Origin of the sequence: Psychrobacter fozii (assembly GCF_003217155.1) — a bacterium.
Classification (GTDB): domain Bacteria; phylum Pseudomonadota; class Gammaproteobacteria; order Pseudomonadales; family Moraxellaceae; genus Psychrobacter; species Psychrobacter fozii.
Map to the genome: position 1 here is coordinate 115,343 of NZ_QJSU01000005.1, position 57,671 is coordinate 173,013.

Below are 57,671 nucleotides of genomic sequence, written 5' to 3' on the forward strand. Positions count from 1 at the left end.
TGCAGGTTATGAGTTAGCAATCAAAACAGCGAAAGACTATGGTTTGAATTTGCCAATGGTCAAATAGTTTGTCCCTTGTCCTTATAAGCTATAGTCAATCCTCTATAAAAGAGTGACAGCGTTAACCTCGTTTGAAGTATCACACATACATCTGCACTCGGTTGCCTTGTCTCTCTTTTAAACTGAATCAACTATATAACTAGGTATAAGGACATAATCGGCGTTTTATCAAGGAGGATAATATGATTGAGCAAAATACAACATCTGATCTGCACGATGAAAATCCAACGACATCATCAAAAAAACTGCTATCAACCCCTATTGCTTTAATACAGCTTCTCATATTCAGTGCCATCGGTTTGGTGATGTTCTTCGTACCATTTACCATTGGTGAAAAAAGCACGATTTTGTTCGATCATGGCGCGACCTATCTGGTGACTCAGCAGCATACCTTGTCCGTGACATTACTGTTTCTACTCATGCTCTATGGAGTGAGTAAACCATTTATCGATGGCTCATGGCGTAAAAATATCACCCATATGATTATGACTGCTTTTAAAATCATGGGTCTTATATTGGCAGTGATGTATGTGGCTGACGTAGCGCCTGCCTTTATGATGGAAAAGGACATGCTGCCGTTTTTGTTTGAAAAATTGGCCTTACCAGTCGGTATGATTGTACCTATTGGGGCGTTAATATTGGCATTCTTGGTTGGTTTTGGCTTACTAGAAATGGTTGGTGTGCTCATGCAGCCGATTATGAAACCTATTTGGAAAACCCCAGGTTCATCAGCGATTGATGCTGTGGCTTCCTTTGTCGGTAGCTACTCCATTGGCTTGCTCATCACCAATCGTGTGTATTTACAAAAGCAATATTCAGCGCGTGAAGCCATTATCATTGCGACTGGGTTTTCAACCGTATCAGCGGCATTCATGGTGATTGTTGCCAAAACACTTGGTCTGATGGAGTTTTGGAATGTGTTCTTTTGGTCTACGCTAGTGATTACCTTTATTGTCACTGCGATTACCGCTCGTATTCCACCTATCAGTCTCTTTGATGATAGCGTTGAACGTCCCACTTTAGATCAGAAAGGTGGTACACGGCTAGCAGCTGCGTTTGATTTAGGCTTGTCCACTTCACGCCGTGCGACTGACCTCAAACAAATATTATGGTCTAACTTTCGTGATGGTCTGACGATGGCAGCCGCTATCGTGCCATCTATCATCGCTGTCGGCTTAACAGGATTACTATTAGCAAAATATACGCCCGTATTCGATGCCTTGGGTTTGCTTCTTTATCCCTTTACATGGCTTGGCGGCTTACCAGAACCGCTCGCCGCTGCCAAAGGCATGTCAGCGGGATTGGCTGAGATGTTCTTGCCAGCATTACTGCTAAGTGAGGCAGATATTCTGACACGCTATGTCGCAGGGGTCATTTCCATTAGCAGTGTGCTGTTCTTTTCAGCCATGATTCCGTGTGTGCTTGCGACCGAGATTCCTGTCTCCGTTGGCAAAATGGTCATCATTTGGTTCGAGCGCGTGGTACTCAGTATTTTATTGGCTGCGGCATTCGGACATCTGGCGATGTACTTCAATTGGATTGGCTAAAAAATTCAAACCCAATAATAGATATGTCGTTGATTAAAAACCTTTCAAAAACCCCATTTTAGTAAAGATACGCATTAAAAATAATATAACTCATATAGCTTACAACACTAGGATTACCCCTATGAACGACATCAAAAAACTAACACTACACCCTCGCCAACTTAGCTTTAAAATGCTACGTGATATCTATGAGCAGCCTGTCATACTGACATTGCCTGAAAGTGCCTACGAGGCAATAGACGCCTCGCACGAAGATGTACGAACCATCATCGCACGAGACAAAAGCGCTTATGGTATCAATACTGGTTTTGGCTTACTTGCCAAGACGCGTATCAGTGACGACCAACTTGAGCTACTTCAGCGTAACCTAATTGTTTCTCACTCAGTGGGCACTGGTGAAGCGTTACCAGACAGCGTAGTGCGACTGATTATGGTGATGAAAGTCGCCAGTTTGGCGCAAGGTGTTTCTGGCGTACGTCGCGAGGTGGTAGACAGTCTACTGGCCTTAATCAACAATCAAATCACGCCAAATATTCCAGCCAAAGGGTCAGTTGGCGCTTCTGGTGACTTAGCCCCTTTGTCACACATGACACTTGCGATGATGGGCGAAGGTGATGTCTTTGTTGCTGGTAAAAAAGTGCCAGCTGCTGATGCCCTAGCCCAGCATGGGCTTGAGCCTATTACCCTTGCAGCCAAAGAAGGCCTTGCGCTTATCAACGGTACGCAAGTCTCAACTGCGCTAGCATTACGTGGTTATTTCTTAGCGCGTGACTTACTTGAGACTGCCACCATTGTCGGCTCTATGTCCATTGATGCTGCCAAAGGATCAGATTCACCTTTTGATGCGCGTATTCACGAAGTACGTGGCCATCATGGTCAAATCGAAATCGCCAAAGCACACCGTCAGCTAATCAAAGGCAGTGCTATTCGTGCCTCACATGATGGCGAGCAAGACGATAGAGTTCAAGATCCTTACTGCTTACGCTGTCAGCCGCAGGTCATGGGTGCCTGTCTTGATATCATCAACCAAGCAGGTAAAACCTTATTAATCGAATCTAATGCGGTGACCGATAACCCCCTTATCTTTAATAACGAAGATGGCCCTGTCGCCATATCAGGTGGTAACTTCCATGCTGAGCCAGTCGCTTTTGCCGCTGATATTTTAGCCTTGGCAATCGCTGAGATTGGCTCTATGTCTGAGCGCCGTGTCGCTTTGCTAATTGATGCGACTTTGTCAGGTGGCTTACCGCCATTCCTAGTGGATAATGCTGGGGTAAACTCAGGCTTTATGATTGCGCATGTGACCGCCGCAGCACTGGCATCAGAGAACAAATCTATCGCCCATCCTGGTAGCGTCGATAGCATCCCGACTTCTGCTAACCAAGAAGACCATGTGTCTATGGCCACCTATTGCGCACGCCGCCTATATGAGATGGCGCAAAACACTGCGACTATCATAGGTATTGAGCTATTGGCTGCTGGTCAAGGTATTGATTTTCATCGCGGATTAGAGACTTCAAATCCGTTGACTGTGGCACATCAGAAACTGCGTGCGAAAGTGACTTTCTATGATAAAGATCGCTACCTCGCCCCTGATATTGAAGCAGCTAAGCAGTTGGTATTAAACGGTACGCTTGCTGAACACTGGCAGTCACTACGCAGCAACTGGTATGAGTCTAAATAAATATTGATTTGCGGAGAACGGCGATGACAATAGCGAGAACAGCAACGACTACCACTCACATTAACCACGACCCTGCTGATATGACCCAGTGGACAGGACGTGCAGAGCCATTTGAGACTGCACGTGCCCGCTATTGGTATCAACTTGCTCAGCCTTATGAGGATCAAAATATTGGGCTAATTGGCTTTGCCTGTGATCAAGGCGTCAGACGCAATCAAGGCCGCGTAGGTGCTAGAGCTGCTCCGCCATTGATTCGTCGAGCTTTTGCTACGCTGCCAGTCATCGCTGATTTACAACAACGTTTTGATGGTCAATTATCAACCTTATTGGGTGATGCTGGTGACATTCATTGTGATGATAATGATTGCCTTGCCGAGAGCACCCTTGAGCAAGCTCAGATTAAATATGCTGATGCAGTGAGCACTATCGTCAAGCAAGGTGGATTACCCATCGGGCTTGGCGGTGGTCATGCTATCGCTTATGGTAGCTTTTTAGGATTATGGCAGGCCTTAGAAAATATAAGCGAAGCAAATGCCATGCCTACTATCGGGATTATTAATTTTGATGCTCATCTTGATATTCGTCAGTCGGATGTAGCGACCTCTGGAACACCATTTCGCCAAATTGCCGAGCATCTTGACGCACACGATCAGCCTTTTTACTATTGCTGTATTGGCGTCAGTCGGTTCTCTAACACGGCGGCGCTCTTTGATCGCGCTAAACAATTGAGCGTACAGGTCATCAGCGATGAAGACTGTCATTATGAGCCTTGGGCTACACTTGCTGAGCGGGTCAAAAGCTTTGTAGATCAGGTCGATATAATATATCTGACCATCGATATGGACTGCTTACCTGCCAGTGTCGTTCCAGGTGTGAGCGCACCTGCCGCTTACGGTATTGAGCTAGGTTTCGTTGAGCGTATGGTAAAAACCATCATGGCATCAGGCAAAGTAAAAATGGTAGACATTGCTGAGATTAATCCTACCTTTGACGTTGATAGTCGTAGCTGCAAAGTCGCTGCTCGACTGCTGGCAACGATTGTAGAGCAGCACTTACTTAGCGCTTAGATCTTGCCAACAAAGATCACTGACTTCACAAAAATCAGGAGCATATTATGAATGAATCAAAGAACTCCGTATCGAAAAGTCCTATAGAAAAGATGCTCGACGAGTCTGCTATGACATCATTTGACCATGTCATTATTAACGCCAATATCGCCACCTTTTCAGCGCAGCATGGTTTTGGTATTGAGATAAGTGATGATGAAAATAAACACGCTGATAGCATCCCATACGGTCAGTTAGAAAAGGCGGCTATCGGTATTAAAGACGGTAAAATCGCTTGGGTTGGTAAACAGAATCAAATCACTGCTCATCTGCCTAAATATCAAGCTAGCCAAATCACAGATGTAGATGGTAAATGGATAACCCCAGGGCTTATCGATTGTCACACGCATATCGTCTATGGGGGCAACCGTAGTAATGAGTTCGAAGCACGTTTGCAAGGCGCCAGCTATCAAGACATTGCAGCACAAGGCGGTGGTATTGTCGCGACGGTCACTGCCACTCGCGCCGCTAGTATTGAATCGCTATTTGCACAAAGTGAAAAACGTCTACTCGCGCTCATGAAAGAAGGCGTCACCAGTATTGAAATCAAATCTGGCTACGGCTTAGACTTGGACACTGAGCGCAAAATGCTCACGGTCGCGCGCCAACTGGGCGAAAAATACGACATTCATGTGAGCACCACTTACCTAGCAGCGCATGCCCTACCCACTGAGTACAAAGACCATGCGGACGACTATATTGAGCAAGTTTGCGAATGGCTACCAATCTTGCATGCAGAAGGCTTAGTCGATGCGGTCGACGGTTTCTGTGAAAACATCGCCTTTAGCACAGAGCAAATCAGACGAGTGTTTGAAGTAGCTCGCTCATTAAATCTACCAGTCAAACTGCACTCTGAGCAGCTGTCTGATATAGGTGGTAGTGCCTTAGTTGCTGAATATAAAGGCCTATCGAGCGATCATCTAGAGCACTTGTCAGAAGAAGACATCAAAAAAATGGCGGCTAGCAATACCGTTGCCGTGATATTGCCAGGGGCGTTTTATACGTTACGTGATATCAAGCTGCCACCCATTGAGGCATTACGTAAACATCAAGTTCCCATGGCGATTTCAACCGATTGTAACCCTGGCACCTCACCGTTAACGTCGCTTTTATTGATGATGAATATGGGCTGTACGTTATTTTACCTGACACCTGAAGAAGTATTAGCAGGCTCGACCGTCTATGCAGCACAGGCGTTAGGGCTACCGAATAAAGGTAAAGTAGAAGTGGGCTGCGATGCTGATTTAGCACTGTGGGATATCGCCCGTCCTGCTGATTTGGCCTATCAGATGGGGCTAAACCCTATCCAAGGCATCATGATTCAAGGTAAATGGCGCGAGACAATGTAATCAACCTACCTTGTAATCAACCTACCTTTATTTGTCGCCATTAAAAAAGCCACCAGCTGATATGTTCAGCTAATGGCTTTGGTTTGGTCTGTTTGAACGTTGCTATTACAGTTACTATTAACGTTGTTATTAACATTGCTACTAGCGCTTATATTTGTTGGCAAACGTCTCACCTGTATTGGCATCGATGTTGATACTGACGACCTCATCACCTTTTAGTAAATCCACTTTGTAATATAACGGATGATCACTGTAATCACGGTCTGCTTCAAACTCGACTTCTAATGTCATACCGCCTATTTTTTTCTCAGCGATACCTATCGCACTCATGACATTTACTTTCACACGGCGCTGTACGTTGTAATCGTTAATATCATCACGATCTAACCGTTCAGTATCAGTGCTGACAACTTCCCCCGTAATAGCATCAACGATCACTTCATAGCTATCGCTAGCCGTGCTAAATTCTATTTCGTATACACCGTTTTCTGTATCATCGTCGTCCTCATCATAATCAGCGCTGATAAGCATACCTGATGCATGCTTGGTGGCGATAGTAATCGCTTGTTTTAAGCCAACCTTGTTACCTTTTGCTGCTTTCACTTCGGTAGATAGATTTGTTTGAGCGGCTATGACAGTCGTGCTCATGACACCTGCGGTTAGTGCGACTGCTAGGCCTGCACCTAAAGTGGTCAACTGCATCTTTTTAGACAGCTTTCCCATGATATTATCTCCTTCACTGATGACTTACTTTTTTAGCCAAGTGCTTACTTTTCATTATCAATAGACGTTGGCTTCGTTATTCGTAGATACATGTTAGCGAGGTTTTCTACTCGCTGTAGGATGAAAAAGTATCAAAGTGTAATTACTTTGTTTAGACAATCAATCTAAATACATCACCTATAGAAACGTTTGCTCTCGATTAATACTTGCTATTATTTCGACAAAAAAATACTGCATTTGTCTCAAGAGGACAAACGCAGTATTGGTTATTGCAATGATCAGATGAGGCTATGAGTTATATAGTAGATCCTTAGTTTAAAATACCAAAAGCGACCAACGCATCAGCCACACGTTTGAAACCAACCATATTGGCACCAGCCATATAGTCGACATAACCATTATCAGTTTGACCATATTGTTCTGAAGCATTCGCAGCACTGTCGTGGATATCTTTCATAATACCTTTTAGACGCTCATCGACTTGCTCAAAGGTTTGATATTGACGTACAGAGTTTTGCGACATTTCAAGCGCAGACACTGCAACCCCGCCAGCGTTAGCGGCTTTACCAGGTGCATAATGGACACGGTGCAAACGGATATGATCAATCGCTTCAGCAGTGAGCGGCATATTAGCGCCTTCAACCACGTACTTCACACCATTTTCGACGAATAGTTTGGCATCAGCTTCATTGACTTCGTTTTGAGTGGCACATGGAATCGCAATATCAGCCTTAAACTGCCATGGTTTTTGTTTAGCAAGCCACTCTCCACCATAGACTTCAACATACTCTGCTAACGGCTTGTTCTGCTGTTTTTGTTTTTTGAGCCAATCGATTTTTTCTTGATTAAGACCCTTTTCATCATGCAAAGTCCCTTGCGAGTCAGAGACAGTTATGGCAATACCACCAAGTGCATTCACTTTTTCGGCAGCGTGCAATGAAACATTACCTGCCCCTGATATCAGCACCTTTTTGCCTTTGAGCGTGTCATTTTGGGCGAGAAGCATATTTTCTAAGAAATATACCGCACCATAGCCAGTCGCTTCGGTACGCATCAAGCTACCACCGAAGCCCACGCCTTTTCCAGTAATAACCCCTGTTGATTCACGCGTTAAATTCTTATACATCGCAAACATATAACTGACTTCTCGACCACCGACGCCGATGTCGCCAGCAGGCACATCCATGTCTTTGCTCACATAATGATGTAACTCACGCATAAAGGCGTAGCAAAAACGGCGAATCTCACTATCTGTTTTGCCTTTAGGGTCAAAATCTGACCCGCCTTTACCGCCACCAATCGGCAAGCCCGTTAGCGCATTTTTAAAAATCTGTTCAAAGCCTAAGAACTTTAATACGGATTGATTGACGGTAGGATGGAATCTGAGACCGCCTTTATAAGGGCCCAAAGCATTACAGAACTGCACACGCCAGCCACGATTGACTTGCACATCGCCTTTATCATCTTCCCAATTGACACGAAAACCAAATACCCGATCAGGCTCCACCAAACGCTCAAATACTTTCAATGCACTATATTCAGGATGAGCATCATATAAAGGTTTAATCGTAATCGCTACCTCTTTTACTGCTTGAATAAACTCTGGCTGATGCGCATAACGTGCTTCGATTTTTTCGATGGCCTGACTGATACTCATATTTTTTCCTTAAGGTAAAACTGGGGAACATATTTACTTACGTCAATGTCGCTTGATATCACAACGGATAATGAGATTGCGAACGTTGATGTAAAACTGAAATCGTCCCTACAACACGTTAACGTTTGTAGAGACAGATGGGATTAAAAAAGCTGACTGAATTTATGTATCTATAGAGAATAGATAAGTGTCAACATTTTTCGCCTTATAACTATATATCATCTTTAAGACTTATAAGTCTAGTAAATATCTCTATCACAGAAACATATAAGCGATTTTTGTTAGCTAAATCCAAGCTGCACTGTTTAGCAGAATTTTTAGACATCGATTAATAGCTATACAGATAGTATTTCTGATCAAAAAATATAAATAATTAGGCCAACTCTTTCATAATCTTCTTACTAAAGGTAATGGGTTACTGCCAAATTCCTTTAGAAACCGAGGATAAAAGGCAAATATTCGATGATAAACGGCAAAAAACTCCAAAAATATCGTTTTTTATTGAGCAAATGTATATCAATATCATTAGTAAGGAGTTAGAATACCTTTCTTAAAGCAAGGATATAGTTAACCAGTTTTTTTACTTAAACAATCCACCACTGATCATAGAGAAAGCGATATGCGTACAGACTCATTTCAACAGATATTGGAAGACTTAAACAGCTCATCAGCAGATGTTGAAGCATCTGCCCTAATCTCTAACGATGGTCTGATGATTGCTTCAGCTCTACCAACTGGCGTCGATGAAGATCGTGTGGGTGCTATGTCAGCAGCATTATTATCGTTGGGTGATCGTGCAGGTCGTGAGTTGGCGCGTGGTAGTATCGATCGTATTATGATTCAGGGTGAAAAAGGCTACGTTATTATGACGTCATCAGGAGATGAGGCGGTGCTCACTATTATGGCAAAACCAAATGCCAAGCTTGGTTTGATATTCTTAGATATCAAACGTGCCTCAGAAGCCCTTGCAAAGCTCATTTGATTGGCGACTGCTTATCGAATTTATTAGCTTTTTAATTACTATAAACATAGTCGATTCAATATAATTTGGATACAAGGAAGCCGGGTGAAAGTACTACAAGTAGTAGACTAAGCAAGGCTGACACCGTATCCAATTTATAGAGAATCAACTACATAATGACCAATGAAGGAGATGACCATGGGTTCTCCAATCCCTGATGCACACAAGCCTGATATGCCTGCCGAACAGATTACCCTGACTTACCATGATGGCACGTCGCGTACTGTCTATGACACTGGTATCGAACGCCCTTATCCAGACGGTAAATTGATTGTATCGCGTACCGATTTGGATGGCGTACTGACACACGTCAACGATGCCTTTGTTGAGATTAGCGGTTACCATGTCGATGAATTGATTGGCCAGCAGCATTATATTTTGCGCCATCCTGACATGCCAAAAGCGGCTTATAAAGACCTGTGGGACACTGCCACAGCAGGACAAAAATGGCATGGCTATGTCAAAAACTTATGCAAAGATGGTAGTCATTATTGGGTCTATGCAACCGTCGTACCTAACGTTCGTCACGGCGAAACCGTCGGCTATACATCCGTACGACGTAAGCCATCACGCAGCAAAATCAAAGCGGCAATGGCGCAATATGCCCAAATGAAACAAAACGAGGAAGGCTAAATCATGACGACACACAATATGTTAATCGCCCCAGATTTTTCGCCTGATCGTTTTGCAGGCTGGCACATGTTCAATACGTTGATTCAAAAACGTGCCAATTTAAATATGCACTTGAACATCCCCGCATCACATGCTGAGCAAGAGCAAGTCATTAATGCGGGTGACATTCAGGTCATTTACGCCAATCCTTTTGATGCCGCAACCCTAATCCGTGAGCAAGGCTACCGTGCCGTCGCCCGCCCTATCGGAAAGTCTGATGAAATGGTCATTGCCGCTGCGGCAAATAGCGACATTAACCACTTAGAAGACATTAAAGCTGGTGCTACAGTCGCTATGGCAGACAACCGAGATGTCAAACTGATTGGCTTACGATTACTAGAAGCGGTTGATATCGAAGAATCTGATCTGACATGGGATGTCACTGAAACCTATCAGGCAGCTGCCCGTAAAGTTATTAAAGGGGATGCCCAAGCCGCGTTCTTTTTGGCAGAGATTTTTCATAGCTTTTCACGGTTGACCAAGACCCAGCTCTCCGTACTTATCGAAAGTGACTTGGCTGACATCAGCCACGTGCTACTTATTAAAGACGGCTTCCCTGATGCACAAATATTTATAGAAGCCATTCTCAATCTGCACAATGATGATGATGGTAAAGAAGCCTTGGCTGAGCTTGGTATGCCTCAAGGGTTTGAAGCGATGAACGAAGAAGATGCCGAATTTATGATAGATTTGATGCAGACACTGCTAGACTAACGGATGGACTAATTACTGGGCTACATACGCAATAGAAGACAGGTAAGAGCACTATAAACAGTAGACTGAACGGCTGAACAGGCCTGACAATCTATCTGGTTTATATGGAATTGACTGTAGTGAATTCAAATAATTTCGATACAAGTAAACCGAGTGTAAGTGATACATTAGTATGCTTAGCGAGGATGACGATGTAGCGGATTTATATGAATTTGACTATATAGCGACCATGACTCAAAGGACACTGTTATGTCTGATTCAGATCTTATTAAAGAAAACGAAATGGAAGCGCGGCGAGTATTCCGCTTATACTCGCGCAAAGTGTTTTTGGCACCCAACAACCGTCACTTTCACGAACAACGAATCAATGCGGCGCTACTATTGACCGAGAGAGAGCCGTTGCAAGGTGCTGTTGCAGACTTCTTTTATGGCTGCTGGTATGACATTCCTTATGATGTGAATAACTTATTCATTCGTGTCAAAGATCGCTTGTACCCTCATATTCAACAAGGGTTTCGCGACTGTATTGATAAAAAAGCATATATTCAACGCAATAGTATGCTCGCGACCCGCTGGAGCGTACTAATCTCGCCTTCTCTCAATGAGCAAAAACAACGACTACGTATCAGTAGCGATGACGCCAAGGAAATCTCCAAAGAAATCACAGCCGAGCTAATGCAAGCACGTACTAATGAGGATTGGGGTACGATTGAGCAAGTCGAAAACGAGTTCTTTGCACACTGCATCGCTCGCAATGATCGCCTTGCTTTCTCATTAGTGTGGTTTCGCTTGGGCAAAAGCGACTGGCAATTCGATGCGCGTTGGAACAACTGTCAGCAGCACCTTGATCAAACTATAGTCAAATCCATATAAATTTTCTACATCGTCATCCTCGCTAAGCATACTAATGTATCACTTACACTCGGCTTCCTTGTATCAAAATTATTTGAATTCAACTATATGAAAACCTAATTTATCGCCACTCTATAACCTTCATCATAATGGTAGCTGCTATGTCTTCTTATTTAAATGCTGATAAAACGTATCTGACTCTAACCCCAGCCGGTATTTTTGAGGCATTTTCACAAGGTGAGCCCACTGAGGAGCAGCTATCACTACAAGACTTGTTGTCTTATGCGCAGACGTTACTCGCTGCCGACTGGCTTGAACGCTACTCTGATGAATGGCTGCAAAACTTCATAGAACAAGGTTGGATTGAGAAACTGTCTCTCCTGTTACCAGCGCCCAATCTGCCACTAGATCAGTTTTTACCCTATGTGGTGGCCAGCTTATCAGGCAAACGCCGTGCTGCCATTGGCTCTGATGAAGGGTTTTGCTTGGCACGTATTGGCTACACCCAAGAAGAAGCAGACATGCTCAGTGTCGCGGCAGCTGATTTTTCAGGATTTATGCTACGACAAAAGCAACGCGGATGGGCCGTAGAAAGCCAAGCGATCTCATTCTTTCAGCAGGTCGATCTGCTCATTCCTGAGACCAGTTTTGTATTCTTATGGATTGATGGTTCAGGCTATGTGCTCATTATCGATGGCGAACCTCTGACCAATAGTCGCGCCTTTGTAGAGCTGGTATGGGCACTCAAAACCTCTGGATTGAGGTTTCTTAATTAATTCTGCCAAAATTGATATTTTGGCTGAGCTTATAGAGTGTTATGTAAGATTTGGATTTGCCTTTTAAGGGGCATATCTTGACCTTTTCAAGGAAATATTAATCTGACTGTTTGTCTTTATCATTTCCGAACTTTGAAATCAGCGCCATGATGACTTCTTGAGAGTTAATTGGGTAAGACTCATTACTTATAGATTGAAAATCTTTAGGGGCAAATATTCTTTGAGCAATTTCTGATTTTATTTTATGTTGCTCTTCGTCAGGTAATGAGGCTATATAAGGATTAATAGCCTTCAAGTCTAGTGATGTTTGAAGGTGTGTGTACTGTTGCTGACGATGCTTAGTAGATTCACGTGCTAAGTAAGCAGCTGGAACAGATAATAAAAACACTAATGCCAATCGTAAAAGCGAGTTAGAAAGGTCGAAGCTTTGGTGTATAGACTCCCAAAAAGAATATCCAGCTATCACAATGATGACTGCCATGCAAAAAATTGATCCCCCTCTCAACCATTCGGCAGCTATTTTTTCTTGTTTTGCGCTATCTGCATACTCTGAGACAATAACTCTGCTTGCGGCATTACCTAGAAGCTGATCTAACTGAGCATTCTTATCATTAATAGCTTTTAGCTCTTCTTCATATGCTAGCGATATGGCACCGATTTTACTTTTGTATGTCTCTTCTAATGACTCTATTTCTTTCGTTAAAATATTAGCCTTAACTTCACTTTCATCAAGTGTTTTTTTTACTTTACGATTTAATTGTTCAAGTTTTTCATTCGTATCTTTTAATTGTTTCTTAAAAGATCTATAGTCTTGCATATCGCTTGAAACATTTGAACGTGCCTTATCTGTTAAAGGAACTGTCAAAATTGGTGAACTTTCTATCTTTCTACGAAGAAAACTAGCACGCTCCGATAAAGTTTTACTGTATTTCCTCGTTTGCTCATCCATATCGTCAACAAAAACATCAATTCTACTTGCATTTGAACAAACACTTAAAGCAGCTTCCGCAACTTTCTCTGCACTGCCTTTGTCCAGAGTAACCATGTAACTTTCATAAGCGCTTATAAAATAATCAATACGATCTCTAGTATTTTTAGATACTGGATTTTCACCAATGCTATCTCGAAATTTGTTAAATAGCTCTAAGATATCTGCTATACCATTTTCGAACTCTAACAGTATATCTTCCATAGTGCTCTCGGTCTGTATACATAAATCGATAATTATATATTATATTTAAGAGTATGAGATCTAATTGTTCAACTAGGTCACTATCCCAACTAAGTAAGTGGCTACTTAAGCAGACTTCCACTGCTGCCGAATAATTTTGTATAGCACATGCTCAGCAAGCCGATGATTAGAATCAAGCATTGGATGATAAAAGTTTTCTTGTGTATTACTCATGCCAATACGCTGCATGATAAGTTGCGAGTGCTCGTTAATCACTGCAGTAAAGGCCACGACTTCATCGAATCCTAATGTATCAAATGCAAAATTTAATGAAGCTCGTGTCGCCTCCGTTGCATAACCTTGTCCCCAATAACCTTTGTGTAGTCGCCAAGCAATCTCAACAGCAGGTGCAAAAGGCATATCGGCATGCGCTTCATTTAAGCCAACCATACCGATAAAGGTATCTGTCTCTTTTAGACTGACCGCCCAAAACCCCCAACCTTTATCTTTAATAAGCTGCGAGCATTTATTGGCTATCGCATCGCTCACTTTTGGTGATAACGGCTTAGGGAAATACTTCATCACGTCAAGATCGGCATTCATTTCAGCGAATATCGCAAAATCACTTACTCGCCACTGTCTAAGATATAAGCGTTCTGTTTCTATCATGTTGGTGGTTGAGCTCTCTCATCAGGGCGTATTGAATATTCACATAGGGGCGATATAGCCAAGCCAGAATAAAAGTAGTACATACAGTCATCATGTTCTACTAACCCTACTAGTTCTACTGGCCCTACTTCTATAGTATCGTGTGTCCATTGTATTCAGGATCGACCACATCCTTTCATTAAACTGTCGTGATAACTTAAGCTTTTGTGATAGCTTAGGCTTTAGTGATGATTGTCTCTTCATCAAAGCGTGATTTTGGCAACTCAGCGTTAAAGTCATCTTCACTACGATAACCAAGCGATACGACCGCAACAGCCGTATAGCCTTTGCTACGTAAATCAAACTCTTCATCAAGTGCTTTCAAATCTGCCCCTTCCATAGGCACAGCATCAATACCTAAAGTCGCAGCTCCTAGTAGCAAAGCGCCCATGTTGAGATATAGCTGCTCTATCAACCAGTGTGGCTCGTCTTTTTGCTCATAACGGCGAATATCCAAAAACATCTTACGCACTTGGTGCATCTGCTCTTTAAATTTTGGTTCCGCAAAACGGCCATCAGCATCTTCTTTGTCTAAGATGTTATCCAAAAACTCGTCATCAGCATAGACACGACTACAGAATACGATGACATGTGAGGCGTCTTTTACTTTTGCCGTATTAAATTCATACATGCCCTCAGTACCTGTTGCGATTCGAGCTTTACCAGCCTCATCATCAGCAATCACAAAATGCCAAGGTTGGATATTGGTGCTCGAAGGACTGAGACGCAAGATATCTTTTAGGCTCTGAAAGTCTTCTGCTGAGATTTTTTATTGGTATCAAATGCTTTTGTGCTGTAACGCCAGTTCATCGCTTCAGTAATGTTTTTCATTTGTGCATCCTGTATCGAATATTAAGTTTTTATTATTTATTAAAGACTTGGTGTTAGCATGGGTTATAAGCCACGACTACCCAGGTCGGCAAAACTACTGTAGAGAAAAACCCATTTCATGGCCATGACAGATTGGTTAAATATTCATACGTTTTGTTATCAGAGGTTGATTTTTGACCGCCTTATCGCAAAAAAGCAGCTATGAATAATAGCAATCCAGTGAGCAAATGAGTCACTCAGAGCGCATTGTATTCACCTGATTATGCTTTGAATGTTCATTAACGCTTGATATTTAAAGCATGATTATTACTGAGGCTTCTTGGTCGACGACCATCTCTAAGCGAAAACATTTAGATGAGATATATGAGCAATTAGAAGCCTTAAATAAAATACAAATAACAATCCCTGCGAGGAAATATGAGCACATCAGAAAAACCACTCCGAATAGACATCGTCTCAGACGTCGTCTGCCCTTGGTGCGTCATCGGCTATCGTCAATTGGCAGCAGCACTGGAGCAAACCAACACGGCTCACACTATCCATTGGCACCCGTTTGAGCTAAACCCAAACATGCCAAGCGAGGGCCAAAACCTACGTGAGCACATCATCGAAAAGTATGGCTCGACCAAGCAAGAGTCAGATGCTAGTCGAATCAGAATGGCAGAAGCTGGACAGGAAGTTGGCTTTGAATTTAATTTCAATGATGACACGCGCATGCACAACACCTTTGATTTGCATCAGCTGCTACATTTCGCTGATCAGAAAGGAAGCATGCATGAATTAAAACAAGCGTTGTTTGCCGCGCATTTTACCAACAACAGAGATATTTCAGATATCAACGTGCTTGCTGATATTGCAGCAGAGACTGGACTTGATCGTAGTGAGGCGCTAGCAATACTAGAGGGTCAACTCTTTGCTAAGGAAGTACGAGCAGAAGAACAGCATTGGCAACAACAAGGTATTCAAAGTGTACCGGCAATCATTTTTAATGAGCGTCATCTTGTTAGCGGTGCTCAAGGGGTCGAAAACTACGTCAGTATATTAGAGCAATTGGCTAATATAACTGAGTAAATGGGTCTGTAACCGTACATATAAAATGATGATGTTATAAGCTTTAAAAAAGGCCGCTTCGAAATCGAAGTGGCCTTTTTATTTTTAAAACCGTATTTTCAGAGCAATATCTAACGTTACTGTCAGATATTGCTCTTGCACAATATTTTTTAGAAATGGATGACCGTACGAATACTCTCACCTTTATGCATCAAGTCAAACGCTTCGTTGATGTCTTCTAGTGGCATAGTATGGGTAATGAAGTCTTGTAGTGGGATTTCACCCGCCAGATAACGCTCAACGTAGCCTGGTAATTCTGAACGACCTTTGACACCGCCAAATGCTGATCCACGCCAGACTCGACCAGTCACTAACTGGAACGGACGGGTTGAGATTTCTTGTCCAGCACCTGCGACACCAATGATGACCGACTCGCCCCAACCTTTGTGACAGCACTCTAGTGCTGAGCGCATGATATCGACGTTACCGATACATTCAAATGAATAATCAACCCCGCCATCAGTCAATTCCACAATCACTTCCTGAATTGGCTTATCATAATCTTTAGGATTGATGCAGTCAGTTGCGCCTAACTTTTTGGCCAATTCAAACTTGCTTTCATTGATATCAATTGCAATGATACGGCTGGCTTTTGCCATGGCCGCACCGATTACTGCTGACAGGCCGATACCGCCCAGACCAAAGATAGCAACGGTCGCACCCTCTTCGACTTTGGCAGTATTCATGACTGCACCCATACCGGTAGTCACGCCGCAACCAAGCAAACAAACTTCTTCTAACGGGGCTTCTTTATTTACCTTGGCCAAAGAAATCTCTGGTAAGACCGTATATTCAGAGAAGGTTGAGCAGCCCATGTAATGATAGATTGGTTCGCCATCTTTATAAAAGCGCGTGGTGCCATCTGGCATTAAGCCTTTACCTTGGGTTTCACGTACCGCTGAGCATAGATTGGTTTTGCCTGATGTACACATTTTACAAACGCCACATTCTGCGGTGTATAACGGAATGACATGATCGCCAACTTGGACACTAGTCACGCCTTCGCCGATTTGCTCAACGATACCGCCACCTTCATGACCCAAAATCGCTGGGAAGACACCTTCTGGGTCTTCACCAGATAAGGTAAAAGCATCGGTATGGCAGACACCACTGGCCACGATTTTTACCAATACTTCGCCTTTACGCGGCAGCATGACATCCACTTCTTCGATAGATAGTGGCTGGTTTGGGCCCCACGCGATGGCGGCTTTCGATTTAATAAATTTATCTGACATAACGGTTTCTCTTTTTAATTCGTTATTATTTACAGCCTATAAAAAGCAGGCCACTATTTTTAGGATACTCATTCGCAAATGATTGCAGTCTGCTAGATTACAACCAACTATTTGAGTAGATGCTTACCATTATAGTTATTTCTAGGGTGATAACAATATGCTATATTTGCAAATATCTTTTACATATTGGTAATAATCATGCGCTGGGATGGTGTTAGCGAGTTCGTTTACGTCGCAGAATACGAGAGTTTTACGCGCGCCGCCAAAGAATTAGGTATCTCAACGGCACAAGTAAGCCGGCAAATAAGCGCGTTAGAAAAACGCCTTAATATTAAACTCCTCTATCGTACAACACGCAAAGTATCATTAACAGAAGAAGGTCGTGTGTTCTATCAGCATTGCCGTAGTGTGCTCGATGGCTTGGATGCTGCTGAGCAGGCTGTCAGTAATTTGCAATCAAAACCGCAAGGCAGGATCAAACTGACAGCCCCTGTCACTTATGGCGAGCAGCAATTATTGCCGTTGGTCAATGACTTTATGATGCAATATAGCGATATCGAAGTGACGGCTTTTTTGAGTAATCAAAAGATCGATTTGATTGAGGGTGGTTACGACTTAGCGATTCGTATCGGCAAATTAAGCGACTCCACGATGATGGCAAAAAAACTCAGCCATCGCACCAACTTTGTCTGCGCGGCACCCTCTTATCTTAATAAATATGGCACACCGCACGCTTTGAGCAAGCTGAGTCAACATAACTGCTTACTTGGCACTCGCGACTACTGGCACTTTATAGATACTGACCCACGTGCTAGTGACGCAGGTAAAGAAAGGAATTTGCGCGTCTCTGGGAGCATTCAATATAATAGTGGTCATAGCCTAGTTGATGCTGCCCTAAAAGGGCTAGGTATCGTGCAGCTGCCAGATTATTATGTACAAAAATACCTAGCATCTGGTGAACTGATAAGCTTATTGGATGACTATAGAGAGCCTGAAGAAAGTATTTGGGCCATTTATCCGCACAACCGCCAGTTATCACCAAAAATCAGGCTGTTGGTGGACTACTTGGCAGAGCACTTGGCTTAGTAATTGATTAAGGCAGGTTGCAGTACGGCTCTTTACTATGCAGCGTTTATTACGCACAATATTATGACGCATAATAAATATGTGATGCTACAAACTATTACGGATAACCGACCACCATAAAAAGGATTACTTATGATTAAAATCATTTCTATCGCCGCTCTAGCTTTGACCATGGCCTCTTGCGCCAGTGTTGAAAACATTTTAAATTCACCCAGCGACACGCCCTCAGTGACAAAAACAATGACTGCTACCAACGCCGAAAAAGGCTTGATAACCATGCAAAGTCATCATTCTGTCCAAGAGACTGCTGATAAACTGGCCGCCATTATCGAAAGTAAAGGCATGAAAGTATTTGCGCGCGTCGATCATCAAAAAAATGCACAAGGTGTCGATTTAACCTTAAGACCAACACAAGTTATTATGTTTGGTAACCCGAAAGCGGGTACACCATTGATGAATTGCGAGCAAAGCGTCGCTATTGATTTGCCACAAAAAATTCTCATCAGTGAAGATGCAGATAAAAAAGTATGGCTATCGTATAACGATCCTCAATACTTAAAAACCCGTCATAATATTAAAGGTTGTGACACCGTTATAGATAACATCTCAAAAGCCCTAAATGGCGTCAGTACAGCAGCAGTGGCAAAGTAAAAGTCAAAAAATCTAAGCAAAAAAAGGTGAGTTAGCGAAAGCATAACCCACCTTTTTATTTGTTCATGCATTAAGGCATGTCCTCAATTCAAACTATCGGACTCTGCTATTTGTGCATGTAATTCTACTTTTAACTTTTTAGCACACTCGATAATTTTTCTGCGATCAGCAGGGATCGCGCCATACTCAATCGCGGTTTCTCGCATTTGTACAGTGACGTCATAATGCGGATAACTGGCATTACGATGGAACAAACGCTCATCTAATTCAATGAATGCCGCAAACTCATGCAGCTCTTGCAACGTATCAGCCAGCAGGTGGCACCACTTATAACCTTTAAATTCTATCTGCATAAAATCTACATATATTGCCATATAACTGGCTCCTTAATACGTTCTACATATCTGGATAAAACCACCGTTAGTCGGCTTCAGCGATAGGAAATACCCTGTCATAAATCCAGTTATACACAAAAGCATATACCAAATAGAATGTCGCCATGGCAATATCCATTTTAAACGCTTCCCACAGACTAATATCCAAATACCAAGCAATCGCTGGCAAGAACAACACTAGCAGACCACCTTCAAATAGCGCGGCATGTAGCATTCGTATAGGAACGGTCTTCTTTACTTCACCACGTAGTTTAAGCATGGCATTATCAAATAAGACATTATAAAAATAATTCCACACGGTCGCGACAATAGAGCCAGCGATTGCTATCACACCCATTGAGTGCAGCTCAAAACCAAACACCCAACTTGCCAGTGGTGCGAAAATAAGTAGCCCAATGATTTCAAATGCTAAGGCGTGGCGAATACGATCTTTAGTGCTACGCATTATTTGTTCCAAACCTATCTATCATTTACCTACTCACCATTTCTAATAAGTGCTACTGGCTAAATGGACTTACAACAATTCGTGTAAGTTTTTCTTTAGCTGCTTAAGCACTTTCTGGTACTCACTATCACTGATTTCAACAGTGCTTAAGCGTCCATAGCGTAGATGACGATAGTCTTGTTTGATTTGGGTGATTTTATCCTGAATAACTTTAGGGTGATCACTGTCTGTTAATTGACTGGTATTGCTCGCATCAGTGTCATTTGAGGCACTAGAATCAATGGCCATCGCTAAACGCTCAAGCCACGCCAACTGACCCTCATCATCAGTACGAGCCAGTGACTTATCTTGCTTACCTATACGTTTCGACAACTGAGCAAGTGGTAAATCTACTGGGTGCCAGCGTTTACGGCGACGTTGCCAAATGATAAACACCAAGATAATCATAACCGTAATAGCACTCGCGGCTAACCAAATAATTTGTTGCGTGATGGAGCTGATATTGAACCATTTGAATAGTGAGTCTGCTTGTTTGTCTTGGTCGTAGCCAACGACATCTTTTTGCCAATAGTAGCTCGCTTGATCTGAGAGACGACGTAAGGTTTGTAGCATTTGATATTGTTGATAATTAATCTGTGCACCAGCGCCATCACCAAACATCGCAGCGCCTTGTGACTGCGTCATCGCGTCCATCCCTTGCTCCACACGCTCGGGCGCTACAAAAGCAGTCGGATCGACACGTACCCAACCTTGATCCTCAAGCCAAACCTCAGTCCACGCATGCGCATCCATTTGCCGGACTTCCCACACATTACCACCACGGCTCGGCTCACCACCTTGATAGCCTGCGACGACTCTGGCAGGGATACCTGCCGCCCGCATCATAAAAGTAAAACTTGAAGAGTAATGCTCACAGAACCCCGCCTTGGTCTCAAATAAAAACTCGTCAATACGATTATTATTCAAGCGTGGTGGCGATAACGTATAGCGAAAATCTGTTTGATTAATCCAGTGTTCGATAGCTGCTATATAGCGTGTAGGGTCTGAGCCTGACTGCGAAAAAAGCTGTTGAGCCAATGCTCTTGCTTTCGGATTCCCATCATTTGGCAGTGCAAGATTCATTCGCCGCGACTCATCCGTAAGGATAGAATCGATACTCATCGGGGAAAACTGCAATACGTCATAGCGCAGCTGCTGAGTGACAGGCTCGTCTTTTAATAACGTGAAATCTGAAGTAATGCTAATATCTTGTTGCTGAGCGAAAGGATAATCGAGACCAAATAGCCAGTTTTGCTGAGTGGGCTCTAAGATAATTTGATAGTTATTTGGTGCAACTTGTGCCTCTTCGGGAATGGTAGCAAATGCATTATCAATCCAAGCAGGACGTTGCTCTGAAGGTTGCCACTGTCGTTGCTGAGGGTTACGACGCCACGTGACGCCATCAAAATCGCTAAATACCAATCCGCGCCAATAGAGCTGCTGCTGTGGTGGACGATTATTTTCAAACTCTACGCGAAATGCCAACTCCGTTGATTGTCCTAAGTTAGCAAAGTCACCAGGTGACATGCTGTCGGAGACGCCCGTGGTTGCTTGCTGACCTGATAGCTGTACCGACCATAGCGGTGGCAAGCGTGGGAAAAACAGAAATAGCACCACCAATAATGGCAGCGCACCAATGCCTAATACACCTAAAGTGCGCAGGCGACCATCACCCCGATCATTGCCATCATCGTTTAGCGCAATAAATGTCAGTAATACAATGACTGCCCCTATCATTACCTCTAAAGTCGTAAGCAGCCCTTGATCCATCAAAAACAGTGCTGCCAACACAAATAGCGATAAATTCAATACTACATAGGCGTCACGACGCTTGTACAATTCCCAGAGCTTACTGATGAGACATAGCACTAAAAATGCCACGCCCATATCTAGCCCAAATGCCGTATTGTAGGTCAACCACAATCCCAAAAGACCCAATAAGAAGCCTAGCATTTGCATGCCTTGATAGACACGCTTTAAATGAGCTGTCTTTTGGAATCGAGCCTTTACACGAGGTAGCTGGGCGAGAATAGTCACCACAGCAAAGCCTATGAGCCATAATGGTAAATGGGCAGCATGCGGCAAAATAACAATAACTTGCGCAATTATTATCCAATAATACGCTGGCAGTGCCAGTAGCTTGCGATACCATTTAGCGTTACTGCCTGACTTAGTGCCACTACCTAATGCAACATGATTAGTGATGTTTTGACCTAAAGCCAACTGCTCAAAGCTTGCAGATTTGATAGAGTCTGCTGTAAAGGTACTGTTAGATGCTTCTACATCTTTACTCGAGGATAAGCGTTTAGAATTAATCATGGTGCTTTTGCCAACCTTAGCAAGCAATCTTGTGCAAACTCATCACCTTCACCCATTGTTGTGACAAAGGGGCTATCATTGGGTAAGCACATATTAAATGGCACACCTAGCTGACCCAACGTCATCGCACCATACGCCAATTGTGATAGCTTTTGTTCATGCTGTGCGGCAGGCATATCGGCATAGTCTAGCGTCTGCTCATGACCAATAGGATCAGCGAAGTGTTTGGTAAGCATTCCTTGACCACGCGCTACATGTCCCCAAGAGACACGTGCCAGCGACTCACCTTCTATATAATTATCAAGCCGTTCAAAGTCATCTTGGCCTTGGCGATACTGCCCACCTATTGGCAAATCCTCCAAGCTTGCAATGGCATACTGCGTTTCCCAATCAAATGCTTCAGGTTTTGGATATACCCAAGCGGTACGGGAAAAATAGACATAAGACCATGCCTTCATAATACCCAAAGGATAAACTGTTTTTATTCTGAGACGTGGTAATTCGAACTGCCCACGGGCATTGGTCTGGACAGGCAACCTAATGATTTGCTCGCCTTGCAACCTTGTGACCAAGACAGAGCTTGGTATGTCCATGCTACTCTTGACCTTATTATCCACATCCTCAAAGCCAAATAATAGCTGTCGTCTAGGTTGGCGACTCTCACTACGCAGTTGTAAGGTAACCCAGACTGGAGTACCTGCCTCTGCCATGGTGACTTCTAATAAATGCACTTTCAACCCTGAGATATGGGCAAAGGTTACATGAAAACTGATAAGCCAAATGCTGATGAGATAAAAACATAACCCCAGCACCAGATTATTGCCATAATTAATGCCAGCGATAAAGGTGATGATTAATAATACCGCAAACAGCATCCCTTCACGGCTAAAGAAGATATACACGTTGCGCAAATTCAGCGTAGCACTGTCAGTTTTGGGTGCACGCGAGGCAAACCAGCGGCTTAGTTTTGACTTGATTGGTACGGTTAAGGCTTTTGGCAAAAGACTCATGACTACCCTATCCTTACCATAGAATTGATAATATCGTCGGTATTGGACGACAGTTTTGACAACAGATGCCTTTCGAGTATTTACTTAGAAAGAACACAATTTTTGTTAAGTGAGAAACTTTCAATAGCCTTTGATTGATTAGTTGATTAATTCATTGATAAATAACTCAACTACTAGAGCCTATAATCAATTAACTAACTTTTACTTAGATGGCTTTCACTCAAAAGGCATTTAGATAACGACTGGCACTTCTGCCAAAATACGTTGTGCGATAGTCTTCGTCATTAGTCCACCCGTCACATGCACCGGTACAAAGCGTTGACCGAGGCGATGATCAGTGACTGCTGCAAACACGGCTTGGACATCTTCAGGAGTCATCTCCATGTGCCCTGACACATAGGCATGAGCCTGTGCTGCACGTTGTAGCGACAGTACTCCACGCGGTGATAACCCATGATATTCTTGGCTTGCTCGTGTTTTTGCGACCAGTCTTTGCAAGTAATCCAAGACTACATCTGCGACATAAACCTGCTTGACCCCTTGCTGTGCTAACAACACAGCCTCGGTATCAAGTACCGCATCTAAACCTTTCAATAACTCACGGCGATCCTGACCTTTTAGCAGCTCACGCTCAGCGGCTGGTGATGGATAACCCAATGACAAACATAATAAAAACCGATCGAGCTGCGATTCAGGAAGCGGATACACACCAGCTTGCTGCAATGGATTCTGGGTTGCAATCACAAAAAACGGCTGAGGCAAACGATAGGTCTGACCGTCTTGGGTTACCTGTCGCTCTTCCATGGCTTCGAGTAGCGCACTTTGTGTTTTAGGACTGGAACGATTAATCTCATCAGCGAGCAAAAGCTGAGTAAAAATAGGACCGGGACGAAATTCAAATTTCAGTTTGCTTTGGTCATAGATGCTCATACCCAAGATATCTGCAGGTAGCATATCATTAGTGAATTGGACTCGACTAAAACTTAGACCCAATAACTGTGCCAGCCCTTGAGCCAAGGTAGTCTTACCCATGCCGGGCAAATCTTGTAATAGTAAGTGTCCACCTGCCAATATGCCGCTAAGTGCCAACTTCACCACTTGAGGTTTGTCCAATACAATTCGATTCAGTTGTATCATTAACTGCGTAATTTTTTGCTGATTAGCGGCGTAGTCGGTGGTTACAATTGTCATAGTGAATCATCGGCTCATTTTTTATGGAAATAATGGGGCATATTGAACATTCAGTCATAGAATTGAAATAGACATTATTTGGTCAGTATAAGGCAAAAATCATGTCTTTGGATAAGTCTCAATTTATGGACTCGAATACAGGCTTTCATTATAAATGAGAAGCTACTTTTCTTCGCTTTCAACGACCGGTACTGACTCACGGAGAGTTGATAAATAGGCAATCACATCAGCACGCTCTTTTGCATCTGGCATCGGATTTGACAGCATCTTTGAGTCTGTCATAACTTTTTGCGCGTCAGCAATATAAGGATCGAGTGTCTCAGCATCCCATACCCATTCTGACTGCTTTAGCCCTTTACTATAAGTGTAATCTGTTAGCTGAGCAGCGTGGGCACCATAGATATTCATCAGCTGTGGACCTTTTTTATTGAGTCCAGCATTCAGCTGATGACATTGCCCACAGGCATCTTGATAAATAATAGCACCGTTATCTGCATCACCGTCAGTATATAGCGGCAATGTCACAGAAGCACGGTGATCAGGTGGCGTACGATCGCAAGCACTGAGTAATAAAATAGCGGCAAGCAGACTGCTCATTTGATATTTACGAGTGTTAGGCATTTTGGCAATCTTTGAGTAGAGAGTGTCAGCCATGTATGAACGACATATATAATGAGACCATGTTAAGAAACACAGAGTACTATTAATTGCCACGTATACATAGCTGCTTATAGAAATACAGTACTATTTATGAGAGATATACTTATAAATAATACTTGAATGACGGATATGAAGAAAAATATTATGTAGTGCTTAGGTCGCAACTTTCATTATTTTTCTAGGCTCTTCCAAATAATAGCCTTGCAGGTAGCGTGCACCTACGCTCCAAGCGACAGACATGGTCGCGGCATCTTCAATATAAGGCATCAGCACATCAACGTTGACTTCGTTAGTACGTATGATGAGTGATTTGACCGTTTCCAAATTTTCTGCCGAATCAATATCTTCTACGTAGCTACGCGGTAGACGTACCATATCTGGCTGCACAAAACTGGCAATTTCTATGGATTTGGCAGAAGAGCCAAAGTTATTAATACCCATCTGACAACCGGCTTGACTAAGCGCTGCAAACTGAGTCTTCGCGACCGTCAAATGATCTGCAATGTCTTTTTCATTAAACTGTAAGGTAAGCACGCCTGCTGCACCGCCCACGGCTTTTATCAGCTGGCTAGCCACGCTAGACAGTTTTTTATCTATTAATGAAGCACTCGTCAATTGCACTAGCAGCTTAGCTTCAGGATGTGTTTTACGTACATCGTTTACTTTTCTACAGGCATTAATCAATACCCAGCGATCCATCTTTTCGAGCAGCTTATGTTTTTTGGCGACTGCCATAAACTGGTCAGGTGTCAGCACTGTGTTCTCAGCATCTGACAATGGCAGGCGTAAATATACTTCAAAGAAGTCGCTGCGATCGTTATTAATATCATATATTGGCTGGAATGTTAGCTCAAAACGATTATTGGTAATAGCCTCAATTAATGATTCAGCCAGCGCATGATCATCACTATTAGCATGTTCACTTGGATCGTATAAATGATAAGTGGCCCCGTTATTGGCTGTTTCCATCATAATCTGGTTGATAGCGTCCATCGCACGCTCAAGCAATACGCTTGGCTCTGCTGTATTTTTTTCGATTTTGACGATACCGATACTAACCGTGGTACTGGTCGTGCGTTTATCCACTTCAATGAGCATACCATTAATACGCGAGCCGATTTGCTCAGCCAGCGTTTTAAGCTCTGCTGTTGTTTTGTCTTCTACAAGTATGGTAAAAGCCGTATCACTAAAACGGCTTACATGCCCATCTACTACTAGCTCATCTAACGCATAAGCGACCTGCTTGACAGTTGCATCTAGTCCTTGCAAGCCTAAACTGCTTCGAATCTTACCAATATTATCGAGTTGGACATATAACAATCCTGCCGTCAGCTCTCCTTGGCGGGCTTGCTGATATATTACTGCCATTTTCTCTTCAAAGCCGCGGCGATTGTTAATACCAGTCAGACTGTCCTTACATTCAGCCGCTGCCAAACGTTTGGCCACCTCAGTGCTGTTACTGTTGTTTTGTTGGATGATCACCTGAGTAACTGGCTCACCCTCTAGGGTCGCAGCTGCCAGTTGTAGTTTTGCTTCAAAAGTACTCCCATCCGTCCGTAGACTTTCAAACTTAAACTCTACTTCTTGACGGTTTCCTTTCGCGAATTGACGTAAGAATTGCTTGAAGCCCTTAACGTTATCACCGCCTGCAATCAGATCAATAATAGGCACACCGATGGCATCACTCATCGATGCAAACCCAAAAAGCTGAAGATAAGGGTCATTGGCGAAGATATGGATGCCTTGATCTATGTAAGCCACTGCACTTTTAGAGTTTTTGATTAATACATTGGCACGCTGTTCTGCTTCAGAGAGTACATGACGCAATGTTTTTAGCTCGCGGCGACTACGCAGATTATCATGTTGTAAACAGATAGACATCACAACGGCCATTTCTTCGTCTACTTTAAGCGCCTTGACCATTGTACCGCTAATAATATTGGGCAGCCCTTCATTATTATGGGCGGTCGCTACCATCTCCTCATTTAATAAGCAGATCATAGGTAGGTCAATGTTTTGTTCTTGGACGATACCTACTACATCCGTAAAATTCATATCGTAAGCATTACCAAATACCAAAACATCCCATGGCTGCCGCAGTAATTTTAATAATTCTTCTTTATCATCTAAAAACCCTAAATTCACACTGTCATAATAACAGCCTAATAAGTGCACAAGACGTTCAGCATAGAGCTGATCATCATCGATGACTAATAGATTTAAGATAGATTGAGTACGCATAATAAGCCTTTTAAACTTTGTGATCTTATTTTTATATGTTGCTGTCAATACCCTACATCTGTTCCGGAGATCAACCTAGCACAGAATGCACTATAGGGAATAGGCTTAGCTATCTTTATGATACTGGCATGCTTTTAGGATTAAGATAATATACTTTTTAGCCAAAGATATTTTATAAGAAATAGCAATAATATCGAACATTATAGACAATAATTTTAATGATTGCTGACTAACTTATCATTATCTAACGTGCTGATCTACTTTAATTATTGAAGCCGAAATCAAGTAAACAAAGTCTATTCAATTCTGTATTTACATTACTACTTTTCTATTTTTGACAATCCTTTCAAAAGACTACAACTGCACCACTTCATACTGACTAAATTCATCAGTAATCAGTAGCCGCTTCCCCAAACGTAACAAAGTTTGTTTGGTGTTGATACGCATGATGACCCTGTCATCTGTCTGGAAGTAAGACGTTGGTACTATCAGAGTTCCCGTGGTTTGCAGATGCTCTTCCCGACCAAGGATGAATGCTGGTACAAAATGTTGACTGCGTGTTGCTGTGCCTTCTAAACGCAGACCACAAGCCACTAATTGATGTCCCAATATTTGCCAATCAACCTCTGGATTTTCAATATCAAGGCTCAGCCAGCGCACGACACCAAGTGACCAATCGGGCGGTGTGGTTGTGTCAGCACGACAGACTAACAGAAGACTCATAACATGTAATGGCGGTGGTGCCGTCATAGCGACATCATCGTCAGTAGTCACTGCATCTATACTCTCTTTACCATGGTTTTCTTCTAAACTTTCTTCATCTATCTTGGTTACTTTATCTAATAATTTCAGTGTGCGAAATAGTGATAAATCATCATTACGGTCGAATATTTCATTGGCTAGTATATCGCTATCATTTTGTTTTTTACTAACGGTATCGTAACGAGGTTGATGCTCATCTGGCAATTCATTTTTAGCAATCAAGCTTGCAAAACTTTGTGAATGACCCACGCAGTAATGGATTTTATTAAAACCAGTCACCAAAACAGCCTCTTTTTCTGTATAGCGTTTCGGTGCTACCGATAGTGGCAACTTTAGATAACGATAACGAATCGTCGCTGCTATGTTTTGGAGTAAGTAACTCTCTAATCCTGCATTGCCGTCCCTAACTAATGCTTGGCTACGCGAGTTAAAATACTCAAGCATTGGATCCAACTCTATAAATAAGCAGTGATAGCGATCTTCGTATGGATTGATTATAGAATTGGCAGTGAGATAAGAAGGTGGCTTATTACTTTGTAAATCTACGTATATCCGAGTATCAGTTTGTGGTTCTATCGTCGCAATAATATGCTCAGCCCATACCGGCAACAAACGTTGTACTAGCAAGATATTAGGACGACGCATAGCACGTACATTTAGTAAGCTGTGTAAACAAATTTGACAGTACAAGCGATGTATATTATCCGCACGTTGAACATCAATCACTTTACTTAAATCAATCTCAGTGGCATGATATTGATAGGCAAGATAGTATAGCTGATTGATTTTGGCCCATAAATAAGGAGAGGGTTTTTGATAGCAAAGCGCTTCTGCAAACAGGAGTCTTTGATACATCATCAACGTCTGATAGATAACGATAGCAAGTGTCAGTGATGAAGACTTGTCACCATTGAAATAACGTTGCCAACCATTACTTGCCGTGTATTTATGCTGACTGTTTAATAGCGATATTCTATGCCGTATAACTCTGTCATAGACCATAATGATGAGATAATACAGTGACTTTATCTGATTCACATAACCCAATTGAACGCTATTAAACCCTTTTGGCTCATAAATGCAATGCTGCCGCAATGCAGCAATTAATTTGTCTGAGGCACCTATCACGGTAGCCATTAACTTAAGACGTTGCTGCTCATCTATATTAGCCACGCGCAATACCGTCAGTATCTTTTCTAGTTGCTCAACCTGCTGTACCTGCGTTTGCGAAGGCAAATTTGCCAACAGCTTGAGCAAGTAACTCTCTTGACCATTTGCCGCTCGAATCGATAATGGCGGTAGTGGCTCTGTAGACGATAAATACTCTTGAAACGTCGATAAAGTTATCATCATTTTTCCTAGTAACTCTGAGTAACTTAGTAAAAGGCAACTATCTAGCCATACCACTTATAATAATAAAATAATGCAAAGTAACCACTACTCTCAAAAATTGACAGGATAAGATTTTAGCAGTCATAAAGACATTCAATACCTATTTGTCAGCATGCAAACCTTCAAATAAAACACTCTTTGTTTACTATTTTTTAATACCCTATAGTGCCTACATTAATTTACATTGTAAATGTTAATTGGCACCTTAAAAGGTTTGTTCGGTAGCTCTCTTACTAATTTTGGTACAAGATAGCCTGGTAATGCGGCCAGTAATGACCAGTAAAGCTCGATTGACGACCGCTCGTCTTTATCAAAATGTGCGGCGCCAGCGACCTTGTCTAATACATGCAAGTAATAAGGTAATACACCACATGAGAACAAACGTTGACTTAATTGTGTTTGAGTCTCAACACTATCATTAATACTTTTTAATAAAACCGCTTGATTTAGTAAAGTCACGCCAGCGGACCTCGCACGTTGCAAATATTCTGATGTTAAAGTATCTATCTCATTGGCATGATTGCAGTGAATCACCATGACAATATGACAGCTACTTTGAGACAATCTGGTCAATAACGCATCATCTAGACGCGCTGGAATGACCAATGGTAGGCGAGTATGCAGTCGAATAGTAGTCAGTTGCGGGATCGACTCTAGCGTATCCAACCATGCAAACAAACGCCTATTCGTCACATTCAATGGATCACCACCGCTCAAAATCACCTCATTGACCTCAGGATGCTCAGTAATATAGCTAATGATATTTTTTTTGGCATCGGCCGTTGGCATATTTGCGCTGTAGTCGAAGTGCTGACGAAAGCAATAACGGCAATGAATGGCACAAGCGCCTGTAATGGTCAGCAATACTCTGGACTGATACTTATGAAGCATACCTTTTACTGGGTTTTGTGTATTCTCGTGTAAAGGGTCTGCTACATAGCCTGTCACCTTGATTTGCTCTTGTTGATCTGGCAAGACTTGTTTTAATAAAGGATCGTTACTATCCCCAACGGTCATTTTTGCCACAAAACCCCGTGGTACCCGCAGCTCAAAATGCTTAGGCACATAGACACTGGTACGTAGGGATTCGAGCTGCAAAATACTTAATAGCTCATCAATAGAAGTAATGGCCTCGGATAATTGCGTTTGCCAGTTTTTTTGTGTGATTAAATGGTTTATCATGACAGCCTATTACCTGTACCCAAAAGCCGATATTATACGCTCTTAGAGTGTGCCCTATCAAAGTATACCAACTGCCCGTTCTACACTAGGCTTAATAGCAGGTTTTGTACAGTAAGCCCCAAACCCTTATTATTTATATCATCATATTTACCATCCCTAGGAGTCTCTTGTGGCAAATTTTTCTACTAATGAATTTAAAGCTGGTCTAAAAGTCATGCTAGATGGCAACCCTTGTTCTATTCTTGAGAATGAGTTTGTCAAACCAGGTAAAGGCCAAGCTTTTAACCGCGTCAAACTACGCAATCTTCGTAGCGGTAAAGTGTTAGAACAGACATTTAAATCAGGTGACAGCTTAGAAGCTGCTGATGTGATGGATACTGAAATGAACTATCTGTATAACGATGGCGAGTTTTGGCATTTTATGGATCCAGAAAGTTTTGAGCAGATCCAAGCTGATAAAACAGCGATGGGCGACTCAATACAGTGGCTAAAAGAAAACAGCAATGCATCATGCACCATCACTTTATTCAACGGTGCACCTCTATCAGTAACACCGCCTAACTTCGTTGAGCTACAGATCACTGAAACAGATCCAGGTGTGCGTGGTGATACATCAGGTGGTGGTGGTAAACCAGCTAAGCTAGAGACAGGCGCTGTCGTACGTGTACCTCTATTTGTACAGCAAGGTGAAGTCGTACGTGTCGATACTCGTACCGGTGACTATCAAACTCGTGTTAACTAATAACACGTAAAAATAATAGGCAGTCTATATTATTTTGAGTATGTCATAAAAAAGCTGAATCTCTCATTAAGGGATTCAGCTTTTTTGTACTTATAACAATGAGAGGAAATAACTATGCAACAAGCTCAATAATTATTTCTCATACAGCTACTCTGTTGATTGTTTTTGTATCAGCCAATACTGTACCAATGCATTCAATTGCTCTTGTTTAAATGGCTTAGTGCAATAGTCTTGCATACCAACTTTCAGATATTTTTCGCGTTCACCATCCATCGCATTGGCCGTCAAAGCAATAATAGGTGGTAATGATTGTGAATCATACATTTCATGCAATTTAATGGTCGCCTGCACCCCATCTAAAATAGGCATATGATGGTCCATCAAGATAACATCGTAGCGCTCAGGTGACAGCACAAACGCTTCAATGGCTTGCTGCCCATCAGCGACATGCGTCACAGTATGACCACTATTAGTTAGCGCTTTTTTCGCGATAATCGCATTGACAGTGTCATCTTCAACCAACAGTATATGACCCGCACGTTCTTGCGTCGGCTTCATCATAGTGAAGTCATTTTCTGCTTGCCATTTTTGATAGTGCTCTTCATCAATAGTAGGTAAAGGCAACAAAACAGTAAAAGTAGTGCCAACACCTACTTCGCTACTGACATCAATATGTCCACCCATCAAATCGACCAAAGACTTACAAACTGAAAGTCCAAGACCCGTGCCACCATAGAGACGATGTGTGAATTGATTTGCTTGGTCATAAGCATTAAATATTGCGTCCAACGATTCTTCTTTAATACCAACGCCAGTATCTGTGACTTCAATACATACCGTCATTCCTTTAGGAGGAATAGATTTTATACTCGTATCGTGAACAGTAATTTCATTCGAAGTGCTGTTTGGAATTGCTTGAGAGCGTTGCTCATCTGCTGTACCATGCACGTCAACACCATCACACTGGCAATTAAGTACGTGTTTAACATCAATACTGACTTGACCACCTTCACGGGTGAACTTAATCGCATTATTGACGAGATTCGTAATTATTTGTTTGAGACGTACTGGGTCTCCCTCTATATAGGGCGATAAGGACTCGGTATAATTGTAGTTTAAAACCAATTTTCGCTGATGTGCTTTGACAGAGAAGAGACTGACAACTTCATTACATAATTCAGATAAATTGACCGGAATATGATCAATTGTCATTTTCCCAGATTCAACTTTCGACAAGTCTAAAATGCCATTGATAATGGCCATCAAATGCTCATTGGAAACTTTGATATTATCCACACAATCTTGCTGCTCTTTGCTAAGTTTGGTATCACCTAGCATTTCTACCATACCAATAATACCATTCATCGGTGTACGGATTTCATGACTCATATTGGCCAGAAAACTCGACTTCATCTCATTAGCATGTTTAGCATCACGCTGCTTATCTTGTAGCTGCAAAGCGTCGGCTGCCATCATCGCAAATTGAGCCAATATCTGTAATTGCTCATCGTCGAAATCATGATTAGGCTTTATATCCATCAAGCAAAAAGAGCCTAAATTGTAGCTTTTATTGTCCTCAATGAGGATAATTGGTGCACCAGCATAAAACTGTAAGTAAGGAGCCTCCGTCACCAGTGGACTTTGGCTAAAGCGGCTATCTGCTGTTAAATCTGGCACCACAAAAACCTCATCAGAGAGCACCGTATAATTACAAATAGCGACTTCACGTGTTGTTTGGCATACATCGTCAAGGCCGTAGGCAGATTTTAGATATTGTGTCTCTTCATCCATAAAGCTGATAGTAATGGCGGATACATCAAAAAACCGCTTAGCCAGATTGATTAGGCGCTCAAATGCAGGCTCATTATTATTATTCAGTACTTTATATTTTCTGAGCTTATGGATACGTTCTACTTCATCCGCTGCTACTGGATAGCTGTGTTTGGGTGCGTTAGATATAGACAAAATAGACTCCATTAAATAAGATCAGACGCTCTGTTTGATACCCGTCTGTTTTATTAATAATTGCAAAGCTTCACTCACCATAATCATCGCGACGACTGATGTAACAACAACTGCTGAGCCGTAACCACCACAGTGCAACCCGCCTGTTTGACAGCTTTTATCTACCCGTGGTGGCTCTGTCGAATAAACACATTTAATACCGAACTTTTCTTTTAAAGCACTATTAATGCCTTTTTCATGGCGCAGTTTATTACGTAATTTAGCAAGCAGCGGGTCTTGATAGCTGTCCTTTAAGTCACTCACTTTAATTTGGCTTGGGTCTATTTTGCCACCTGCACCACCTGCACAGACCAGTTTTAGTTTATTAAAACGACAATGCAGCGCAATGGCCAGCTTAGCACTCATGTCATCTAGACAGTCTAGAATAACAATAGGCTTACCTTGGGCAATAGCCGCTTTTGCTTCTTCACGACTGGGTAATAGAGCAGCTACATTTTCTACTGTCAAGAAATCATCAATTAAATTAAGCGTAACTTTTGGATTAATCTCATAAACACGAGTCGCCATTGCCCCAATTTTACTTTGACCGAAAGTACTATCTAATGCAGGTAATTGCCGATTGACATTGGAGGCAACCAAAACATCCAAATCAATCAAAGTAATAGTACCCACTGCCGTCCGAGCCAGAGCTTCGGCTACCCAAGAGCCAACACCCCCTACGCCTATAACATAGACATGGGCAGCAGCGAAAGTGTCAACTGCTGAGGTGCCATAAAGTGTTCGTGTACCTTGAAAACGACGCTCATACTGCTCATCTTCTCCAATCACTTCTTCTATTTCGAAATGTTCAGTGGTGACAAAATCTGCCTCTGTTGGCTCAAATTGTTGTGTTTCATTCATAACAGATTAAATGCTCTTTTAAATTGTTTTATCTATAGGTGCTTCGGTTATTTACTGCTAACTTATTTACTATTATACAAGTTAGCAGTAAATAATAATGGCCTATAATAGGTATAACTATACTGGAGAATAATCCCATGTCTTCTGTAAAGCCTTGCAACTGTTGTGCCACAATTGCTCAGCCAATCTATCTGGCGACACATTGAGCAACTCACTTAAGCTTAATAGTACCCATGGCAAATTAGCTGGTACGTTACGATCATGTGACTGCTTATCAGGCCAACTATTATTATTATCTGACACTTGACACTGGATAGGTGTCATGTCTGGACAATCTGTCTCTATAACCAAACATTCTATGCCATAAGTCTCCACAGCAGCATGAATGGCACGGCGCAGTTTTTTGGCATTTGGGTTGGTGATCTGACCAGTAACACCTAGCTTAAATCCTAACCTCACAAATGCTTTTGCCTCTTGTTCCCCGCCACTGAAACTATGTGCGATACCACCTAACTGGTGTGCATCATAATCGTGTGCCTTCAGTATAGCTAGCGCCTCTGCATGTGCTTTTCGAATATGCAGCATCACTGGCAACTTATGAAGCACTGCTATGTCCAATTGCGCCTTAAAAAACCGTTTTTGTTTGTCAAATACCTCAGGCTCTCTCATAGATTCCGTGAAAGTATCCAATCCAATCTCACCGATTGCTATTGGCCGCTGCTCAGCAATCATATGCGCCATATTTTTTAGATGATCTTCACTGTGCTCTTTAATATAAAAAGGATGTAAGCCTATCGCAGTATGAGTCTCAATCTGTGACAAATTTGCGCTATCGACATCTTTGGCAGTCAACGGTACCAGCTTGTTTAATAGTTGTTCAGTCTTATACATTCTCTCAAAATACTGGTGTGAATACCCCACCAATAAGAGATGACGTACACCGCACTCATAAGCTTGCTGTACTAGCAACTCCCTATCGCTATCAAATACTGGGGCATCAAAATGAGTATGGGTATCGATGAGAGGATAAGTCTTGAGCAACGTCTGTTTAGATATCATATAGTCAATCCTCTATAAATTGGATACGGTGTCAGTCTCGCTTAGTCTACTAATTGTAGTACTTTCACTCGCCTTCCTTGTATCCAGATTATATTGAACCGATTATAAATGGAACTATAGTGGTCATTAATAGACTCCGAGATTAACGTTTTTTAATTGAGCGTTATATCGTTCGGCATTTTATAGATATCATTAATAATTAGAATAACTTATATTAAAAGTATTTAATTTTTAATTTGATCTTTATTTCATTACTTTGCCGTTATTAACATTCTAAATACTATTAATATTACTATCAGATTTTGCATTATTTTTGTTTGAGAGGTCCATATCAGGCTTTTGACTACTACGCCGAGGTAGAAGCAATAAAGCTGTCGGAATAATTCCCAAAGAAATCCATTTTTTTACTTTCTGTCACTTTACCTATCCTATATCTTTGTACTGTTACTTATCCATTTTATCAGCAATTGTTCATAATGGATATTAATTAAAAAGTTATCACTGGCTTAGTATACGTGGATATGATGAGCTCTATGTTTATCTGTGTTATGAATACGCAAGCTAATGTATAGCTCTACTCTCTGAGAACACCGCTGCTACTGTTGGTATTAATTGGGCTAACAAACCATCAACGCCTTAATAGTACTAAAGATATGGCGTGCGGAAGACATAAAAAAGCCAGTAGCTCCTTACCAAATAATGGCAAGAAAGATACTGGCTTTCATCTAATGTAGTCGATTCAATTTAAAAGTACTACTAGGTAACCGAGTGTAGATGTATGTTAAATACTTCAAGTGGGGTTAACGCAGTAATACTTTCATAATGGAATAACTATAATCAGCGATATCGCTATCAAACTTAATAAGAAAACTTATTAGTTAATACAACATTAAATAGCAAAATCTTCGATATCACGACCTGCTGCTAATGCTTCAACCAACCATGTAGGCTTGCGACCACGACCAGTCCAAGTTTCTTCGTTGTTGTCAGTATTGCGGTATTTAATACTGCGTTTCTTCTCTAGGGTTTCACCCGCTTTCAAAATTTCTTCGATAGAGGCATGGCTTTCTTCTGCAATTTTTTCGAACTTCACATAAGCATCATATAGACGCTGATGTTGTTTTTTAGCAATAAGCTGCTGAGCATTTTCAGTAATAGCTCGTAGCTCGTCGACGTTTAGATTATCTAAATCAATTGCGTTATTTTTGCTCATAGTAAATCCAACTGTAAAATAAAAGGTACAACCTTAATAGAGATTATATTCTCCATTAAGAACCGAGATGACTTATTCATTATTCGATAAAGTCATAAGTAGATATTCTTTGTAATAAAAATATGGTTAGCCAATATATCTATGGGCGGAGACAATATAAACAAAAAGCAATGCTATCACAACCGCAAACTATCAGATCTTATATATCAAAAGTCAACGGATAGTAAAATTTGGTAAATGGGCAAAGTTTGAAGATTCAAATATTCGTTTATAAATCAATATTTGTTTATATATTTTACCGAATAACCACTCATAAAGTGCACTTCAAAGCTAACAGAATGCATATTTAATAAACATAAATCCATATATTGATATAGATTTTTAGTTTTGAAAATTATTTTTATATTTGTAATATTAAAATAAAAAATCTATTCAATTAGTCGCGCTGGTCACTAAGCTCATTCATCAATTCACGGGCTGATTCAGCGCTTAATAAGTACGGATTAAAATCAACAGTGGTAGAGTATTTTAAATAAATCGCAGCGTTTTTTTCAGTCGGTGTGGCATAGTTCATAGACCATTTGGACCATGTTCTATACTTTAATTCACGTGTTTCAATAATTTGTAAATCATAATGGCGTTGATCAGCGATTAAGCTATACAGTAGACGATTAATTTGCGCTCTCGGACCTTCTACCGTTTGCAAAAAATAATCTTTATTAAATGTCAGCATGCCAGTGATACCGTTGGCGGCATTATTCACCTGTGCTTGCTTCAATATTTCATTGAAATCTTTAGCTGACACGCCTGGATTGGCACGGCTCGCATATGTCATGCTCATTAAAATGGGCGCATCTTCCATTATTGATGTCATATCGTATCTCTTATAATAAAGTTATAGGGTCTGATAGCTTCTCTAAACATCAATCAACTCAAAGAAAACCAAGATTTCTTCTTTTTAGAAGCATCGATTTCTTCTTGCTCTTGAAGTTCTGATAACGTATCAATCAGCATCATAATTTGATTGGTATTCATCAAATACGGATTAAACTGATTGCCTGTCGAAAACTTGAGTGCCAGCCCCTTGTTTTCATCACTTGGGATTAAATATTTCATTGACCACTTACTCCAATGACGCTGCTCAACTTCACGGCACTCGATAACTTGCAGTGCATAATGTCGATCGTCTTCGACTAACTTTCTAAGCAGCTCATTGATAACAGGTCTCGCCCCTTCAATACTTTGCAAAAAGTAATTGTGGTTAAACACCAAAGCACCCGTAATACCATTACGCTCATTATTTTGCTGCGCTTGGGTGAGAATACGTGTCACTTCACCAGTAGGGTTGTCACTGTTATAACGGCTAATATAAGTCAAACGTAAAATAACATGCTCACCATGACGCATTTTTAGACGATCTAATTCCGATAGCTCAGCTGATTCCACAAGAAACTCCAATTAGTTTGCTAGATTTTTCAACAATGACAGCACCGTTATTTTTCATAACTAAATATTTGTCATATCCATTTTTTACTACATAAATACCGTCAACATTAACGTTGAATTCTTTTGATAAAATCATTCATACCACGTGCTAAATTACCACTATCCGTATTCTGTATTTCTTTTGCCAAGATCAATAATTGCGTACTACTACCACATTGCTCTAAACTTAATAAATAACCCCAGGCTTCTACAGGCGGTGCATTCTTTTCAATATAGGTAGCTAAATCAGATTTTATCGTTTCATAGCTAGCACTAGATGGCTTAGTTTTGAACATACTACTGATTGATTTTTTTTCTGACTCTTTTACGTTAATGGTGCTTTTATTATTGAACGTATTATTGAACTCTACTTCAGACTTCTCATCAAAGACAGGTACGGCTGGTTGAGACTGAGTAGTGACAGGTACGGCTGTCGTCGTCTGAGCAGGCGTGGGCACTTCTGTCTCAGCACTGCCAGCCACTGCTATTTCAATACACTCAAGGCTCAAAAGCAGCTCAAATAGCGGTGTAATACCACCAAACTCAGCAAACATCTTGCTACTGTCGAGTGTATTAAGATAGCTCTGATACGTGCGTCTGCCATCAATCATAATGAGTAATGTTCTGGCTTCTCGCGGCAATACACCGAGACTCTGAGATTTAATCTCTTCTCTACCTAAATCACTTTTTCGAAACACATCACCATAATTCATTATGTATACTCAATACTAGCAGTGAGGTGGGCATTCTTATTTTAAAATGCCGACCAAGTAAGTTTTTATGTTTTAAACCATTAAATGGCCAAACCCTGACTTTTCATTTGCTAATAAAAATCACTTTAAACGAAAGCCGAACGTTTAATATCGTATAAATCATTGATTCAAGTGGATTATATCAACCTGTCCAATAGACTGTTAGCATTAATTTGATTTAATAGAACAGACGGTTGATATAGGATATGAAAGGTAGTTTTTATCATTTTCAACATATAAATTGACGAAATAATAAGCGAAATAAACCTTATAAATTTAATTATTCTAACCAATACCTATTCGATTATTAACCTTTTTGAATACTCAACAACCAATTATTGAATTTTTATTATTTTGAGAATTAGAGTTTTTAATACCATTAGTATAATCAGAAACAGACAAACGTTTTATTTCATTTAGTAATTAGCACTTACAGTTGATTCGATTTAAAAGTATATTCAATTTAATATAACTTGGACACAAGGAGGTCGAGTGAAAGTGCTACAAATAGTAGACTAAGCGAGACTGAAACTGTATCCAGTTTATAGAGGATTGACTCTGCTGCAAAGCAACCGAGTCTAGATAGATATTCAATACTTCGAGCGACGTTAACGCAGCAACATTTTTATAGTGGAATGACTATATATAGATAAAGACAGTCTAATTAACTCCCATATGGCTTTTAGCAATATGATAAAACGACTTTTTCAAATTATTTATCGTCACATACAAAAAACCCCGCTATTAACGGGGTTTCTAACTCTCTTTACACTTTGACTCTTATAAGATTTAGAACGGGATATCGTCGTCTACAGGGCCGTCTGGCATTGCCGTAGGCTTAGATTGAGCAGGTTTCTGCGCAGGTTGATTAAACTGGTTTTGCTGGGTAGGTGCTTGATTGTTATTGAAGCTGTTCTGACCACCACTAGCTTGATTGTAGCCACCCTGTTGAGCTGGCTGATTGTTACCTTGCTGACCGAAGTTGTTTTGGTTGCTTTGACCACCTTGATTGCTATAGCCCTGATTTGAGCCACCGCCCTGACCTTGATTCTGACCACCAAAGCTATCCCCACCTTGACCACCACCAGTTGCACCATCTAGCATTTGCATTTGCTCAGCGCGAATCTCGGTGATATAACGGTCTTGACCATTGGGATCTTGATATTTACGTGTGCGCAAGCTGCCTTCAATATAAACTTTGCTGCCTTTACGCAGGTATTGTGCCGCAATTTCACCTAAACGGTTAAAGAGTGCAATACGATGCCATTCAGTGGCTTCTCTTTTTTCACCGCTTTGTTTGTCTGTCCATTGTTCTGATGTCGCAACCGAGATATTGGTCACGCCGCCACCATTACTAAATTGACGTGCCTCAGGGTCTGCTCCAAGGTTACCGATGATGATAACTTTATTAACTCCGCGCATGATACTGTCCTTTTGCTTATGAATAATTTGATGAATCTTTCTAATTTTTCGTTAATAGTATCGATTAATACTATTAGTATTATGATTTTACTTTAACCAATTTTGGTTTAAATATCTACAGACTATCTACTAAAGGCGACACCTTATGTCGCCTAGATATATTTGTTCTAAATACATTTATCGCAGTCTCCACTATCAAAAGACAGTAATAGTGCTATTTTGCCACTTTAATCAGTGGATTAACACCATCAACCTTCATTGACTGTTAGTATAGCGTGGCGACCTATTACTTTACTTAGCGTCAGAGCGATGACGATGCATACTCAAAGTAACACTACCCAGCTCTACGCCGAATTTTTTCATCACGGATCGATTCAGCATGACATCTTCATTGATAAGATACATCCAGTCGTCAAAATTGACTTTGTAAGTCTTGTCTTCAACAGGCAATTCTAATAAATAATTCCAATGGAGCGTATTACCAACGACCTCCCCTGTTGCCTCACCGATGACATCGCCTGCCGTGCCTTTCCAACTACCGTCATCTTGCTTGGTCAATCGCCATATACGCTGCGATTTTGACCCATCTGCCCACGAAAACTTCTCATCTAAAACGATAACATCGTCACCCTCGTGAGTGGCATCGATATCGACATAAAAACGTTTCTTAACCTCACCATTTCGGCCTTGAAACATGCCCCAACCATCAATCTGACCTGAGAAAAACTCATGCATATCGAGCGTTGGTGTAGTATTTTGATAGGCTTGAAGATTTTGGGTAGCACAACCAGAGATTAACAAAGTGGCTGATAGCCCAAAACCTATTGCCAATTTAGTCATCGATTTATTGATAGTACTTGAAAGACTGGTTGATTTAACTGCTCTGGTCACAATCTGATTAGACAGCATCGTAAACTTACTCATATTAATTCCTTTTAAATAGAGATAGATTTAAGCAAAGAGGTTTAAATTGCACCTAATAATAGTGGCGGTCTATACAGTTGTTGTCTACTCTGTTTTTGACTATCCAGACTTTTTCGACTAACCTAATACCATTATGTATGGCTTATCAGATGTCTAGCGGACTCTGTGCCAAACTTGATAGCTGCTGCCTTGAATCGTCCGTCAGCTGGGTTTTATCCAATTTAAGATACGCCACTTTCTCTTTTGCCATCACGACCAGCTCATCGACACCATCGACTGCTAGCATCTGGCGTGACCAGTCTTGCATATTCACATTTTTGGGAACACTAACGGTCGTGCTTGATAGGTATGGTGGCTGCGCAATCGGTATAATAAGCATCAAAGCGACACCCATAATGACCGCCAATATACCCCATGCCAAGAGGCTAGGCTGACTCAATAATAGCCCGCCCATTGCCCCGCCCACAAACGCACCAAAAAACTGGCTAGATGAGCTTATTCCCATTGCCGTCGCTTTATTGGCCACTGGTGCGCGCTTAGAAATCCATGAAGGAATAGTCGCCTCAATGAGATTAAAGCCCATAAAGTACAGTAATAAGCCTAAAATAATACCAATACCAGCCTGACTGCCAAGTGCGAGTATGGCTAAGGCTGCGGTTATTAATGCCAATGCACCCAAAAATACCTGACGCATTTTGCGTTTCTTTTCAGCGATGATAATAAAAGGTATCGCTACCGCAAAACCAATAAACAATAATGGCAAATAAACCAAGCCTTGCTGGCGTACCGATAATCCCATCACTTCATTGAGCTGATGCGGCAAAATGACAAATATCGCAGTCATGGTCAGATGTAGCGCAAAGATACCAATATGTAAGCGATTCAAATCACCAATTTTGAGTACTGTCGCTAATTGCTCACCGATCGATTTATTGTCTAGATTATGCTTAAGCACCCTTAGTGGCGTCGGTACTATCATTAATAGCAACATTGCCAAAACCGCAAAGCCTGCGGTGAGCCAAAACAGACCAGAAATGCCAAGCGAACCAACCAACAGCGGGCCAAAGGCAAAGGCAAGCATAATAGAGGTCGCAATGGTCAAACCCATCGTAGCCATCGCTTTGGTACGCATCTCCTCACGAGTCACATCGGCTAGTAATGCCATCAATACAGCAGAGACCGCTCCACTACCCGCCAGCGCCCGACCGATAATGACCTCATAAATATCTGTCGCGTTGGCCGCGATGATACCGCCAATAGCAAATAAGATTAAACCTAAAAATATAATAGGTTTACGCGGGAATTTGTCAGCAGCAAGGCTCATCGGTATCTGAAAAATAGCCTGCCCAAGCCCATAAATACCAACTGCTAAACCAATCAAAAATGGCGTCGCATGCGCATAATTGTTACCGTATACAGAAAATACTGGGACAATCATAAACAAACCAACCATCCGTAAGGCAAAGATACCACCGACCCCGAGGATTGCCCGTTTTTCTACGCTATTCATACTCGCCTCACTGGTTGATCATTAGCTAGTTTATCACTGCTGCTTTTATCGAGTCATCAGCCTATAAATCAAGCCCACTAGTATAAGACATTCGTCATTTGGTTGCCGAAACTTTTACTTTTTGCGCCCAGACTTAACGGTAAATGTGATGCCATATTTTTGTTATTAAGTGCATCTAATAGCAACCGTACCTTGAATAATGCCACTATCATGACAATAAAGTAAGACGGCGCAAGCATTACCAGAGCAGCACTTTTAGCTTGTACAGAATTGACCATATAACGAATACCTCTCATAAAATGACATTGTTTGGCAAAATCTATAACAAACCTTACCTGTTACTCACTGCTGATTTGATTTAGATTTACTTATCAAAATAAAAACTTAAAATCAGAAACTAAAACAAGAGCACACCGACTGTCGTTTACATCGTTTTGTTTGTATCGCTCTATAAAACTATCAATGCCTTTATAGAGCGATATGAATGACAGCACTATCCACAATTTAAATAAACCACTTCGACTTCATTTACGCTTTTAACGTTTAGACATTTTTTTAAATACCATTTTAGCAAATAGGAAACCTATCACCGATGGCACATGACCATATCGCAATACGCGGCGCACGTACGCACAATTTAAAAAACATCGATTTAGACATACCACGAGATAAATTCGTGGTCATCACCGGTTTATCAGGTTCTGGTAAATCATCATTGGCATTTGACACACTATATGCCGAAGGGCAACGTCGTTATGTCGAGAGCTTGTCGGCCTACGCACGTCAGTTCCTATCACAGATGGAAAAGCCTGACGTCGATAGTATCGAAGGTCTATCCCCTGCGATTGCCATCGAGCAAAAATCGACCAACCATAACCCGCGCTCTACGGTCGGTACGATTACTGAAATTTATGATTATTTGCGTCTGCTGTATGCGCGTATTGGTACGCCGTTTTGCCCTGAGCATGGCGAGCCAATGGTTGCACAATCGGTCACTGAAATGGTCGACCAAGTCATGGCGCTACCCGATGACACCAAGATTATGATTTTGGCACCCGTCATTCGTGAGCGTAAAGGTGAGCATACCGTCTTACTAGAGCAGCTCATTGGCCAAGGCTTTGTGCGTGTGCGCGTCGACGGTGATGTCTACGATACTGATGAGCTACCGACCCTCGATAAAAAGAAAAAACACACCATCGAAGTCGTGGTGGATCGTTTTAAAGTCCGTGATGACTTGGGCAACCGCGTCGCAGAAAGCTTAGAGACTGCTCTACGCTTAGGTCAAGGTCTGGTCACGCTGCATTTTATGGATGGTAATCCAAAAGAAGGCGGCGATGACAACCAAGTCATGTCAGCCAAGCATTCTTGCCCTGTCTGTGATCGTGCCGTCTCTGAGCTTGAGCCGCGTATGTTTAGTTTTAACAACCCATACGGCGCTTGCCCAAGCTGTGATGGTCTCGGTAAACGTCAGTACTTCTCTGCTGAGAAACTGATTACCCATCACGAAAAATCGCTCAATCAAGGTGCCATCAATGGCTGGGATAAGCGTCATGCTTATTATTTCGGTCTGCTGTCAACTGTGTGCAATCATTTTAAAATTGACATGGATGCGCCGTGGCAAGACCTGCCAAAAGAGCAACAAGACCTCATTATGAATGGCTCTGGTAAAGAGAAGCTAACCTTTAACTTTACCGATGAGCGCGGTCGTAAAACCAATAAAACTGTACCATTTGAAGGCGTGCTTCCTTATCTAGAGCGTCGTTATGCTAAGACGCAAAGCAATCTCGTCCGTGACGAGCTGGCCAAATACTTAGCTGATACGACTTGTAACGTCTGTGATGGTGCGCGTCTGAATGAAATCTCACGCAATGTCCGTGTTGATGATCAGACCATCGCTCAAATCGTCAAACTGTCTATCGGTGATGCAGCAGAATATTATAAAACGCTAAAAATTGGTGGTCATAAAGGCGAAGTCGCAGAAAAAATCTTTAAAGAGATCAATGAGCGTCTGAACTTTCTAGTGAGTGTTGGACTGGATTACTTATCCTTGGCTCGCTCTGCTGAAACGCTATCGGGCGGTGAAGCACAACGTATTCGTCTTGCTAGCCAAATTGGTGCCGGTCTGATGGGCGTGATGTATGTACTCGATGAGCCATCCATCGGTCTGCATCAACGTGACAATGATCGTCTGCTAAAAACCCTCACACGCTTACGTGATTTGGGTAATACGGTACTGGTCGTTGAGCATGATGAAGATGCGATTCGCCAAGCGGATCACGTCATCGATATCGGTATCGGCGCAGGTGTACATGGCGGTCATGTCATTGCTCAAGGTACGGTCGATGACATCATGGCAAATAAGGACTCGCTGACTGGACAATACATGTCTGGTAAAAAGAGAATCGAGATTCCAGCCATTCGTCATCAGCCAAAAATGATAGATGTGGAAGTCAAAGGTAAAGCCAAACCCAAAAAAGTACCGATGACGATTGAGCTAAAAGGCGCGTCAGGCAACAACCTACATGATGTAGATTTGACCATTCCCATTGGTATTATGACTTGCGTGACTGGCGTATCGGGTTCGGGCAAATCAACCTTGATCAACCGTACCCTAATGCCATTAGCCGCGACTCAGTTAAACAATGCCTCAACACTGATTGCCGACAAGTTCGAAAGCATTAGCGGTCTTGAGCATCTAGACAAAATGGTCGATATCGATCAAAGCCCAATTGGTCGTACACCTCGCTCAAACCCAGCGACTTATACAGGCGTGTTTACCCCAGTACGTGAGATGTTTGCACAAACGCAAGAAGCGCGTGCCCGTGGTTATAAAGCGGGTCGCTTTAGCTTCAACGTAAAAGGTGGACGCTGTGAGATGTGTCAAGGTGATGGTCTCATCAAAGTTGAGATGCATTTCTTACCGGATATGTATGTGCCCTGTGACACCTGTGAAGGCAAGCGCTATAACCGCGAGACCCTAGAGATTCACTATAAAGGCAAAACCATCGCCGACGTACTCGATATGACCGTTGAAGACGCGACTGAGTTCTTCTCAGCCATTCCAGCGATTTATCGTCGTTTGCAAGCCTTGATGGATGTTGGTCTAAGCTATATCCGTCTCGGACAGTCTGCGCCCACGTTATCAGGTGGTGAAGCACAGCGTGTCAAACTGGCTCGTGAGCTTGCCAAACGTGATACAGGACAGACGCTCTATATCTTGGATGAGCCAACCACTGGTTTGCATTTCCATGATATCGATAAGCTGCTCAACATCTTGCATGCCCTACGTGATAAAGGTAATACCATCGTGGTCATCGAGCATAACTTGGATGTCATCAAAACGGCGGATTGGGTGATTGATCTTGGCCCTGAAGGCGGTAAAGGTGGCGGCATGATCATCGCTGAAGGTACGCCTGAAGAAGTGGCGGAAGTCAAAGAATCTTACACGGGTATATTCTTAAAGCCGATGCTTGAACAAGGCATGAAAGAAGTAAGCTGATACCCGTTAATGAACTATTGATAAAAGGCCACTCTACTGAATAAGGTGGCCTTTTTTGTTAGATGCTATTTTGTTAGATACTGTTTTGTTAGGTACTATTTTATTGAATACTATAAAGCGCTACCCAGTCCATGAGTTGGAAACCTTAACTGATAGATGTGTGTAAAATTTCAACCTGTACGGCTACGTTGCGTTACCTTTCTTAATATTTATTAAAGATACTTAAACTTTAATTGTATTAATATTTAAATAGCACAACATCATGCGTAAACGCATACGATATAGAAATAACTGGTTGAGAACGATATAGCGTGCACGAGTCGACGCTATTCCCTTTAATACGACCTTTAAAATTTTAAGGACTTTCCATGAAAAAATTACTATTTATTGTCTTGGCCTCTACTGTTGGCGTTGCTGCCTGTGCATCAAGCGGAACATCAAATAGCAGCCACAGTCACAAAAAACCAGCGATGTCAGCTGACATGAAACAAGCAATGGATGATTGTGCTAAGAGAACTGGCGTAAAAATGACTAAAGACAGTCGCCCAAGTAAAAGCGATATGAAAAAACTAGAATCATGTATGACTGCAAAAGGGTATAAAAAACCTGAAGGCCGTCCATCTACACATTAATTAGTGTCTTTAGATAGACGATGATGAAAAGCCACTCTCTAGTGAGTGGCTTTTTTGTTGAGAACAATAAAATACTCTCCGTTCAGCTAATGTTTCTTGATGACAGCCACAACTCGGACAAGTTAACCTCGCTTAAAGTATCGCGTCTACATCTGTACTCGGTTGCCTTGCATCTCTTTTAAACTGAATCAACTACACGATCATTGGGTATTATAATCTTCGCCCAACATATAAATTTTAGAGGAAGAAATGGGTCCTGATATAAGTGATGGCATCATTACTAATATAGATAGTATCTTATACAAAGCCTATATTCGGGATGCCTATGAAGATACCGTTTTTTACTACGATTTATGTAAATACACAGGCAAGGACGTATTGCTAGTAGGTACTCAAGTCACATACTATAAACTTTATTATAAAACCCCAGTTGCCGTTGGCTTACTTACTAAAAAAGAAATATGTAATGCTGAACTGTTCAAGAGTTATGATAAAAAAAGATATTATTCAAGCTGTTCTGGACAGGGGTTTGAAATGTCCACGTATAAGACTTTACTTCTCGGTATATGTTTTTTATTAGGTATCGTTATAGGTTTACTTAACTTATTCTGATTTTGATAGGTAAGCTGATGCTGAAAATTGGAGGCATATATGACTGCAAAAGGGTATAAAAAACCTGAAGGTTAAGGCCGTACGAAATAATTAGTACTTCAAATAATTAATGATAGAAGGCTACTCTTTATAGGGTGGCCTTTTTTGTTGGCTGTGACAAATAAAGTAGACTTTAAACACTCTACTTTAGTTAATATGGAATCTTAACATTTGTTGCTCAAATATTACTGATAAGTTATAATCCTTATCTTATTTCCCAAACATTTAATTAATTTTGTAGTACTTACCCTTGCAGAAATGTGCTCGGGATATTGCATATGAAAATAAAGAAGAAAAAGCATGGCTCTAATCAATTGTCCTGAATGCTCCAAGAGCATCAGCGATCAAAGTGCTGCTTGCCCTAGCTGCGGTTTCCCTACTGCTAGAGCTGTTCCTCCTACTTTGCAACAAGCAGATCTCACCAACAATAATTCACTAGAAAACCGTCGTCAAAGACAAAAAAATAGTGGCTGTTCTGGCGCAACTATCTTCCTAATCATTATTATAGTTCTTATAGGCTTTTGGCTTGTAAGTGCTTATGATGGCTATACAGAAAAAGCAAGACAATACAATGAAGTGCAGTCAGAACCTGATAAAGAATCACCACAAGTCCAAGAATCAGTATTTGATTCTCCATTAACACAGATACCAATGTTACTTTCTGGTTCAGGTGAAGATGGGCGCTATTTTCTCATCTCTCATTTTACATCTTATGACATTGAAAATATTAAGTATGCACGTAGAGGGAACGAAAGTGACGCTTATGGAGAAATGCAAATTGACTGCACAAACAATAAAATAAGAAAAACATCATCAGCTAATCTTGAAGCATTAATATCGGCAGATCTAGGGGATTGGTATACACCAACACCAGATTGGACAGATCAAGATATTGTTAATTTCATATGTTCAACTAAAAGAGTAGTGTCAAAAAATATAGAACATCATGAAATAGTTGAAAAAGTAGTAGCGCTAGAAGCTCCAAGGAACGAAGTAGTTGAAAAGGTAACATTGGAGCAATTCAAGCCAGAGCCAGTGATATCAGTAGAAGCAAGACCGAGGGAAGTTTTATTATCAAACGACCCTTCGGGTAGTGAGAAAGAATATAAAGTACGGGAAACACCAATAGAAACAAAAGAGCCTTACAACGAAAAAGTAGTTAATAAAGCAGCGGACGATAAAAAAGAGAGGGACATAGCACGCAGAAAAAGTGATGATCGAGCAATATGTGAACAAGCTATAAAAGTAAACAGCGCTTATCTAGGGAAGGACGATCCGGAATATAGTCAGTGGAAGGCAATTGAGCGTGCCAATTGTATGCAAGATAAACTATATGAGTGAAATTAGTGGATACAAATCGGTGTTATTTGTAAGTGATGTATCAAAATAAGCCCAGAAGCGAACTAAACAGAACAAATATAGTCAATTTTGACTATGGGAATAAGCCATCTATTAGCTAAATAAAGGAATAAATATGGCTTTAATTAATTGTCCTGAGTGCACACACAAAATTAGCGACCAAAGCGTAACTTGTACTAGCTGTGGGCTTCCAACTTCTAAAATGAGATTTTCAATTAAATGTCCTGAATGCTCTAAATCTATTAGTAATCAAAGCATCTCCTGTACTAATTGTGGCTTTCCTCTTATAAAGTCTGAAACATCCAAAGATATTCCACTTTCACCTGAAGAACTTAAAGAGCTTAAACTTCTTAAGGAGCTTAAAGAAGCTGGGGAACATGATGAACAAGGATTTTTCGATAACACAACTATGTTCATTATTAGCTGCATTATCATTTACTTTCTAGCTAAGGAAGACATTCATAAGATTTTACAACACGTTATGGTCTATTTTTAAATTGAAGAAAATACAGCGTAAGTAACGATTGATATTGAAACGATAACTAAAAAATTGCGAAAAATGGAAAATATATGGCCATTATTGATTGTCCTGAATGCACACACAAAATTAGCGACCAAAGCCTCTCTTGTACTAATTGTGGATGTCCAACTTCTAAAATGAAGTTTTTAATTAGGTGTCCTGAGTGCTCTAAATCTATTAGCAATCAAAGCATATCTTGTACTAATTGTGGCTTTCCTATTGCGAAACCTGCACCATTTAAAGCTGTCCCACCTCCTTTACCGACTCAAAATCCTATTCCTATCGTACAGGGAAATAGAAAAAGTAAGGGTACAGCAGCATTGCTAGCCTTTCTTTTAGGAGGTCTTGGCATACATAAATTTTATTTAGATCAGGTTTTTTGGGGTATTTTATATTTATTGTTCTGTTGGACATTTATACCAGTAATAATCTCTATGTTCGAAGTAATAATCCTCCTATTTATGGACGAATCTGAGTTCAACAAACGTTTTAGCTAGCAGCATATGCTTGCTAGCTGTAGAAACCTCAATCTTAAGATAAAAGACAAACCAGTCATTTCTCGATATTTCTTTGCAAAAAAAGCAAGTCTCTCGACTTGCTTTTTTATTTGCTATACTTTTCTAATAGTACTGTACTGATCTATTAAGGTGCTTTAGCAGCCGCTTGATAAATTGGCGTAACTTCAGGCAAGAGTGCTTTGATTTTAGCGATACGCTGCCCAGAATTTGGATGCGTAGACGTCAAAGTAACTAAGGCGCTACTACGACCATTTTCGGCCTCCATTTTTTCCCATACTGACACTGCAGACGCTGGATTGTAGCCTGCCTGCGCCATCAAACGCAAACCACCCGCATCGGCTTGTGATTCTTGACTACGAGAAAACGGCTTATCAATACCTAGGTCATTAATTAAGCCTAATGCATTATCACTCAACCCTGTTTTTGACTGTAGTTGCGCACCACCTAACTGCATTGCTAAACCAGTCAGAACCTTTTGTCCTGCATCCTTTTTACTGTGCTCAGACAATGCATGGGTCATTTCGTGACCCATGATTGCAGCGATTTCTGCATCAGTTAACTTTAACGTCTCTACAATACCTGTGTAAAATGCCATTTTGCCACCAGGCATCGCCCAAGCATTTAGTTCAGGTGACTTTATAACAGTAATTTGCCAATCAAAAGGCACGCCTGTTGTATTAGCTTGAACAGCGTAAGGCTTTATACGGTTAAAGACTTTTTTAACTCGAATAGCGGTGGCAGATGTATTATCTACTGCGCCTTGACTCTTGGCACTAGAAACCACTTGAGAGTAACTTTTCGCCGCATCGCTATTTAAGGTAGCAGTATCGTACCCTGCCATATCGGCGACAGTAGTACAGCCCACCAAACTAGTAATTGTAGTTAGCAATAGAACATTTTTCATTTTATTAAAAGTTGTCATTAGACGTCCAATTTGAAAGATACAGTTAAAGTAAATAGCGAAAATAAAGGCAATGAATTTATAAAGTCAAAACCCACTACTAAAATTCATGTCATTAATGTCATTAATGACATTAATGACATTAATGACATTAATGACATTAACTAAGAGCACCATATAATTAAGAATGTAACTACTATGTAAGTAATGTATCTAAATTATCGAGTGAGATTATCATTAAAGAACACAAAAGTCTATCAATTCGACAACCTATTATTCATTCAATGAGAGCGGCAAACGTCAACTGGCCTAAAGGTCTTAGGTATTGGTTTATTACTGTTTTTGCAACGTTTCCATTTGTACTCCCCTATTACGTTACCTTTCTTAATCTTTTGTTAAATGTATTTAAATTCTAATTGTATTAATATTTAAATGGTTCAACGTTATTCATGAACTGCAACTATATAAAAATACTTAATTGAGAATTTCATATGAAAAAACTATTATTTATTGTCCTAGCATCTACTGTCGGTGTTAGCGCCTGTGCTTCAAGCGGAACGTCAGAGAGCAGTTACAGTCATCAAAAACCAGCGACATCAGCTGACATGAAACAAGCCATGAATGATTGTGCTAAAAATGCTGGCGTAAAAATGTCTAAAGACAGTCGCCCAAGTCAAAGTGATATGAAAAAACTAGATGCATGTATGACTGCCAAAGGGTATGAAAAACCTGAAGGTCAAGGCCATCAGCACTAATTCGTATGTTTTAGACAGTTATAGTCAATCCTCTATAAATTGGATACGGTGTCAGGCTTGCTTAGTCTACGAGTTGTAGTACTTTCACTCGCCTTCCTTGTATCCAAATTATATTGAACCGACTATATAAAAAAGGCCGCTCTTTAGAGAGTGGCCTTTTTTATTGGGTGGTTATCACTAACGCTATCCAACCTACAAGTTAGACATTTTATGCTTTTTGCCAAAAAATCTTATACTTTATCTTAGCTTTCAATATAATGTCATAATGTCTTCTCATTACATCTATACCTTTTATAATAGCGTATCAATACTAACCAACCTGCGTATCTAACCCATGACTTCTATCAGTTACGTACAGCAGCAGCGTGTCTACCGTACGTTCTAGCTTCTCTTCAATCTGACTACACTACGATTCAACCTCACATTTAAACAGACCAATTATTACAAAGGTCCATTCACTGGCATCATACCGATCACGTACTACTTTAACTCATGTATATTTAAGCGCTCATGAGCACTGATTACCAGTATATTTATTAAAAGATAGATAGTCTGTCGAATAATCACCAACAAACTCCACGACTGGAATATTATAGGATTTGTATGCTTTGAATCTGGTAGATTTCCCTTGGCTTATGCATTCATCCATATCAGAAACACAGTGACAAACCTCATTGGTTGCATAGCTACCAAACTGCTTGCCTGTATTGATCACCATATCTTGAGAGACACCCTGTACTTTGGTACCGTCGTCATAACTACCATAGACCACACCAACAACTTTTGTTTTATGTGGATTATTGACTTGCCACTTGATCGCGCGATAAGATCCTAGATATAAAACTATAGGCGCTGTACTCTTTGGGATATCGAGCACAACCGCTTGATTATTCGCTTCATAAGCACCAGCATATAACGCGACGACATTAGGATATTGAGTCTTGATGTCTACTAAAAAGTCACTAGGGTCTGTGGGCTGTTTCACTTCTGATATTGGTGTTAGCATGACGCTGACATCAGTGGTATGCCAACTGTTTGAATACTCAACCTCAATAATGTGATTGCCTTTTGGAATAAATACTTTTTGCTCAACATCATGAAGTCCCTGCTCAAGAATGACGCGCCTATCAATGGAAACCCTGCCACCAGACCAGCTTTTATTCATCAATATATTATAAAACTCTGATTTAGGCGCGTTTAACACCCCGACCCAATACGCATTCAAATTACTCGAAGGAATCCCTAAAAACTCATCATAAGCGTACTTTTTTTGAATGGCAGAAACTGGCATTGCTTTGACTACCTTTTCTACGTTATTCGCATCAATGTAATAAGCCATGTAACCCGAGTCAGGTACTTTACGTTTAGGATTTAGAAAGTCGCCCCAGGTATTAGTGGTGAAAGGAAACTTGTATAGATGATTATCAAACATTTGCGAGTCATTAGTTTGCACCTGACCTGCGTTTGACTTTGTTTGAATAAGATAAGAGGAAGTATCACTATAAAAGGTGAGGCTGTCTTGATGATTTTCGGTTAGATTTGTATATGTATCCTCAAAATTAGAATGGACCCTATTTGTACACTGATTTTTTTTTGCTTCTATCTTTTTATAATTAACGGTAGCCAATTTTGCAAAATTTATAGAACGGTTAGTGTTGCTAAAAGACACTTTATCGACTGAAGATGCACCAGTATAACCTATCACTTTAAAGCCATACCTATGTTGCAATGAGCCGATGTCTAAGATTACATCGCTACCATCACAGCGAAAATTGCCACCAGCACAGCTACAGCTAACATCGGAGTTATAGTTACCCAGTCTATGACCATGATCAAAAGTCAGTTTTTTGTTCACGCCACTAACTTGTGAACCTTCACTATAACTGCCATATACCACACCAATTACATTGGATTCGTACTCGTTATTCTCGCTATCGATAACGGTCGTATTGATGTTCCAATGTATTGGGCTATACGAGCTTAGATATAAAATGACAGGTTCTTTTATATCAGGCATATCAATAGTTGTTTCTCGTCCACTAGAGTTATAAGCGCCTACATATAGTGCAACTGCATCCGGATACTTCTGTCTAATGTCGGCTAAAAAATAACTGGTTGGATCTTCAACATTGGTTATGTCAGCATCAGCAGGCAGTACAGAAAACCGTTCATCACACACTTCATTAGAACATTCTATTACTGTCTCATTGTTGTCTTTAATATTGCTGTCAGAGCTTTTATCACAGCCTATCAAAGATAACGGAATCATAAAAAGTAGCGAGATATAAGTGAATGCAGCAAAGAATTGTTTAATAATCATAGTGTGTTTAGCTTATGTATAGTTATCGTAGAGTATTATTTAGATAAGATAAATAACATTATAGTAACTTTTGATACAATAAGCGATATTCGTTCATTATTCTCCTTGCCAAAAAAACTTATCCTTTATAGTCGCATTAAATATAATGTCCAATAATGCCTGCGCGTCAGCGCCCAGACCCTTTATAATAGCGTATCAATAACCAACGTGCGTACTTCCACAATGACCTCTATCAGTTATGTAAAGCAGCAGCGCATTACCCGACTATGCGTGCGCTGCGGATTACTCCTTATGCAGTATGGTGCTGAGTCTGCCATTGTGGTGGACTTGTCCAAACGCTTGGGCATTGCTTTGGGAATGAACAGCGTAGAATGCTCGCTCAATTTTAATGCCCTTACCTTGACCACTATCTGTGATGAGCGCTGTATCACCACTACCAGAGACACCATCAATCAGAGCATCAACGTCAATTTATTGGTACAAATTCAGCAAATCGTTAATAAGACCGAAGACACCGTAGATAATGATGATTTGATAGACCTGACTACGCTTGCCTTTGATGAGTTAGACAAGACGGTTTATCCAACATGGCTAGTCGGCATATTCGTTGGCATCTCTTGTGCTGCATTTGCTTATTTGAATAGCGCCAGTTGGTTGATGACGGCTGTGACTTTTGTCGCTGGTATGGTGGCGATGCTCACTCGCATTTATCTGTCCAAACACCACTTTAATCCGTTTATAACGGTCATCGTGACGGCCTTTATTGCGTCCTTGATTGGCGCAACTACTTATTATTTTGATATTGGGAATAATGCCGATATCGCCGTTGCCTCCAGTGTGCTGCTACTGGTGCCAAGCTTCCCGCTCATCAATTCTTTTTCAGATATTTTAAAAGGCTATGTCAATATCGGGGTTGGGCGTGCCGTGTTTACCTATATGCTGACCCTATCCGCGTGCGTTGGCATTGTGATGGCCCTTGTTTTACTTCAAATACAGCACTGGGGGTTTTGACATGTGGTTTATCGAAACCGTCGTACTGTCTTGCATCATCACCCTTGGTTGGACGCTGATGTTCACCGTTCCCAAGCGCTATATTCTGCCATGTTTGCTCATGACTGCTTTTGGGTTCGGACTAAAGACTGCCCTTGTCCATCAGCAAGTACATCTTGTAGTAGCTAGCTTTTTTGGAGCGATGCTTGCCAGTTTTTTGGGTGTGTATTTTTCTAAGAAATATACCCTACCGCCTAAAGCGCTTATTTCGCCAAGTGTCATCTGTATGATGCCCGGTATCGCCGCGTATAAGGCCATGGTCAGTATGGTGCAGATTGGCTATTTTGGTTTTTCAGACGAGTTATTTAGTCAAATGATGGTGTACTTGTTTGAGGCTTTGTTTGTGACCTCAGGATTGGTACTGGGTTTGTCGATTCCTGGGCTGTTATTTTATAGACGTCGTGCTATTGTTTAAGTGGGTTTAGATAAGCTTAGCTATATAAATACTGACAACATGGAAGCAACTCAATACACCTTAACCATAAAAAACTTGTAAGATGGATTATAAGACCCATTACAGTAGAGTCCAAACCAATAGCATTCAAAACAATAAACCTTAAAACTGTACCAATAACAATTTAATAAAGAGACCTGATTATGACCAAACATTATGACTATATCGCCATTGGCGGCGGCAGCGGCGGTATCGCCTCAATCAACCGTGCAGCAAGCTATGGCAAAAAATGCGCTATTATCGAAGCCAACCAACTGGGCGGCACTTGTGTGAATTTGGGCTGTGTTCCTAAAAAGGTGATGTGGTATGGCGCGCAAGTTGCCGAAGCCATCCATAAATATGCGCCCGATTATGGTTTTGATGTTGAGTTTAAAGGTTTTGACTTCCAAAAACTGGTCCAAAGCCGTCAACAGTACATCGAAAATATTCACCGCTCTTATGACAATAACTTGGCGAAAAATGGCGTCGAAGTGATCAAAGGCTTTGCCAAGTTTGTCGATACCAATACCGTAGAAGTGAACGGCGAACTCATTACCGCTGATCATATTTTGATTGCTACGGGCGGTCACCCGATTCAACCAAACATCAAAGGTGCAGAATACGGCATCGATTCTGACGGCTTTTTTGCGTTAAATCACTTGCCAAAACGCGTGGCGATTGTAGGCGCTGGTTATATCGCTGTCGAAATCGCAGGCGTACTAAACAGTCTGGGTGCAGAGGTGCATTTGTATGTGCGTAAACACTCGCCACTACGCGCATTTGATCATACTATTGTAGAAACCTTGCTGATAGAGATGGAACAAGATGGTATTCATCTACACACCAACACTGCCATCAATGAAGTCAATAAAAATGACGACGACAGCCTGAACCTATCTACCAATAGTGGTGGCGAAGACTGTATTGACACAGTAGATTGCTTGATTTGGGCCATTGGTCGTGCGCCTTCTACGGACAATATCAATCTGCAAGTGACAGAGGTCGCGACGACTGAAACTGGCAAAATCAAAGTCGATGAGTTCCAAAACACCAATATCGACAACATCTATGCAGTCGGCGATATTATCGAAAACAGTGTTGATTTGACCCCAGTGGCGATTGCCGCAGGTCGCCGCTTGTCAGAGCGTTTATTTAACAATAAGCCCAATGAGCACTTAGACTATACGTTGATACCGACGGTTATCTTTACTCATCCTGCTATCGGTACAATCGGTTTGTCTGAAATTGACGCGATTGAACGCTATGGCAAAGACAATATCAAATGCTATAAATCGAGCTTTACCTCTATGTATAGTGCAGTGACTCAGCATCGCCAAAAATGCACCATGAAATTGGTATGTTTGGGCGATGACGAAAAAGTCATTGGTCTGCACGGTATTGGTTTTGGTGTTGATGAGATGATTCAAGGCTTTGCAGTTGCCATCAAAATGGGCGCGACTAAAGCTGACTTTGACAATACGGTTGCCATTCATCCCACTGGCTCAGAAGAGTTTGTGACGATGCGTTAGTTGACGATGCGCTAAACTTATTATCTTAGCTAAAAGTAAAAGGCTACTCTCAACGGAGTAGCCTTTTTAGTTTGGAATGTCCCGTCCTAGAATAAATGTTTTTATCTAACGCTCACATTGTCAAAATGCCCAAGTTTTTCCAGACTTCCCTGCTCGCTCTGTGGCACTGACTTGAGTAAAACGCTCTTATTAGATTGTCTCACCGTAATGCCTTGCTTATTGATCTGATAAACCACAGGCTTATTGAGAAAGCTAAGTGTTTTTTTAGCCGTGTCATAAACAAATGGCCCATCATAATACAGCTCGATTCTGTCATTTTTATCGGCAAAGGCATAATACATCTGCTCACCTTCCTTGTCATAAGTCTTATTTAAAACCATTTTTTTACCGTTATCTAAATCCAACTTATAAATGAAAGGCAATGTCCCATCGTCGTTTTCGTTATCGTACTCAGGTAACATCTCATAACTATCTTCTACCATTTTGCCATTCACTCTTGTTCTCTCGGTGATAGAAATTAGACCTTTTGAATTATATTCCTCTACAAGCACATGTACCGCCACCGGCTTATTATCGATCACTTTATGCTCTGAATACTGATGCCATCCTGCGCCACTCTTACTCATGGTATCTAAGGTTTTAGTGGTTTTATTAAACCCAAAAAATCCGCAATAGCCTTGTGCTAAATCAGTAAATCCTTCGCTATGAACGAAAGTCTCACCATCTTTTAGATAAACTTGATAAGAAGGCCCACCATAGCAACCATTGCGCCCATCTTTTATCGCTAAATCTTTTTGTCCATCAAAATTAAAATCGTCATAGATCAACACACTATGTTCGCCATAAGGAATACTAACGATATTGGCACTGACTTTTTCACCCAACTCATGTTCTTCGCTATTACTTAACTCATATTCAATATCGATACTAGCAGGTTGACTGA

The 57,671-nt window shown here is 41.3% G+C and carries 52 protein-coding genes (2 of these 52 running past the window's edge); 24 read left to right on the forward strand and 28 right to left on the reverse strand.

The features are described 5' to 3' along the window. The 5 genes from hutU to hutI all read left to right on the forward strand — a co-directional run. Positions 1-67, forward strand: partial view of a urocanate hydratase gene (gene hutU, locus DFP82_RS07930; protein ID WP_110923197.1) — the final stretch only. 1,643 nt of this gene lie to the left of the window's left edge; 67 of the gene's 1,710 nt are visible here — the last part of the coding sequence; the start codon falls outside the window, past its left edge; its stop codon occupies positions 65-67. Positions 68-242: 175 nt separating this feature from the next. Then, complete coding sequence (locus tag DFP82_RS07935) at positions 243-1,607, forward strand: YjiH family protein (RefSeq protein ID WP_220034725.1); 1,365 nt, start codon at positions 243-245, stop codon at positions 1,605-1,607. A 121-nt stretch (positions 1,608-1,728) separates the two neighbouring features. After that, on the forward strand, positions 1,729-3,291 hold the full coding sequence (gene hutH / locus DFP82_RS07940; RefSeq protein ID WP_110923198.1) for a histidine ammonia-lyase: 1,563 nt from the start codon (positions 1,729-1,731) through the stop codon (positions 3,289-3,291). 23 nt (positions 3,292-3,314) lie between these two features. After that, positions 3,315-4,358 carry a formimidoylglutamase gene (gene hutG, locus DFP82_RS07945; protein ID WP_110923199.1) on the forward strand — a complete coding sequence of 348 codons (1,044 nt, stop codon included), beginning with the start codon at positions 3,315-3,317 and terminating at the stop codon, positions 4,356-4,358. Positions 4,359-4,450: 92 nt separating this feature from the next. Continuing rightward, positions 4,451-5,746 (forward strand): imidazolonepropionase, encoded by a 1,296-nt coding sequence (gene hutI / locus DFP82_RS07950; protein ID WP_245905689.1) that lies wholly within the window; start codon positions 4,451-4,453, stop codon positions 5,744-5,746. Between the two features lie 141 nt (positions 5,747-5,887). Here the strand turns inward: hutI and DFP82_RS07955 are convergent, their stop codons facing one another. Then, on the reverse strand, positions 5,888-6,469 hold the full coding sequence (locus DFP82_RS07955; protein ID WP_110923201.1) for a PepSY domain-containing protein: 582 nt from the start codon (positions 6,467-6,469) through the stop codon (positions 5,888-5,890). A gap of 310 nt (positions 6,470-6,779) precedes the next feature. Continuing rightward, positions 6,780-8,126 carry an NADP-specific glutamate dehydrogenase gene (gene gdhA, locus DFP82_RS07960; RefSeq protein WP_110923202.1) on the reverse strand — a complete coding sequence of 449 codons (1,347 nt, stop codon included), beginning with the start codon at positions 8,124-8,126 and terminating at the stop codon, positions 6,780-6,782. 619 nt (positions 8,127-8,745) lie between these two features. Here gdhA and DFP82_RS07965 point away from each other — a divergent pair. From DFP82_RS07965 to DFP82_RS07985, 5 genes are all read left to right on the forward strand, one after another. Continuing rightward, a complete protein-coding gene (locus DFP82_RS07965; RefSeq protein WP_010201036.1) occupies positions 8,746-9,108 on the forward strand; it encodes a roadblock/LC7 domain-containing protein in 363 nt (120 codons plus the stop codon). Between the two features lie 177 nt (positions 9,109-9,285). Continuing rightward, positions 9,286-9,780 (forward strand): PAS domain-containing protein, encoded by a 495-nt coding sequence (locus DFP82_RS07970; protein WP_110923203.1) that lies wholly within the window; start codon positions 9,286-9,288, stop codon positions 9,778-9,780. A gap of 3 nt (positions 9,781-9,783) precedes the next feature. Beyond that, the gene (locus DFP82_RS07975) at positions 9,784-10,533 is read left to right on the forward strand and encodes a PhnD/SsuA/transferrin family substrate-binding protein (protein WP_110923204.1); all 750 of its coding nucleotides are present in this window, start codon (positions 9,784-9,786) and stop codon (positions 10,531-10,533) included. A 249-nt stretch (positions 10,534-10,782) separates the two neighbouring features. Continuing rightward, positions 10,783-11,406 carry a hypothetical protein gene (locus DFP82_RS07980; RefSeq protein ID WP_110923205.1) on the forward strand — a complete coding sequence of 208 codons (624 nt, stop codon included), beginning with the start codon at positions 10,783-10,785 and terminating at the stop codon, positions 11,404-11,406. Between the two features lie 140 nt (positions 11,407-11,546). Next, the gene (locus DFP82_RS07985) at positions 11,547-12,161 is read left to right on the forward strand and encodes a hypothetical protein (protein WP_110923206.1); all 615 of its coding nucleotides are present in this window, start codon (positions 11,547-11,549) and stop codon (positions 12,159-12,161) included. 97 nt (positions 12,162-12,258) lie between these two features. On the opposite strand, the gene DFP82_RS07990 is transcribed toward DFP82_RS07985, so the two are convergent. The 3 genes from DFP82_RS07990 to nfsB form a co-directional block, all read right to left on the reverse strand. Beyond that, entirely contained in the window at positions 12,259-13,353 is a 1,095-nt protein-coding gene (locus DFP82_RS07990) for a GAS domain-containing protein (protein WP_110923207.1), read from the reverse strand. Between the two features lie 105 nt (positions 13,354-13,458). Beyond that, on the reverse strand, positions 13,459-14,001 hold the full coding sequence (locus tag DFP82_RS07995) for a GNAT family N-acetyltransferase (RefSeq protein WP_110923208.1): 543 nt from the start codon (positions 13,999-14,001) through the stop codon (positions 13,459-13,461). 214 nt (positions 14,002-14,215) lie between these two features. Beyond that, positions 14,216-14,770 carry an oxygen-insensitive NAD(P)H nitroreductase gene (gene nfsB / locus DFP82_RS08000; RefSeq protein ID WP_245905679.1) on the reverse strand — a complete coding sequence of 185 codons (555 nt, stop codon included), beginning with the start codon at positions 14,768-14,770 and terminating at the stop codon, positions 14,216-14,218. 518 nt (positions 14,771-15,288) lie between these two features. Between nfsB and DFP82_RS08005 the strand changes: the two genes are divergently transcribed. Continuing rightward, the gene (locus DFP82_RS08005) at positions 15,289-15,942 is read left to right on the forward strand and encodes a DsbA family oxidoreductase (protein ID WP_110923209.1); all 654 of its coding nucleotides are present in this window, start codon (positions 15,289-15,291) and stop codon (positions 15,940-15,942) included. 149 nt (positions 15,943-16,091) lie between these two features. On the opposite strand, the gene DFP82_RS08010 is transcribed toward DFP82_RS08005, so the two are convergent. Next, the gene (locus tag DFP82_RS08010; RefSeq protein WP_110923210.1) at positions 16,092-17,216 is read right to left on the reverse strand and encodes an S-(hydroxymethyl)glutathione dehydrogenase/class III alcohol dehydrogenase; all 1,125 of its coding nucleotides are present in this window, start codon (positions 17,214-17,216) and stop codon (positions 16,092-16,094) included. 198 nt (positions 17,217-17,414) lie between these two features. On the opposite strand from DFP82_RS08010, the gene DFP82_RS08015 reads away from it, so the two are divergent. Beyond that, positions 17,415-18,302: a LysR family transcriptional regulator gene (locus DFP82_RS08015; RefSeq protein ID WP_110923211.1), complete on the forward strand. Its 888-nt coding sequence runs from the start codon at positions 17,415-17,417 to the stop codon at positions 18,300-18,302. A 132-nt stretch (positions 18,303-18,434) separates the two neighbouring features. Beyond that, positions 18,435-18,953 carry a DUF302 domain-containing protein gene (locus DFP82_RS08020; protein WP_110923212.1) on the forward strand — a complete coding sequence of 173 codons (519 nt, stop codon included), beginning with the start codon at positions 18,435-18,437 and terminating at the stop codon, positions 18,951-18,953. A gap of 83 nt (positions 18,954-19,036) precedes the next feature. Here DFP82_RS08020 and DFP82_RS08025 read toward each other — a convergent pair whose 3' ends face one another. From DFP82_RS08025 to epmB, 9 genes are all read right to left on the reverse strand, one after another. Then, on the reverse strand, positions 19,037-19,327 hold the full coding sequence (locus tag DFP82_RS08025) for a DUF4031 domain-containing protein (protein WP_110923213.1): 291 nt from the start codon (positions 19,325-19,327) through the stop codon (positions 19,037-19,039). A gap of 46 nt (positions 19,328-19,373) precedes the next feature. After that, entirely contained in the window at positions 19,374-19,793 is a 420-nt protein-coding gene (locus tag DFP82_RS08030; RefSeq protein ID WP_110923214.1) for a PACE efflux transporter, read from the reverse strand. Between the two features lie 69 nt (positions 19,794-19,862). Beyond that, positions 19,863-22,151, reverse strand: a complete 2,289-nt coding sequence (locus DFP82_RS08035) for a transglutaminase TgpA family protein (RefSeq protein WP_110923215.1) — start codon at positions 22,149-22,151, stop codon at positions 19,863-19,865. Next, on the reverse strand, positions 22,148-23,161 hold the full coding sequence (locus DFP82_RS08040) for a DUF58 domain-containing protein (RefSeq protein WP_110923216.1): 1,014 nt from the start codon (positions 23,159-23,161) through the stop codon (positions 22,148-22,150). The genes DFP82_RS08035 and DFP82_RS08040 overlap by 4 nt, the downstream gene beginning before the upstream one ends. A 231-nt stretch (positions 23,162-23,392) precedes the next feature. Next, on the reverse strand, positions 23,393-24,352 hold the full coding sequence (locus tag DFP82_RS08045) for an AAA family ATPase (protein ID WP_110923217.1): 960 nt from the start codon (positions 24,350-24,352) through the stop codon (positions 23,393-23,395). Between the two features lie 162 nt (positions 24,353-24,514). Beyond that, positions 24,515-25,006 carry a c-type cytochrome gene (locus DFP82_RS08050; protein ID WP_227669332.1) on the reverse strand — a complete coding sequence of 164 codons (492 nt, stop codon included), beginning with the start codon at positions 25,004-25,006 and terminating at the stop codon, positions 24,515-24,517. 159 nt (positions 25,007-25,165) lie between these two features. Continuing rightward, entirely contained in the window at positions 25,166-27,253 is a 2,088-nt protein-coding gene (locus DFP82_RS08055) for an EAL domain-containing protein (RefSeq protein WP_110923219.1), read from the reverse strand. A 354-nt stretch (positions 27,254-27,607) separates the two neighbouring features. After that, positions 27,608-29,365 carry an SH3 domain-containing protein gene (locus DFP82_RS08060; protein WP_110923220.1) on the reverse strand — a complete coding sequence of 586 codons (1,758 nt, stop codon included), beginning with the start codon at positions 29,363-29,365 and terminating at the stop codon, positions 27,608-27,610. A 216-nt stretch (positions 29,366-29,581) separates the two neighbouring features. After that, entirely contained in the window at positions 29,582-30,589 is a 1,008-nt protein-coding gene (epmB, locus tag DFP82_RS08065; protein ID WP_110923221.1) for an EF-P beta-lysylation protein EpmB, read from the reverse strand. 169 nt (positions 30,590-30,758) lie between these two features. Between epmB and efp the strand changes: the two genes are divergently transcribed. After that, entirely contained in the window at positions 30,759-31,331 is a 573-nt protein-coding gene (gene efp, locus DFP82_RS08070) for an elongation factor P (protein WP_110923222.1), read from the forward strand. Positions 31,332-31,478: 147 nt separating this feature from the next. Here the strand turns inward: efp and DFP82_RS08075 are convergent, their stop codons facing one another. The 10 genes from DFP82_RS08075 to DFP82_RS08120 all read right to left on the reverse strand — a co-directional run bounded on the left by DFP82_RS08075 (position 31,479) and on the right by DFP82_RS08120 (position 42,561). After that, entirely contained in the window at positions 31,479-33,296 is a 1,818-nt protein-coding gene (locus tag DFP82_RS08075) for a GAF domain-containing hybrid sensor histidine kinase/response regulator (protein ID WP_245905680.1), read from the reverse strand. A gap of 21 nt (positions 33,297-33,317) precedes the next feature. After that, positions 33,318-34,196 (reverse strand): tRNA threonylcarbamoyladenosine dehydratase, encoded by an 879-nt coding sequence (locus tag DFP82_RS08080; RefSeq protein WP_110923224.1) that lies wholly within the window; start codon positions 34,194-34,196, stop codon positions 33,318-33,320. 117 nt (positions 34,197-34,313) lie between these two features. Then, on the reverse strand, positions 34,314-35,255 hold the full coding sequence (locus tag DFP82_RS08085) for a TatD family hydrolase (protein WP_110923225.1): 942 nt from the start codon (positions 35,253-35,255) through the stop codon (positions 34,314-34,316). 889 nt (positions 35,256-36,144) lie between these two features. Then, complete coding sequence (locus DFP82_RS08090; RefSeq protein ID WP_110923226.1) at positions 36,145-36,468, reverse strand: H-NS histone family protein; 324 nt, start codon at positions 36,466-36,468, stop codon at positions 36,145-36,147. Between the two features lie 436 nt (positions 36,469-36,904). Then, the gene (locus DFP82_RS08095) at positions 36,905-37,342 is read right to left on the reverse strand and encodes a BLUF domain-containing protein (RefSeq protein ID WP_110923227.1); all 438 of its coding nucleotides are present in this window, start codon (positions 37,340-37,342) and stop codon (positions 36,905-36,907) included. Positions 37,343-37,395: 53 nt separating this feature from the next. Then, positions 37,396-37,914 (reverse strand): BLUF domain-containing protein, encoded by a 519-nt coding sequence (locus DFP82_RS08100; protein WP_227687382.1) that lies wholly within the window; start codon positions 37,912-37,914, stop codon positions 37,396-37,398. A gap of 107 nt (positions 37,915-38,021) precedes the next feature. After that, positions 38,022-38,666, reverse strand: coding sequence for a hypothetical protein (locus tag DFP82_RS08105; protein ID WP_110923228.1), 645 nt, complete (start codon positions 38,664-38,666; stop codon positions 38,022-38,024). An 828-nt stretch (positions 38,667-39,494) separates the two neighbouring features. Further along, positions 39,495-40,127, reverse strand: coding sequence for a single-stranded DNA-binding protein (gene ssb / locus DFP82_RS08110; protein WP_110923229.1), 633 nt, complete (start codon positions 40,125-40,127; stop codon positions 39,495-39,497). 291 nt (positions 40,128-40,418) lie between these two features. Continuing rightward, on the reverse strand, positions 40,419-41,051 hold the full coding sequence (locus DFP82_RS08115) for a DUF3833 domain-containing protein (protein ID WP_245905681.1): 633 nt from the start codon (positions 41,049-41,051) through the stop codon (positions 40,419-40,421). A 145-nt stretch (positions 41,052-41,196) separates the two neighbouring features. Next, a complete protein-coding gene (locus DFP82_RS08120; protein WP_110923230.1) occupies positions 41,197-42,561 on the reverse strand; it encodes an MFS transporter in 1,365 nt (454 codons plus the stop codon). 592 nt (positions 42,562-43,153) lie between these two features. Between DFP82_RS08120 and uvrA the strand changes: the two genes are divergently transcribed. The 6 genes from uvrA to DFP82_RS08155 all read left to right on the forward strand — a co-directional run bounded on the left by uvrA (position 43,154) and on the right by DFP82_RS08155 (position 49,719). Beyond that, positions 43,154-46,060, forward strand: coding sequence for an excinuclease ABC subunit UvrA (uvrA, locus tag DFP82_RS08130; RefSeq protein WP_110923232.1), 2,907 nt, complete (start codon positions 43,154-43,156; stop codon positions 46,058-46,060). Between the two features lie 368 nt (positions 46,061-46,428). Continuing rightward, positions 46,429-46,692: a hypothetical protein gene (locus tag DFP82_RS08135; protein ID WP_110923233.1), complete on the forward strand. Its 264-nt coding sequence runs from the start codon at positions 46,429-46,431 to the stop codon at positions 46,690-46,692. Between the two features lie 249 nt (positions 46,693-46,941). After that, positions 46,942-47,304, forward strand: a complete 363-nt coding sequence (locus tag DFP82_RS08140) for a hypothetical protein (RefSeq protein WP_110923234.1) — start codon at positions 46,942-46,944, stop codon at positions 47,302-47,304. Positions 47,305-47,643: 339 nt separating this feature from the next. Next, on the forward strand, positions 47,644-48,684 hold the full coding sequence (locus DFP82_RS08145; RefSeq protein WP_110923235.1) for a hypothetical protein: 1,041 nt from the start codon (positions 47,644-47,646) through the stop codon (positions 48,682-48,684). A 133-nt stretch (positions 48,685-48,817) separates the two neighbouring features. Further along, complete coding sequence (locus DFP82_RS08150) at positions 48,818-49,198, forward strand: zinc ribbon domain-containing protein (protein ID WP_110923236.1); 381 nt, start codon at positions 48,818-48,820, stop codon at positions 49,196-49,198. 74 nt (positions 49,199-49,272) lie between these two features. Beyond that, positions 49,273-49,719 carry an NINE protein gene (locus DFP82_RS08155; RefSeq protein ID WP_245905682.1) on the forward strand — a complete coding sequence of 149 codons (447 nt, stop codon included), beginning with the start codon at positions 49,273-49,275 and terminating at the stop codon, positions 49,717-49,719. 145 nt (positions 49,720-49,864) lie between these two features. Here DFP82_RS08155 and DFP82_RS08160 read toward each other — a convergent pair whose 3' ends face one another. Next, positions 49,865-50,644: a M48 family metallopeptidase gene (locus DFP82_RS08160; protein ID WP_220034730.1), complete on the reverse strand. Its 780-nt coding sequence runs from the start codon at positions 50,642-50,644 to the stop codon at positions 49,865-49,867. Between the two features lie 488 nt (positions 50,645-51,132). Here DFP82_RS08160 and DFP82_RS08165 point away from each other — a divergent pair, with 488 nt between their 5' ends. Next, positions 51,133-51,396 (forward strand): hypothetical protein, encoded by a 264-nt coding sequence (locus tag DFP82_RS08165; RefSeq protein WP_110923238.1) that lies wholly within the window; start codon positions 51,133-51,135, stop codon positions 51,394-51,396. 508 nt (positions 51,397-51,904) lie between these two features. Here DFP82_RS08165 and DFP82_RS08175 read toward each other — a convergent pair. Then, positions 51,905-53,716, reverse strand: coding sequence for a hypothetical protein (locus DFP82_RS08175; protein WP_110923239.1), 1,812 nt, complete (start codon positions 53,714-53,716; stop codon positions 51,905-51,907). Between the two features lie 222 nt (positions 53,717-53,938). On the opposite strand from DFP82_RS08175, the gene DFP82_RS08180 reads away from it, so the two are divergent. The 3 genes from DFP82_RS08180 (at position 53,939) to gorA (ending at position 56,728) form a co-directional block, all read left to right on the forward strand. Next, a complete protein-coding gene (locus DFP82_RS08180) occupies positions 53,939-54,727 on the forward strand; it encodes a threonine/serine exporter family protein (protein ID WP_110923240.1) in 789 nt (262 codons plus the stop codon). Position 54,728: 1 nt separating this feature from the next. Further along, complete coding sequence (locus DFP82_RS08185) at positions 54,729-55,181, forward strand: threonine/serine exporter family protein (protein ID WP_110923241.1); 453 nt, start codon at positions 54,729-54,731, stop codon at positions 55,179-55,181. A 182-nt stretch (positions 55,182-55,363) separates the two neighbouring features. Next, positions 55,364-56,728 (forward strand): glutathione-disulfide reductase, encoded by a 1,365-nt coding sequence (gene gorA, locus DFP82_RS08190; protein WP_110923242.1) that lies wholly within the window; start codon positions 55,364-55,366, stop codon positions 56,726-56,728. Positions 56,729-56,829: 101 nt separating this feature from the next. Here the strand turns inward: gorA and DFP82_RS08195 are convergent, their stop codons facing one another. Next, positions 56,830-57,671: the 3' portion of an XAC2610-related protein gene (locus tag DFP82_RS08195; protein ID WP_110923243.1), read on the reverse strand. It continues 220 nt past the right edge of the window; 842 of the gene's 1,062 nt are visible here — the last part of the coding sequence; its start codon lies beyond the right edge, outside the window; it ends in the stop codon at positions 56,830-56,832.

Bases quoted from the DNA above. Each gene is read 5' to 3' on its own strand.
- DFP82_RS07935 (WP_220034725.1), top strand. From the start codon at position 243: ATGATTGAGCAAAATACAACATCTGATCTGCACGATGAAAATCCAACG.
- hutH (WP_110923198.1), top strand. From the start codon at position 1,729: ATGAACGACATCAAAAAACTAACACTACACCCTCGCCAACTTAGCTTT.
- hutG (WP_110923199.1), top strand. From the start codon at position 3,315: ATGACAATAGCGAGAACAGCAACGACTACCACTCACATTAACCACGAC.
- hutI (WP_245905689.1), top strand. From the start codon at position 4,451: ATGCTCGACGAGTCTGCTATGACATCATTTGACCATGTCATTATTAAC.
- DFP82_RS07955 (WP_110923201.1), bottom strand. From the start codon at position 6,469: ATGGGAAAGCTGTCTAAAAAGATGCAGTTGACCACTTTAGGTGCAGGC.
- gdhA (WP_110923202.1), bottom strand. From the start codon at position 8,126: ATGAGTATCAGTCAGGCCATCGAAAAAATCGAAGCACGTTATGCGCAT.
- DFP82_RS07965 (WP_010201036.1), top strand. From the start codon at position 8,746: ATGCGTACAGACTCATTTCAACAGATATTGGAAGACTTAAACAGCTCA.
- DFP82_RS07970 (WP_110923203.1), top strand. From the start codon at position 9,286: ATGGGTTCTCCAATCCCTGATGCACACAAGCCTGATATGCCTGCCGAA.
- DFP82_RS07975 (WP_110923204.1), top strand. From the start codon at position 9,784: ATGACGACACACAATATGTTAATCGCCCCAGATTTTTCGCCTGATCGT.
- DFP82_RS07980 (WP_110923205.1), top strand. From the start codon at position 10,783: ATGTCTGATTCAGATCTTATTAAAGAAAACGAAATGGAAGCGCGGCGA.
- DFP82_RS07985 (WP_110923206.1), top strand. From the start codon at position 11,547: ATGTCTTCTTATTTAAATGCTGATAAAACGTATCTGACTCTAACCCCA.
- DFP82_RS07990 (WP_110923207.1), bottom strand. From the start codon at position 13,353: ATGGAAGATATACTGTTAGAGTTCGAAAATGGTATAGCAGATATCTTA.
- DFP82_RS07995 (WP_110923208.1), bottom strand. From the start codon at position 14,001: ATGATAGAAACAGAACGCTTATATCTTAGACAGTGGCGAGTAAGTGAT.
- DFP82_RS08005 (WP_110923209.1), top strand. From the start codon at position 15,289: ATGAGCACATCAGAAAAACCACTCCGAATAGACATCGTCTCAGACGTC.
- DFP82_RS08010 (WP_110923210.1), bottom strand. From the start codon at position 17,216: ATGTCAGATAAATTTATTAAATCGAAAGCCGCCATCGCGTGGGGCCCA.
- DFP82_RS08015 (WP_110923211.1), top strand. From the start codon at position 17,415: ATGCGCTGGGATGGTGTTAGCGAGTTCGTTTACGTCGCAGAATACGAG.
- DFP82_RS08020 (WP_110923212.1), top strand. From the start codon at position 18,435: ATGATTAAAATCATTTCTATCGCCGCTCTAGCTTTGACCATGGCCTCT.
- DFP82_RS08025 (WP_110923213.1), bottom strand. From the start codon at position 19,327: ATGGCAATATATGTAGATTTTATGCAGATAGAATTTAAAGGTTATAAG.
- DFP82_RS08030 (WP_110923214.1), bottom strand. From the start codon at position 19,793: ATGCGTAGCACTAAAGATCGTATTCGCCACGCCTTAGCATTTGAAATC.
- DFP82_RS08035 (WP_110923215.1), bottom strand. From the start codon at position 22,151: ATGATTAATTCTAAACGCTTATCCTCGAGTAAAGATGTAGAAGCATCT.
- DFP82_RS08040 (WP_110923216.1), bottom strand. From the start codon at position 23,161: ATGAGTCTTTTGCCAAAAGCCTTAACCGTACCAATCAAGTCAAAACTA.
- DFP82_RS08045 (WP_110923217.1), bottom strand. From the start codon at position 24,352: ATGACAATTGTAACCACCGACTACGCCGCTAATCAGCAAAAAATTACG.
- DFP82_RS08050 (WP_227669332.1), bottom strand. From the start codon at position 25,006: ATGGCTGACACTCTCTACTCAAAGATTGCCAAAATGCCTAACACTCGT.
- DFP82_RS08055 (WP_110923219.1), bottom strand. From the start codon at position 27,253: ATGCGTACTCAATCTATCTTAAATCTATTAGTCATCGATGATGATCAG.
- DFP82_RS08060 (WP_110923220.1), bottom strand. From the start codon at position 29,365: ATGATAACTTTATCGACGTTTCAAGAGTATTTATCGTCTACAGAGCCA.
- epmB (WP_110923221.1), bottom strand. From the start codon at position 30,589: ATGATAAACCATTTAATCACACAAAAAAACTGGCAAACGCAATTATCC.
- DFP82_RS08080 (WP_110923224.1), bottom strand. From the start codon at position 34,196: ATGAATGAAACACAACAATTTGAGCCAACAGAGGCAGATTTTGTCACC.
- DFP82_RS08085 (WP_110923225.1), bottom strand. From the start codon at position 35,255: ATGATATCTAAACAGACGTTGCTCAAGACTTATCCTCTCATCGATACC.
- DFP82_RS08090 (WP_110923226.1), bottom strand. From the start codon at position 36,468: ATGAGCAAAAATAACGCAATTGATTTAGATAATCTAAACGTCGACGAG.
- DFP82_RS08095 (WP_110923227.1), bottom strand. From the start codon at position 37,342: ATGACATCAATAATGGAAGATGCGCCCATTTTAATGAGCATGACATAT.
- DFP82_RS08105 (WP_110923228.1), bottom strand. From the start codon at position 38,666: ATGAATTATGGTGATGTGTTTCGAAAAAGTGATTTAGGTAGAGAAGAG.
- ssb (WP_110923229.1), bottom strand. From the start codon at position 40,127: ATGCGCGGAGTTAATAAAGTTATCATCATCGGTAACCTTGGAGCAGAC.
- DFP82_RS08115 (WP_245905681.1), bottom strand. From the start codon at position 41,051: ATGAGTAAGTTTACGATGCTGTCTAATCAGATTGTGACCAGAGCAGTT.
- DFP82_RS08120 (WP_110923230.1), bottom strand. From the start codon at position 42,561: ATGAATAGCGTAGAAAAACGGGCAATCCTCGGGGTCGGTGGTATCTTT.
- uvrA (WP_110923232.1), top strand. From the start codon at position 43,154: ATGGCACATGACCATATCGCAATACGCGGCGCACGTACGCACAATTTA.
- DFP82_RS08135 (WP_110923233.1), top strand. From the start codon at position 46,429: ATGAAAAAATTACTATTTATTGTCTTGGCCTCTACTGTTGGCGTTGCT.
- DFP82_RS08140 (WP_110923234.1), top strand. From the start codon at position 46,942: ATGGGTCCTGATATAAGTGATGGCATCATTACTAATATAGATAGTATC.
- DFP82_RS08145 (WP_110923235.1), top strand. From the start codon at position 47,644: ATGGCTCTAATCAATTGTCCTGAATGCTCCAAGAGCATCAGCGATCAA.
- DFP82_RS08150 (WP_110923236.1), top strand. From the start codon at position 48,818: ATGGCTTTAATTAATTGTCCTGAGTGCACACACAAAATTAGCGACCAA.
- DFP82_RS08155 (WP_245905682.1), top strand. From the start codon at position 49,273: ATGGCCATTATTGATTGTCCTGAATGCACACACAAAATTAGCGACCAA.
- DFP82_RS08160 (WP_220034730.1), bottom strand. From the start codon at position 50,644: ATGAAAAATGTTCTATTGCTAACTACAATTACTAGTTTGGTGGGCTGT.
- DFP82_RS08165 (WP_110923238.1), top strand. From the start codon at position 51,133: ATGAAAAAACTATTATTTATTGTCCTAGCATCTACTGTCGGTGTTAGC.
- DFP82_RS08175 (WP_110923239.1), bottom strand. From the start codon at position 53,716: ATGATTATTAAACAATTCTTTGCTGCATTCACTTATATCTCGCTACTT.
- DFP82_RS08180 (WP_110923240.1), top strand. From the start codon at position 53,939: ATGACCTCTATCAGTTATGTAAAGCAGCAGCGCATTACCCGACTATGC.
- DFP82_RS08185 (WP_110923241.1), top strand. From the start codon at position 54,729: ATGTGGTTTATCGAAACCGTCGTACTGTCTTGCATCATCACCCTTGGT.
- gorA (WP_110923242.1), top strand. From the start codon at position 55,364: ATGACCAAACATTATGACTATATCGCCATTGGCGGCGGCAGCGGCGGT.